At 72.3% G+C, this 56,145-nt stretch carries 50 protein-coding genes, 3 tRNA genes and 2 pseudogenes (1 of these 55 cut by a window edge); 29 read left to right on the top strand and 26 right to left on the bottom strand.

Annotation, left to right across the window (positions count from 1 at the left end; genetic code table 11):
- Both ACIBBD_RS16080 and ACIBBD_RS16075 read left to right on the top strand, forming a co-directional pair.
- On the top strand, positions 1-230 hold the final stretch of the coding sequence (locus ACIBBD_RS16080) for an ATP-binding cassette domain-containing protein (RefSeq protein WP_399420005.1). Its footprint begins 820 nt before the window's first position; only the last 230 of its 1,050 coding nucleotides appear in the window; the start codon falls outside the window, past its left edge; the stop codon is at positions 228-230.
- A 10-nt stretch (positions 231-240) separates the two neighbouring features.
- Positions 241-1,023, top strand: a complete 783-nt coding sequence (locus tag ACIBBD_RS16075; RefSeq protein WP_399420004.1) for a DUF1707 domain-containing protein — start codon at positions 241-243, stop codon at positions 1,021-1,023.
- Positions 1,024-1,082: 59 nt separating this feature from the next.
- Here ACIBBD_RS16075 and ACIBBD_RS16070 read toward each other — a convergent pair whose 3' ends face one another.
- Positions 1,083-2,441, bottom strand: a complete 1,359-nt coding sequence (locus ACIBBD_RS16070; RefSeq protein WP_399420003.1) for an SGNH/GDSL hydrolase family protein — start codon at positions 2,439-2,441, stop codon at positions 1,083-1,085.
- A gap of 178 nt (positions 2,442-2,619) precedes the next feature.
- Here ACIBBD_RS16070 and ACIBBD_RS16065 point away from each other — a divergent pair, with 178 nt between their 5' ends.
- Positions 2,620-3,930: a DUF445 domain-containing protein gene (locus ACIBBD_RS16065; protein ID WP_399420002.1), complete on the top strand. Its 1,311-nt coding sequence runs from the start codon at positions 2,620-2,622 to the stop codon at positions 3,928-3,930.
- A gap of 355 nt (positions 3,931-4,285) precedes the next feature.
- Positions 4,286-5,860, top strand: a complete 1,575-nt coding sequence (locus ACIBBD_RS16060; protein WP_399420001.1) for an MFS transporter — start codon at positions 4,286-4,288, stop codon at positions 5,858-5,860.
- 746 nt (positions 5,861-6,606) lie between these two features.
- Here the strand turns inward: ACIBBD_RS16060 and ACIBBD_RS16055 are convergent.
- A complete protein-coding gene (locus tag ACIBBD_RS16055) occupies positions 6,607-7,056 on the bottom strand; it encodes a hypothetical protein (protein WP_399420000.1) in 450 nt (149 codons plus the stop codon).
- Positions 7,057-7,207: 151 nt separating this feature from the next.
- On the opposite strand from ACIBBD_RS16055, the gene ACIBBD_RS16050 reads away from it, so the two are divergent.
- Positions 7,208-8,161: a GlxA family transcriptional regulator gene (locus ACIBBD_RS16050; protein ID WP_399419999.1), complete on the top strand. Its 954-nt coding sequence runs from the start codon at positions 7,208-7,210 to the stop codon at positions 8,159-8,161.
- A 248-nt stretch (positions 8,162-8,409) separates the two neighbouring features.
- The gene (locus ACIBBD_RS16045; protein WP_399419998.1) at positions 8,410-9,210 is read left to right on the top strand and encodes a hypothetical protein; all 801 of its coding nucleotides are present in this window, start codon (positions 8,410-8,412) and stop codon (positions 9,208-9,210) included.
- Positions 9,211-9,307: 97 nt separating this feature from the next.
- Here ACIBBD_RS16045 and ACIBBD_RS16040 read toward each other — a convergent pair whose 3' ends face one another.
- The gene (locus tag ACIBBD_RS16040) at positions 9,308-9,610 is read right to left on the bottom strand and encodes a hypothetical protein (protein ID WP_399419997.1); all 303 of its coding nucleotides are present in this window, start codon (positions 9,608-9,610) and stop codon (positions 9,308-9,310) included.
- A 213-nt stretch (positions 9,611-9,823) separates the two neighbouring features.
- Here ACIBBD_RS16040 and ACIBBD_RS16035 point away from each other — a divergent pair, with 213 nt between their 5' ends.
- The 3 genes from ACIBBD_RS16035 (at position 9,824) to ACIBBD_RS16025 (ending at position 12,533) form a co-directional block, all read left to right on the top strand.
- Positions 9,824-10,246, top strand: a complete 423-nt coding sequence (locus ACIBBD_RS16035; RefSeq protein ID WP_399419996.1) for an Hsp20/alpha crystallin family protein — start codon at positions 9,824-9,826, stop codon at positions 10,244-10,246.
- Between the two features lie 306 nt (positions 10,247-10,552).
- Positions 10,553-11,065 (top strand): DUF2267 domain-containing protein, encoded by a 513-nt coding sequence (locus ACIBBD_RS16030; RefSeq protein WP_399419995.1) that lies wholly within the window; start codon positions 10,553-10,555, stop codon positions 11,063-11,065.
- 118 nt (positions 11,066-11,183) lie between these two features.
- On the top strand, positions 11,184-12,533 hold the full coding sequence (locus tag ACIBBD_RS16025) for an alpha/beta fold hydrolase (protein ID WP_399419993.1): 1,350 nt from the start codon (positions 11,184-11,186) through the stop codon (positions 12,531-12,533).
- 350 nt (positions 12,534-12,883) lie between these two features.
- On the opposite strand, the gene ACIBBD_RS16020 is transcribed toward ACIBBD_RS16025, so the two are convergent.
- On the bottom strand, positions 12,884-13,180 hold the full coding sequence (locus ACIBBD_RS16020; RefSeq protein ID WP_399419992.1) for a DUF6247 family protein: 297 nt from the start codon (positions 13,178-13,180) through the stop codon (positions 12,884-12,886).
- Positions 13,181-13,465: 285 nt separating this feature from the next.
- A complete protein-coding gene (locus ACIBBD_RS16015; RefSeq protein WP_399420128.1) occupies positions 13,466-16,546 on the bottom strand; it encodes a DUF3427 domain-containing protein in 3,081 nt (1,026 codons plus the stop codon).
- Between the two features lie 211 nt (positions 16,547-16,757).
- Here ACIBBD_RS16015 and ACIBBD_RS16010 point away from each other — a divergent pair, with 211 nt between their 5' ends.
- Entirely contained in the window at positions 16,758-17,801 is a 1,044-nt protein-coding gene (locus ACIBBD_RS16010; protein ID WP_399419991.1) for a YDG/SRA domain-containing protein, read from the top strand.
- 305 nt (positions 17,802-18,106) lie between these two features.
- Here the strand turns inward: ACIBBD_RS16010 and ACIBBD_RS16005 are convergent, their stop codons facing one another.
- Entirely contained in the window at positions 18,107-19,129 is a 1,023-nt protein-coding gene (locus tag ACIBBD_RS16005) for a hypothetical protein (protein WP_399419990.1), read from the bottom strand.
- Between the two features lie 385 nt (positions 19,130-19,514).
- On the opposite strand from ACIBBD_RS16005, the gene ACIBBD_RS16000 reads away from it, so the two are divergent.
- The gene (locus ACIBBD_RS16000) at positions 19,515-20,129 is read left to right on the top strand and encodes a dihydrofolate reductase family protein (protein ID WP_399419989.1); all 615 of its coding nucleotides are present in this window, start codon (positions 19,515-19,517) and stop codon (positions 20,127-20,129) included.
- A gap of 176 nt (positions 20,130-20,305) precedes the next feature.
- On the opposite strand, the gene ACIBBD_RS15995 is transcribed toward ACIBBD_RS16000, so the two are convergent.
- Complete coding sequence (locus tag ACIBBD_RS15995) at positions 20,306-21,778, bottom strand: glycoside hydrolase (protein WP_399419988.1); 1,473 nt, start codon at positions 21,776-21,778, stop codon at positions 20,306-20,308.
- 508 nt (positions 21,779-22,286) lie between these two features.
- Here ACIBBD_RS15995 and ACIBBD_RS15990 point away from each other — a divergent pair.
- From ACIBBD_RS15990 to ACIBBD_RS15975, 4 genes are all read left to right on the top strand, one after another.
- Positions 22,287-23,090, top strand: coding sequence for a class E sortase (locus tag ACIBBD_RS15990; RefSeq protein ID WP_399419987.1), 804 nt, complete (start codon positions 22,287-22,289; stop codon positions 23,088-23,090).
- A 312-nt stretch (positions 23,091-23,402) separates the two neighbouring features.
- Positions 23,403-23,693: a DUF6412 domain-containing protein gene (locus ACIBBD_RS15985; RefSeq protein ID WP_399419986.1), complete on the top strand. Its 291-nt coding sequence runs from the start codon at positions 23,403-23,405 to the stop codon at positions 23,691-23,693.
- Positions 23,694-23,811: 118 nt separating this feature from the next.
- On the top strand, positions 23,812-24,540 hold the full coding sequence (locus tag ACIBBD_RS15980) for a YidC/Oxa1 family membrane protein insertase (protein WP_399420127.1): 729 nt from the start codon (positions 23,812-23,814) through the stop codon (positions 24,538-24,540).
- A 116-nt stretch (positions 24,541-24,656) separates the two neighbouring features.
- Positions 24,657-25,508: a fumarylacetoacetate hydrolase family protein gene (locus ACIBBD_RS15975; protein ID WP_399419985.1), complete on the top strand. Its 852-nt coding sequence runs from the start codon at positions 24,657-24,659 to the stop codon at positions 25,506-25,508.
- A 115-nt stretch (positions 25,509-25,623) separates the two neighbouring features.
- Here the strand turns inward: ACIBBD_RS15975 and ACIBBD_RS15970 are convergent, their stop codons facing one another.
- Complete coding sequence (locus ACIBBD_RS15970) at positions 25,624-26,124, bottom strand: heme-degrading domain-containing protein (protein ID WP_399419984.1); 501 nt, start codon at positions 26,122-26,124, stop codon at positions 25,624-25,626.
- Positions 26,121-27,188 (bottom strand): Gfo/Idh/MocA family oxidoreductase, encoded by a 1,068-nt coding sequence (locus ACIBBD_RS15965; RefSeq protein WP_399419983.1) that lies wholly within the window; start codon positions 27,186-27,188, stop codon positions 26,121-26,123. The genes ACIBBD_RS15970 and ACIBBD_RS15965 overlap by 4 nt, the downstream gene beginning before the upstream one ends.
- A gap of 56 nt (positions 27,189-27,244) precedes the next feature.
- Here ACIBBD_RS15965 and ACIBBD_RS15960 point away from each other — a divergent pair, with 56 nt between their 5' ends.
- The 5 genes from ACIBBD_RS15960 to ACIBBD_RS15940 all read left to right on the top strand — a co-directional run bounded on the left by ACIBBD_RS15960 (position 27,245) and on the right by ACIBBD_RS15940 (position 31,649).
- Positions 27,245-28,462, top strand: coding sequence for an ROK family protein (locus ACIBBD_RS15960; RefSeq protein ID WP_399419982.1), 1,218 nt, complete (start codon positions 27,245-27,247; stop codon positions 28,460-28,462).
- A 114-nt stretch (positions 28,463-28,576) separates the two neighbouring features.
- Positions 28,577-29,368, top strand: a complete 792-nt coding sequence (locus ACIBBD_RS15955; RefSeq protein WP_399419981.1) for a hypothetical protein — start codon at positions 28,577-28,579, stop codon at positions 29,366-29,368.
- 180 nt (positions 29,369-29,548) lie between these two features.
- Positions 29,549-30,328, top strand: coding sequence for an HAD-IIA family hydrolase (locus tag ACIBBD_RS15950; protein WP_399419980.1), 780 nt, complete (start codon positions 29,549-29,551; stop codon positions 30,326-30,328).
- A gap of 104 nt (positions 30,329-30,432) precedes the next feature.
- Complete coding sequence (locus ACIBBD_RS15945) at positions 30,433-30,978, top strand: hypothetical protein (protein ID WP_399419979.1); 546 nt, start codon at positions 30,433-30,435, stop codon at positions 30,976-30,978.
- Between the two features lie 2 nt (positions 30,979-30,980).
- Positions 30,981-31,649, top strand: a complete 669-nt coding sequence (locus ACIBBD_RS15940) for a class F sortase (RefSeq protein WP_399419978.1) — start codon at positions 30,981-30,983, stop codon at positions 31,647-31,649.
- Positions 31,650-31,727: 78 nt separating this feature from the next.
- On the opposite strand, the gene ACIBBD_RS15935 is transcribed toward ACIBBD_RS15940, so the two are convergent.
- Positions 31,728-31,801 (bottom strand) — tRNA-Lys (locus ACIBBD_RS15935).
- A gap of 200 nt (positions 31,802-32,001) precedes the next feature.
- On the opposite strand from ACIBBD_RS15935, the gene ACIBBD_RS15930 reads away from it, so the two are divergent.
- The 3 genes from ACIBBD_RS15930 to ACIBBD_RS15920 all read left to right on the top strand — a co-directional run bounded on the left by ACIBBD_RS15930 (position 32,002) and on the right by ACIBBD_RS15920 (position 35,017).
- The gene (locus tag ACIBBD_RS15930; RefSeq protein ID WP_399419977.1) at positions 32,002-32,970 is read left to right on the top strand and encodes a peptidoglycan-binding protein; all 969 of its coding nucleotides are present in this window, start codon (positions 32,002-32,004) and stop codon (positions 32,968-32,970) included.
- 90 nt (positions 32,971-33,060) lie between these two features.
- Complete coding sequence (locus tag ACIBBD_RS15925; protein ID WP_399419976.1) at positions 33,061-34,170, top strand: SPFH domain-containing protein; 1,110 nt, start codon at positions 33,061-33,063, stop codon at positions 34,168-34,170.
- Between the two features lie 241 nt (positions 34,171-34,411).
- On the top strand, positions 34,412-35,017 hold the full coding sequence (locus ACIBBD_RS15920; protein WP_399419975.1) for a lytic polysaccharide monooxygenase: 606 nt from the start codon (positions 34,412-34,414) through the stop codon (positions 35,015-35,017).
- Positions 35,018-35,181: 164 nt separating this feature from the next.
- Here ACIBBD_RS15920 and ACIBBD_RS15915 read toward each other — a convergent pair.
- From ACIBBD_RS15915 to ehuB, 6 genes are all read right to left on the bottom strand, one after another.
- Positions 35,182-35,255: transfer RNA gene (locus ACIBBD_RS15915), tRNA-Lys, on the bottom strand.
- Between the two features lie 101 nt (positions 35,256-35,356).
- A complete protein-coding gene (locus tag ACIBBD_RS15910) occupies positions 35,357-36,115 on the bottom strand; it encodes an IclR family transcriptional regulator (protein ID WP_399419974.1) in 759 nt (252 codons plus the stop codon).
- Between the two features lie 207 nt (positions 36,116-36,322).
- Positions 36,323-37,105 (bottom strand): ectoine/hydroxyectoine ABC transporter ATP-binding protein EhuA, encoded by a 783-nt coding sequence (ehuA, locus tag ACIBBD_RS15905; RefSeq protein WP_399419973.1) that lies wholly within the window; start codon positions 37,103-37,105, stop codon positions 36,323-36,325.
- The gene (gene ehuD / locus ACIBBD_RS15900) at positions 37,095-37,745 is read right to left on the bottom strand and encodes an ectoine/hydroxyectoine ABC transporter permease subunit EhuD (protein WP_399419972.1); all 651 of its coding nucleotides are present in this window, start codon (positions 37,743-37,745) and stop codon (positions 37,095-37,097) included. Before ehuD ends, ehuA begins: the two co-directional genes overlap by 11 nt.
- Positions 37,742-38,386, bottom strand: a complete 645-nt coding sequence (ehuC, locus tag ACIBBD_RS15895) for an ectoine/hydroxyectoine ABC transporter permease subunit EhuC (protein ID WP_399419971.1) — start codon at positions 38,384-38,386, stop codon at positions 37,742-37,744. Before ehuC ends, ehuD begins: the two co-directional genes overlap by 4 nt.
- The gene (gene ehuB, locus ACIBBD_RS15890; RefSeq protein WP_399419969.1) at positions 38,383-39,297 is read right to left on the bottom strand and encodes an ectoine/hydroxyectoine ABC transporter substrate-binding protein EhuB; all 915 of its coding nucleotides are present in this window, start codon (positions 39,295-39,297) and stop codon (positions 38,383-38,385) included. Before ehuB ends, ehuC begins: the two co-directional genes overlap by 4 nt.
- Before the next feature lie 47 nt (positions 39,298-39,344).
- Here ehuB and ACIBBD_RS15885 point away from each other — a divergent pair.
- Positions 39,345-39,839 (top strand): annotated as a pseudogene (locus tag ACIBBD_RS15885) (DUF3830 family protein).
- 7 nt (positions 39,840-39,846) lie between these two features.
- Here the strand turns inward: ACIBBD_RS15885 and ACIBBD_RS15880 are convergent.
- Both ACIBBD_RS15880 and ACIBBD_RS15875 read right to left on the bottom strand, forming a co-directional pair.
- A complete protein-coding gene (locus ACIBBD_RS15880; RefSeq protein ID WP_399419968.1) occupies positions 39,847-41,244 on the bottom strand; it encodes an amidase in 1,398 nt (465 codons plus the stop codon).
- Positions 41,245-41,260: 16 nt separating this feature from the next.
- Entirely contained in the window at positions 41,261-42,211 is a 951-nt protein-coding gene (locus ACIBBD_RS15875; RefSeq protein ID WP_399419967.1) for a D-2-hydroxyacid dehydrogenase, read from the bottom strand.
- A gap of 142 nt (positions 42,212-42,353) precedes the next feature.
- Between ACIBBD_RS15875 and ACIBBD_RS15870 the strand changes: the two are divergent.
- The 3 genes and pseudogenes from ACIBBD_RS15870 to ACIBBD_RS15860 all read left to right on the top strand — a co-directional run bounded on the left by ACIBBD_RS15870 (position 42,354) and on the right by ACIBBD_RS15860 (position 45,202).
- A pseudogene (locus ACIBBD_RS15870) lies at positions 42,354-43,135 on the top strand (decarboxylase).
- Positions 43,132-43,863, top strand: a complete 732-nt coding sequence (locus ACIBBD_RS15865) for an aspartate/glutamate racemase family protein (RefSeq protein WP_399419966.1) — start codon at positions 43,132-43,134, stop codon at positions 43,861-43,863. Before ACIBBD_RS15870 ends, ACIBBD_RS15865 begins: the two are co-directional and overlap by 4 nt.
- 265 nt (positions 43,864-44,128) lie before the next feature.
- Positions 44,129-45,202 (top strand): LLM class flavin-dependent oxidoreductase, encoded by a 1,074-nt coding sequence (locus ACIBBD_RS15860; RefSeq protein WP_399420126.1) that lies wholly within the window; start codon positions 44,129-44,131, stop codon positions 45,200-45,202.
- On the opposite strand, the gene ACIBBD_RS15855 is transcribed toward ACIBBD_RS15860, so the two are convergent.
- Positions 45,181-47,082: a putative bifunctional diguanylate cyclase/phosphodiesterase gene (locus ACIBBD_RS15855; RefSeq protein WP_399419964.1), complete on the bottom strand. Its 1,902-nt coding sequence runs from the start codon at positions 47,080-47,082 to the stop codon at positions 45,181-45,183. The genes ACIBBD_RS15860 and ACIBBD_RS15855 overlap by 22 nt on opposite strands.
- A gap of 315 nt (positions 47,083-47,397) precedes the next feature.
- Here ACIBBD_RS15855 and ACIBBD_RS15850 point away from each other — a divergent pair, with 315 nt between their 5' ends.
- Positions 47,398-48,660, top strand: a complete 1,263-nt coding sequence (locus ACIBBD_RS15850) for a M6 family metalloprotease domain-containing protein (protein WP_399419963.1) — start codon at positions 47,398-47,400, stop codon at positions 48,658-48,660.
- A 147-nt stretch (positions 48,661-48,807) separates the two neighbouring features.
- Here the strand turns inward: ACIBBD_RS15850 and ACIBBD_RS15845 are convergent.
- The 7 genes from ACIBBD_RS15845 to ACIBBD_RS15815 all read right to left on the bottom strand — a co-directional run bounded on the left by ACIBBD_RS15845 (position 48,808) and on the right by ACIBBD_RS15815 (position 55,332).
- A tRNA-Lys gene (locus ACIBBD_RS15845) sits at positions 48,808-48,881 on the bottom strand.
- The gene (locus tag ACIBBD_RS15840; protein ID WP_399419962.1) at positions 48,872-49,474 is read right to left on the bottom strand and encodes a bifunctional DNA primase/polymerase; all 603 of its coding nucleotides are present in this window, start codon (positions 49,472-49,474) and stop codon (positions 48,872-48,874) included. The genes ACIBBD_RS15845 and ACIBBD_RS15840 overlap by 10 nt, the downstream gene beginning before the upstream one ends.
- 189 nt (positions 49,475-49,663) lie before the next feature.
- Positions 49,664-50,032, bottom strand: coding sequence for a hypothetical protein (locus ACIBBD_RS15835; protein WP_399419961.1), 369 nt, complete (start codon positions 50,030-50,032; stop codon positions 49,664-49,666).
- 336 nt (positions 50,033-50,368) lie between these two features.
- Positions 50,369-51,709: an AAA domain-containing protein gene (locus ACIBBD_RS15830; RefSeq protein WP_399419960.1), complete on the bottom strand. Its 1,341-nt coding sequence runs from the start codon at positions 51,707-51,709 to the stop codon at positions 50,369-50,371.
- Positions 51,706-53,295 (bottom strand): hypothetical protein, encoded by a 1,590-nt coding sequence (locus ACIBBD_RS15825; protein ID WP_399419959.1) that lies wholly within the window; start codon positions 53,293-53,295, stop codon positions 51,706-51,708. The genes ACIBBD_RS15830 and ACIBBD_RS15825 overlap by 4 nt, the downstream gene beginning before the upstream one ends.
- On the bottom strand, positions 53,286-54,407 hold the full coding sequence (locus ACIBBD_RS15820) for a hypothetical protein (RefSeq protein ID WP_399420125.1): 1,122 nt from the start codon (positions 54,405-54,407) through the stop codon (positions 53,286-53,288). The genes ACIBBD_RS15825 and ACIBBD_RS15820 overlap by 10 nt, the downstream gene beginning before the upstream one ends.
- Positions 54,358-55,332 (bottom strand): phosphatase PAP2 family protein, encoded by a 975-nt coding sequence (locus tag ACIBBD_RS15815; RefSeq protein ID WP_399419957.1) that lies wholly within the window; start codon positions 55,330-55,332, stop codon positions 54,358-54,360. The genes ACIBBD_RS15820 and ACIBBD_RS15815 overlap by 50 nt, the downstream gene beginning before the upstream one ends.
- A gap of 192 nt (positions 55,333-55,524) precedes the next feature.
- Here ACIBBD_RS15815 and ACIBBD_RS15810 point away from each other — a divergent pair, with 192 nt between their 5' ends.
- Positions 55,525-56,118: a histidine phosphatase family protein gene (locus ACIBBD_RS15810; protein WP_399419956.1), complete on the top strand. Its 594-nt coding sequence runs from the start codon at positions 55,525-55,527 to the stop codon at positions 56,116-56,118.
- Positions 56,119-56,145: the final 27 nt, after the last annotated feature.

Genomic DNA, 56,145 nt, shown 5'->3' with positions numbered 1-56,145 from the left:
CCGCCCGGGTGGTACGGGTGGACGGGCCGCGCCAGTGGCTGGCCTTCCCGGCGTCGGAGTCGGCGGCTCCGCTGGTGGCGCGGATCGCGGCGGAGTATCCGCTGGTGGACCTGTCGGTGCGGGAGCCGGACATCGAGGCGGTGATCGCCAGGATGCTGTACCCGACGGGGGACACCTCCGAGCCCCCGGGCGAACGCGAGACCGTGGTCCCGGGCGCCGGGAACTCGTAGGCTGCTGGGTATGACGGACGACGCAGTCCCGGACCTCCGTGCCTCCGACGCCGATCGCGAGCGGGTCGCCGAGGTCCTGCGGGACGCCCTCGCCGAGGGCCGGCTCGACATGGCGGAGTTCGAGGAGCGGCTGGACGCGACGTACCGGGCGCGGACGTACGGCGAGCTGGCGCCGATCACGCGGGATCTCCCGGGCGCGGTCTCCCTGGAGAAGCAGGCGGGGCCGGGCGGGGACTGGGCCGGGCGGATCGTCGGCGGTGAGGGGTCGTCGCGGTGGGCCGCGGCCGTGATGGCCGGCTTCCGGCGCGCCGGGCGCTGGACGGTGCCCCGGCGTTTCACCTGCTTCACCTTCTGGGGTGGCGGGGAGCTCGACCTGCGCGAGGCGGACTTCGCCGCCAGGGAGGTCGAGATCAACTGCGTCGCGATCATGGGCGGGGTGAACATCGTCGTGCCGCCGGGCGTCGAGGTCGTCGTCCGGGGTGTCGGCGTCATGGGCGGCTTCGACGACGCGCAGACGGGTGTCCCCGGTGACCCGGGGGCGCCGCGCGTGGTGGTGACCGGGTTCGCCTTCTGGGGCGGGGTCGGTGTCGAGCGCAAGGTGACGTGGGCCGCGCGGCGGCAGGAGAAGCTGGACCGCAAGGCCGCGCGGAAGGAACTGAACAGCTCCTTCCGCGACGACGTCCAGCGGTCCCACCAGCGGATGCTGGAGGGCCACGAGGATCTGATGCGGGAGCATCGGGAGGAGCGCCGGCGGCAGCGCCGCGAGCGCCGCGACCGCCGTTACGAGGACTGACCGCCGGACGGGCCCGGCCCGGCCCTCCGGACCGGCCGGCTTCCGGCCCCGGACGGGCTTCAGAGCCGGGCCGGCGCCGACCCCTTCAGCTGACCGAGCGCGACGACCTCCGCCATCCGCCGGTAGCCCTTGTCGCTGGGGTGCAGATGGTCGCCCGAGTCGTAGTCCGACCGCAGGCGGCGCGGGTCGTACGGGTCGCGCAGGGCCTTGTCGACGTCGGCGAGTTCGTCGAAGACGCTGCCGGAACGGATCAGGGCGTTGATCCGGCGTCGTACGTCCTCACGGGCGTCGGTGTAGCCGCGGTGGCCGCGGAACGGCATGAGGGTGGTGCCGACGACCTTGATGCCGCGGGCGTGGGCGCGGTGGACGAGGGTGCGCAGGCCGTCGACGACGGCGTCGGGGTCGGCGAGGGCGCGGTTGCGCAGGATGTCGTTGACGCCGAGGTCGATGATGACGACCTTGACGTTCGGGCGGCCGAGGACGTCCCGTTCGAAGCGGTTGAGGCCGCTGGGGTTGTCCGCGGGGCGGCCCCGCCCGTCGGCCAGGACCTGGTTGCCGCTGATGCCCTCGTTGACGACGCCGTAGCGCGGCGCGTCCGCGCCGGAGGCGACGGCGGCGCGCAGCCGGTCGGAGAGCACGTCGGGCCAGCGCCGGTTGGCGCCCGCGGTGGAGGTGACGCCGTCGGTGAGGGAGTCGCCGAAGGCGACGACGGTGCCGTCGGCCTCGTCGCTGAGGACGTCCAGCGCGGTGAGGTAGCGCCAGTACGTGCTCTCCCCGGTGTACGAGGTCCCCGTCACGTCCTCGGTGTGCTCGCCGTCGGCGACGTAGCCGGTCTGGCGGGCGTGCTTGTGGTACGTCACCGGGCCGGAGGAGGCGGGGGTGTAGGTGCTGACCAGGATGTCGGAGTCGGCCGGGACGGCGAGGGCGACGGCGTCGCTGACGGCCTGCTCGCCGGGCCGGACGACCAGCGTGGGCAGGCCGTCGAAGGTGAGCCGGCGCAGGGTGCCGGCGTCGGCGGCCGGCCCGTCGCCGGCCGCGACGGCGATCGTGGCGGCGGTGACGGTCAGCGGCCGGGTGCCGTAGAGGTTGGACAGGGTGATGCGGGCGGTGGTCCCGCCGACGCTGGTGTGGACGACGTTGCGCACCGTGCGCCCCGCCATGCCGGTGGTCTCGGTGCCGGGCTCGCTGCCGACGGGGGCGGCCGCCCAGGTGCCGACCCAGACGCCCGTCGAGACGGGGGCGGCTCGGTTGTGGGCCGGGCGGGGTGCGGCGAGGGTGTCGTCGGTGCGGCCGTGTCCGGCGTCGACCCCGAGGTAGATGGCTGCCGACAGGCCCACGATCACGGCGACGATCGCGGACAGCAGGGCGCGGTGCCGGGTGGGGGAGACTCCCACACCCCCGTCGTGCTGGGTGGTCATGCGGGTGTGGTTCTCCTCGGGCGAGGGAGCGGCGAGGCTCCGACAGTCGTGCTCAGGAGGTCACCGTTGAACTCCCCCACGTGACAGACGCCGGGAACTCCTGTTCCGTTCCAGGAGTCGGTCAAGTAGGGACAATGTTTGCGTGGGTGACGTGGGGGATCCGGAACGGGTGGAGTGGATGGATCATACGGAAACGGAAAAGAAGGCCGCGCCCGCGGCGCGCGCGATGACCGTCTTCAGCGCGGCCGACGAGGAGCGCCGGCGCGGGGTGCAGCGCATGAAGCTCACCGCGACCGGACTGCTGCTGTTCGTGGCCGTGGTGTACGTCCTCGCCGAGTGGGCCTCCCACCAGGGCGCCGGCGCCTGGGCGGGGTATGTGGCGGCGGCCGCGGAGGCCGGCATGGTCGGCGCCCTCGCCGACTGGTTCGCCGTCACCGCCCTCTTCCGCCACCCGCTGGGCCTGCCCATCCCGCACACCGCGATCATCCCCACCAAGAAGGACCAGCTGGGCGTCTCCCTGGGTGAATTCGTCGGGGAGAACTTCCTCTCCAAGGACGTCGTACGGCAGCGGTTGCGCGCGGTCGGCATCGGCAGCCGGCTGGGCGCCTGGCTGGCGGAGCCGGCCCACGCCGACCGGGTGACGGCGGAGCTGGCGACGGCCCTGCGGGGCGCGCTGACGGTGCTGCGCGACTCGGACGTCCAGGCGGTGGTCGGCGAGGCGATCACCCGTCGGGCCGACGCCCAGGAGATCGCTCCCGGCATGGGCAAGATGCTGGAGAAGATCGTCGCGGACGGCGGTCACCGGCGCGCCGTCGACCTGGTGGTCTCCCGGGCGCACGACTGGCTGGTGCTGCACGCCGACTCCGTGATGGACGCGGTCCAGGGCGGCGCGCCCGGCTGGACGCCGAAGTTCGTCGACCGGAAGGTCGGCGAGCGTGTCTACAAGGAGCTGCTGCGCTTCTGCGCGGAGATGCGGGACATGCCGACCCACCCCGCGCGGGGCGCCCTCGACCGGTTCCTCACCGACTTCGCCTCCGACCTCCAGTCCGACACCGACACCCGCGCGCGGGTCGAGCGGCTCAAGGGCGAGGTGCTGGGCCGGGGCGAGGTCCAGGACCTCATCGCCTCCGCCTGGTCCGCCGTACGCGCCATGATCGTCACCGCGGCGGAGGACGAGCGCAGCGAGCTGCGGCTGCGGGTGCGGGCCGCCCTGCTCTCCCTGGGCTCCCGCATGGCCACCGAACCCAAGGTCCAGGAGAAGGTCGACAGCTGGGTCGAGGGCGCGGCGGTCCACGTCGTGACGACGTACCGCAAGGAGATCACCTCCCTCATCACCGACACCGTGGCCGGCTGGGACGCCGAACACACCACCCGCAAGATCGAGGCCAACATCGGCCGCGACCTGCAGTTCATCCGGATCAACGGCACGGTGGTGGGGTCGTTGGCGGGGTTGCTGATCTACACGGTGGCCCGGGGGCTGGGGGCGTAGGGGCGGGTCCCCGGCGGGGCGGGCCGGTGTGTTCGTCGGTCCGGCGCCTTTCGGCTGCGGTCGGGGTGGGCCGGGCAGTCCGGGCAGTCCGGGCGGTCTGCCCGTCCCGGCGGTCAGGCCCGTCCGGCGATCGAGGACGAGGGCCGCTCCGGGGCCGAAGCGGGAGCCGGGGCGGGTCTGGGGGGTGTCTCGGGCGGGCGTCCGGGCGTGGCGGCCCCCGGCGAGGCCGGACCCCCCGGGGCGTGGCGGCCCCCGGCGAGGCCGGTGCCGACGCGGGGTGCGTGATCAGTGCCGGGGCGTAATCGCACCGGCGCCGGGCACCCGCAGAGCGTTCCGCGCACAGAGGAGGGAGCCCATGACCACCGCCCAGGCCAGCGGCAGCGACCCCGCCGAGACCGGCCGAACCCTCACGACCGACATCCCCGCCCGCCTCGACCGTCTCCCCTGGTCACGCTGGCACTGGACGATCGTGATCGGTCTCGGCACCGTGTGGATCCTCGACGGCCTCGAAGTCACGGTCGTCGGCAACATCGCGAGCCGTCTGTCGGAACCCGGCAGCGGCCTGCCGATCTCCTCCGGGGAGGTCACCGGTATCGCGGCCGCGCTGTACGTGGCGGGCGCCTGCCTCGGCGCCCTCTTCTGGGGCCGGCTCACCGACCGCTGGGGCCGTAAAAAACTCTTCATGATCACGCTGGCGGTGTATCTCGCGGCCACCGCCCTCACCGCGTTCTCCTTCGACACCTGGTGGTTCCTGCTCTTCCGCTTCCTCACCGGATTCGGCATCGGCGGCGAGTACGCGGCGATCAACTCCGCGATCGACGAGCTGATCCCGGCGGAGTACCGGGGCCGCGTCGACCTGATGATCAACGGCAGCTTCTGGCTGGGCGCGGTCGGCGGTTCGCTGCTGTCGATCGTCGCGCTGGACACGGACGTCTTCCCGAAGGACATGGGCTGGCGGCTGACGTTCGCGCTCGGCGCCGTACTCGCCCTGGTCATCCTCCTCGTACGACGCCACGTCCCGGAGAGCCCGCGCTGGCTGCTGATCCACGGCCGCGACGACGAGGCGGAACGCATCGTCTCCTCCATCGAACGGCGGATCGAGGACGAGCGGGGCGAGCCGCTCCCGCCGGCCCAGGGCGAGCTGACCATCCACCAGCGCCCCAGCGTGTCCTTCGTCGAGATCGGCCGCACCGTCTTCTCCGACTACCGCCGGCGGGCGATCCTCGGCTTCTCCCTCTTCATCGGCCAGGCCTTCCTCTACAACGCCATCACGTTCGGCTTCGGCGCGATCCTGACGACCTTCTTCGACGTGCCGACCGGCGACACCGGCTACTACTTCGCGGTGATCGCCCTCGGTAACTTCTTCGGCCCGCTGCTGCTGGGCAAGCTCTTCGACACGGTCGGCCGCCGGGTGATGATCTCCTCGACGTACCTGCTCTCCGGCCTGCTGCTGTTCGGCACGGCCTGGCTGTTCGACCGCGGCTCGCTGAGCGCGGGCACCCTCACCGCCTGCTGGTGCGTGGTGCTGTTCTTCGCCTCGGCGGGTGCCTCCAGCGCGTACCTCACCGTCTCCGAGATCTTCCCGATGGAGACCCGGGCGATGTCCATCGCCTTCTTCTACGCCCTCGGCACCGCGGCCGGCGGCATCAGCGGCCCCCTGCTGTTCGCCGACCTCACCGGCACCGGCAAGGTCGGCGACACGGTCCTCGCGTTCCAGATCGGCGCCGCGCTGATGTGCGCGGCCGGCCTGGTCGCCGCGCTGCTCGCGGTACGGGCGGAGCGGCGCTCCCTGGAGGACATCGCCCAGCCGCTGACGGCGGCGGCGACGAAGGCACGCACGAAGGTCACGGCCGGGGGGACCGGGGGACAGGGACACCAGGGGGCGAGTGGACCTGAGGGACCCCAGGGACCGAAGACGGCCACGGCGTAACGCCCCGGCCCGGCCCGGTCCACAGCCCCCAGCGGCCTCCGCCTACCTGCTGGGGGCGCCGCCCGCCCGTCCCCTCCGCCGCAGCAACAGCAGTCCGCCCGCGAGGGCGGTGACACCGGTGGCGGCCGTCCAGGCGACGACGTCGGCGGAACCGGTGGAGGCGAGGTCGTCGCTCCCGCCGCCGGCCGGCCGGGCGCCGCCCCGGCCCGGCCGGCGGACCCGGACCCCGAGGCCGACGGGCTCACCGACGGACCCCGTGCGCCGGAGGCGGCCGCAGGCGTCGACGTGCTCGCCGACGGCCGTCCGCCCGCGCCGGCCGGGGGACGCGCCGCCTTGTCCCGCGTGAACGCCAGCGTGCCGAAGCCGAGCTGGTCGTAACCGCCGCTGTTGGGGCCGTAGTCCCCGCCGCCGCCCTCCGGGGCGGCCTTGGCGGCGACGCGCGTGAGGCAGGGCGCGGACAGGCCCCGGCGCCCGGTGTAGTGGGCGATCATCGCCCAGATCGGGCGGGTCATGGTCGGGTCGACGGCGGCCGCGTCGGACGCGGTCTCCGTGCCCGACCAGCCGCCTGTCGCGCCCTTCCCGCGGGTGTTCGCGGTGTGGGGGGACGTCCCCTGCGAGGGTCCACGGTCGAGTCACGTGCACGCGGGGGAGACGCGGGAGAGGCCGCGACGATAACGAAAACCGGGCGCCGGGCACGGCGGGAGGGCGGCCGGCGCCCGGGAGCCGGTTGCCGGCCACCCCGCCCGTCACGCTCCGGTCGTCGATCCCGGCCGTACGATCATCAGGACCGTCACCACCGCCCACAACAGGTTGAACACGCCGGTGAACATGGCGAGTCGGACCGTCGCCCCGGCCGTGCCGGTGCCCTCGACGAAGGTCTCCTGGCGGGGCAGGACGAGGACCACCAGCACGATCGCCGCCAGGACGGTCAGCACCGTCGACGCGATCAGCCAGGCGTCGCCCATCACGCCCATCGCGCTCGCCGTGAAGAACCCGAAGACGGGGACGGCGATGCCGACGGCCGCGTACACCCGGCAGATGCGGTGCAGCAGTCGTACGGTCTCGGTCGCGCGGGTGTCGTCGGGCGCGGCCAGCGCGCGGCGGGCGGCGGGCGGGAACATGCTGGCCGCGACGGTGACGGGACCGATGGCGACGATCGCGGCCAGGACGTGGACGGCGAGGAGGAACTTGGTCACGGGGCGACGGTAGGCGGGCGGCGGATCACGCAGAAGTGGCGGGAGTGCCACAGGTCGACGGATTCTCGCCAGGGCCCGTAGCCGCGGCCGACGGCGTCCAAAACCGGTGGGCGGGGTTGGCCACAACTCGTCGTGTGCCTACGCTCTCGCCATGCACACCGTTGCCGTACTGGCCCTCGACCGGGTCGTGCCCTTCGACCTGTCCGCGCCGATCGACGCCTTCGGCTGGGCACGGCTGCCGGACGGCCGGAAGGCGTACCGGGTACGGGTCTGCTCCGCGTCGCCGTCGGGCGAGGTGAGCGCGGGGGCGTTCACGGTGCGGGCGCCGTACGGGCTGGAGGCCCTCGCGGAGGCCGACACGATCATCCTGCCCGGTGTCGAGGACCCGCCCGACCCGCTGCCGGCCGGCGTCGCGCAGGCCCTGTGCGAGGCGGCGGCGAACGGCACGCGCATCGCCTCGATCTGCGTCGGCGCCTTCTTGTTCGCCGCGACGGGCCTGCTGGACGGGCTGCGCGCGACCACCCACTGGATCGCGGCGCGCGACCTGGCCGAGCGGTACCCCAAGGTGACGGTCGACCCGAACGTGCTGTACGTCGACAACGGCCAGTTCCTCACCTCGGCCGGTGCCGCCGCGGCCATGGACATGTGCCTGCACATGATCCGCCGGGACCACGGCTCGGCCGTCGCCGCGCAGGCCGCCCGGATGTCCGTCATGCCGCTGGAACGGGAGGGCGGCCAGGCCCAGTTCATCGTCCACGACCTGCCGCCGGCCCCCTCCGGGGCCACCCTCGAACCGGTGCTGCGCTGGCTGGAGGAGCACTGCCACCGCGACCTCACCCTGGACGAGATCGCCGCCCACGCCGGCATGAGCACCCGCACCCTCAACCGCCGCTTCCGCGAACAGGCGGGCACGACCCCCCTGCAGTGGCTGCACCGGGCGCGGGTGCGGCGGGCGCAGTACCTGCTGGAGACGACGGCGTACCCGGTCGAACGCATCGCCGCCCAGACGGGGTTCGGCTCGCCGACGGCCTTCCGGGAGCGGTTCCGCCGGGTGGTGGGGACCAGCCCGCAGGGGTATCGGCGGGCGTTCCGGGCGGGAGGGTGAGGGTTGCGGAGGCCTGTGCTTGAGCGCGGCGGAGGTCTGCGCTTGAGCGCGACGGAGGTCGCGGGCTCCGTGTGCTGCGGAGGTGCGGGCTCGTGCGCTGCGTGTGTCTCCGTGCGTTACGGAGGTGCGTGTTGGGGTGTCACGGAGGCCCGAGCATGATCACTGCGAGGTAAAGATCGTATAAGGTGTCGCGCCGTGGCGCGTGCGAACGCGCGCACCGCGAACACGTACTCGGGGGAGACGCACGCGTGAACACCACCGGCCGGACCACGTCCGCGCCCTTCCGCTCCATGCCCAACCCGCACGCCCTGGCCACGCGCCTCGCCGTGCCGTCCCGGCCCGACCGCATCGACGACCCGGTCGTCCGCGGGCTGCAGTGGGCCCGCACGGCCGTCGGCCTGGTCGCGACGGTGTGGCTGGTGATGGCCTACCCGATCACCGAGGGCCGCGAGCAGTTCGTCCTGGGCAAGCTGGAGGACCTGTTCTTCGCCGGTGTGATCATGTTCACGACCGCGTTCCTCGCCGTGACGGCCTTCGTCTGCGCGGCCCGCTCACCGCTCACCGGCGTGTACGCGCGACGCCTGGGCGGCCCGCTGCTCACCGTCGGCGCGATCACGCTGAGCCTCGGCGCGTGCTGGTTCATGGTGGCGTGCCTGAAGGGGGACGTCATCTCCACGGCCGACATCGGCTACCACGGCATCCTCGTGGGCCTGCTGGTGATGGTGTTGTTCCTCATCGGCGGCCTGGCCTGCTTCGTCGGGCTCCTCCTCGGAGTGCCCCTCACGCTGCTGCTCGTCGTGTACGGGGTCAACTCGAGCTTCCGCGTGGGAGACGTGCACGAGCTGCTGCCGCCGCTGCTCTCCCCGCTCCTGGTCTGGTCCCTCTTCGGTCTCGGCCTGCTCGACGACCCGGAGGTCGCCGCCCCGCCGGTCGTCCTCTACACCTTCCTGCTGGGCGGCCCGCTGTCGGTGACGGCCCTGTCGGTGTGGGAGATACGACGGCTGAGGCAGCGGTACGGGGTGACGCTGCGGGCTGCGCTGGGGAGGTGACCGGTCGGCGGGCGGTGCTGGGAGGTGACCCCTGAAGCGCCCTCCGGCGGGCGGTGCTGGGAGGTGCCGCCTGAAGTGCCCTCCCGCGGGCGGTGCGTCAGGCCCGACGGTCGGCCACCGCCCACGAGGCCAGCGCGACGGCGCCCGCGACCGCGCACACCGACGGCCAGGCGCCCACCTTCTTGGCCAGCGGATGCGACCCGGCGAACGCGGCGACGTACGCGGCGGTCAGCGCCGCCGCGGCCTTCCCGCCGGCCGCCTGCCGCCACTGCTGCGCGGCCGAGGCCCCCGCGGCGGCCAGAACGACCCCGCCAAGCTGCCGCTTCTCCGTCCACCGCGCCACGCCGTACCCGCCGACGAGCCCGCCCGCGGCGATCACCGAACCGGGAACCTTCGCCATCCCTGCCTCCTCGTCCTCGTCGCCGTCCTCGTCCTGGTCCTCGTCGTCGTCCCGAGGTCCTCAAAACGGCATGTGAACCTGCCGGGAGGCTAGTCCCCGGACCAGGTGTGACACCCAACCTGAGTCGAGGGTTGTCAAGTTTCCTCCCCGGAGTTATATAAGTACCCGTAGGGCATCGCACACGACAGCGCCTGATGAGAGGAGTGGACCGTGATGCTCATGCGAACCGACCCGTTCCGCGAATTCGACCGACTCGCGCAGCAGGTCCTCGGTGCCACCAACCGCCCCGCCGCGATGGCGATGGACGCCTACCGGTCCGGGGACGACTTCCTCGTCCACTTCGACCTCCCCGGCATCGACCCCGAGACGATCGAGCTGGACGTGGAACGCAACGTCCTCAGCGTCCGCGCCGAGCGCCGTTCCCCCGCCCCCGAGGGCGCGGAACTGCTGGTCGCCGAGCGCCCGACGGGCACCTTCACCCGCCAGCTCTTCCTCGGCGACACCCTCGACACGGACCGCATCGACGCCTCGTACGAGGCCGGCGTCCTGACCCTGCGCATCCCCGTGGCCGAACAGGCCAAGCCACGCCGCATCCAGATCTCGGGCGGCGAAGGGCGCAGGCAACTGAGCGGCTGAGCGCCCGCGCCGGACGACCGGTCGAGCGAGTGAACGTCTCCCCCGCGCGTCCCGCGCCCGGTGTCTCCCCCGGGGCACGGGACGCGCCGCCCCCTGCCCGCCCACCGCTGCCCTCACCCCTGGGCGTACTGCTTCCGGACACTGCCTGCGGACGCACTGCGTCGCGACGTACCGCCCCCGGACGCACCGCACTGATTCAGACGCGCCTGATCCAGGCGCCCCGGACCCCGGCGTACCGGCCGCAGGCGCACCGGACCCGGATGTACCGGCCCCAGACGTACCGGCCCCATAGGAGGAGCCCGAAGGATGACCGTGACCACGACCAGGACGACCGCGACGACGACCACCCCGGACCCGGCGAGGACCGTGATCCCCGGCCCGCAGCGCAGGCGGGTGCCCGAGGACGAGGGATGGGCCGAACTGGTCGCGGAGGTGCGGGAGACGGGCCAGTACCCGACCACCGCGGAGGCGGAACGCGTCACCCGTATCGTCCTGTCCGCCCTCGGCGGCCACGTCACCGGCGACGAGCGCGTGGCGCTGGCCCGCGCGCTCCCGAGGGAGGCGGCCGCGGTGATCGCGTCCCAGATCCCGGTGACCCGCCCGCAGTCGGCACCAGGGTTCGTCGACGCGATCGCCGCCCGTATCGAGGGCGCCACCCCGGCCACGGCCCGCTGGGACGTCAGCTCGGTCCTGAGCGTCCTGCCGAAGCTCGTCGGCGACGACCTGATCGACCGCGTCCTCGCGCAACTGCCGTCCGGTTACGCCCTGTTGTTCGGCAAGGCGGACCTGACCCCCGCGCTCCCGCTCCAGCGCGCCTGACCGCATCGAGGCCACCACCCCTCCCGGCCGCCGTACGGCAATTCGCTGGCGGCGGCGGTGGGGGAGGGGGCAGGCTGTCGTGGTTCACGGCCCCCGAACGACCAGGCAGGCAGCCGAGTTGACCGAGCCGACCGAGTTCCTCACCACGCCCGACGGCATCCGCCTCGCCTGCCGGGACGACACCCCGGCGCACGCCACGGCACCCCCCGTCCTCCTCCTCCACGGACTGGCGGGCCACCTGGGCGAATGGAACGACCTGACCGCCCGCCTCCGGTCCGACGGCCACCGCGTGGTGCGCTACGACGCCCGCGGCCACGGCGCGAGCACCCGCGCCCCCGCCGACATGACCCGAGCGGCGGCCGTACGGGACGCCGTGACCGTCATGGAGGAGCTGTCCCTGTCCCCGGCGATCCTGCTGGGCCAGTCCCTGGGCGGCCTGACGGCCCTGCTGACGGCGGCGGCCCACCCGTCCCTGGTCACGTCCCTGATCCTGGTGGAGGCCGGCCCGGCGGGCGGCGACCCGGAACTCCCCGTCAGGATCGCCGCCTGGCTGGACAGCTGGCCGGCCCCCTTCCCCTCCCACCGTGAGGCGACGGCCTTCCTCGGTCACGAGGCCTGGGCCGACGGCCTGGACTGGCGCGAGGACGGCGGCCACGCGCGCGTGGACCGGGACACGATGCTCGCGGCGGTGACCGAGCCGGCCACGAACGACTACTGGGCGCAGTGGGCGAGGGTGAGCTGCCCGACGCTCGTCGTGCGCGGCGGGAAGGGGACGATGCCGGCGCCGGAGATGACGGAGATGCACGCCCGCCGCCCGGCCGGCACACGGCTGGTGGTCGTACCCGACGCGGGCCACGACGTACACCTGGACCAGCCGCGGGCCCTCCACGAGTCGGTCGCGTCCTTCCTCGCGACGACGAGTGGCGCCCACACCGACACCCAGGGGCACCCCATGACCTCCGCCCCCCAGGACGAGCCACCCGAGCACACGCGGTACGCCGAGTACCTCCAGGCCCTGAGCCAGGTGGCCCCCGCCGACGAAGTACGCCTGGTCCGCGCCGTCCTCACCGACCCGGACCGCACGATGGCCCGCTCGGCGGTCCTGCGCCACCTGGACCACCGGGCGGCAGACCTCCACCGGACCCCCGCCTACGAGCCCTGGTCCGCATTTATGATCCAGGCCACCGCCGACCACCCCTTCCTCACCACCCGCCTCCACGAATGGACCCTCCTCCGCGCCATCACCCTCTCCCACCCCTGGTCCCCCGAGGCCCTGACCGAAGCCTCGAACTGGCTCCAACGCACGCTGACCGAGACCCCGGACGTCCCCACTCCGGCCTTGGCGTTTCTGGCGGAGCACGGCCGTACGAAGGGCGTCCGGAATGAAGCAGCTAGGCGTGTTCAGCGGACTCCGGACGAGGCCCCTGCCCCAACGGACCCATCACGGACGGGCCATGTCCCCCGGTGATAGTCAGGCGTGACGTCGCAATCGAGCAGCAGCCGGACGTCGCAACCTGCCGCTCGGGAGGACGGGCTACTCGGCGGGGGCGCCATCGTCCGGAGTCACTGCGACGATCGCGACTGTCGGAGGAGGGGGCGATGGGGTGTACACGTACGCCACCGCCAGCCCGGGCAGATTGTCCCGCGGCTCGATCCGCGTCTTGCGGACCTCCGTGCCGTCTGCCCGGGGCGGACCGAGTAGTACCCCGAGCCGCGGTGCCTGTTCCAGTTCCTGCCGCAGTACCTCGAGGGCGTCCTCTACACCGAGGGCCTTCGCCCGATCTGCTGCCCTGACTGTTACGGCCGCGATAACGCCAGTCACCGGTCCTTGTTCTCCTGCTTGAGCCGGGCCGTAAGGTCGATACCGTCCTGGACTGCGATGTCGAATTCAGGATCCTGGTAGAGGCGGATTCTGCCCCGGTAATCGACGATCACCGCAGCCACCGCGTTCAAGTCCGTCTCCGTCGACGTTTCCAGCGCATGCTGAAGATCTGCTTCGAATGACTCGCGGTCGCCGGGGAAGCCGTGCCCGGACCGCAGAGCCGCTCGAATATCGCCGATGGTCCTCAACGGCAGCGGCGCAGGAACGGGCGTCTCCTCGTGCTGTGCGCTCACGATCTGCTCCTTGGTCCTTGTCCTACGGGCAGTGTCCTACAGATTCTGCAGCTAGGAGGCATCTTCCCGCAGTGCGCGGCTGTACCACTGTCAAGGCCGCCATGAAGGAACGCCGAGCCGTGTCCCCGCAGCGATTGCTGGCACACCTGGTGTGAGCAGCCGACAGAGCCAACGCCACTCACCTTGGTGCAAGAGAGCCCGCACATGGCCCAAGCGGAGCTCGACATCAATCGTGACTTCCTCGTGAGAAGGAAGCCAACACTGGCCTAGCCAGCTTCGGGGCTCTCAGCCGCTCGTGATCGAGGCGTACGAGCTGACATCGGCAGGCAGCTCGTGGTGCAGCTCCCAGGTGATCGCCATGGGCTTGCTGCCGGTGTGCCCCGCGTATGTGGCCGGTCCCAACAGCATCCACGGCTCGGCCTTGCCAATGCTGCTGCGCTTGTAGCGACGTAGGAACAGGAGAACATGGCTCCCCTGCTGGGCGTGCTGCTGATAGCGCAAGCCGGTCAGCGAGTTCGCCGAAGTGGTGCTCTGGGACTCCCAGTGGAATCGGTTCGAGCTGATCGCGTAGTCCTTGTAACGGACGGTAGGAGAGAAGTCCCGCTCGCTCTTCTCCAGGGTGATGAGAAGAGCGTCGGTCTTGAGCTCCTCCACCCAGCACACTCCCTGCCCAAAGTTTCTGGGCATCTGACCGCCCAGCCGTGCCACCCCCAGGGCGGAGAGGATCTCGGAGCGGTTGTAGGAGCTGTGGATTTTGAGGGGGATGTGGGCGAGCGGGCCTTCCAGAGGGAGTGGGAAGTGATCAGCCTCTTCGAGGGCGTACGACAGGACCTGCTGAAGCTCGTCACGGAATGCCGGATGGGTGCGCAACGACTCAAGGCCCTGTTGGTAGCTGGAGAAACCGCCGGCGTGGTCCCACAGATTGAAGAAGAGCATGCGGGCGTACGCTTGCTCCCCCGAGTTCAGAGATTCGTAACCAAGGGCGTCATCCGCGAGCAGACGGAGATACGCCTGGGCCCGTTCCAGGTCGTTGACGTGGAGGAACGCATGAACGCGTTTGAGGAGCTCTGCTTCGCCTGACGGAGCCGCCTCCCGGAGGAACCCCGCCTTACGGAGCACCTTGGTCCACGAGTTATCACTCTTGTAGAGCTCCTGGATGTCGCGTCGGCTCTCACGCAGGTAGTCGGCCAGCTGCGGAGTGCTGTAGTCCCGTGCTTCCTTGGCCAGCGTCATGATGTTGGCCCTGAGGTGGGTGCGGATGTTGTCCAGGACAAGATTCTTGGACTTGCCTTCCAAGATGATCTGGCAGCCGGAAGGCAGCTGTGGGAAGCCGCGCTCGATGCTGTGGACCAGGCGGTTGCGCGAGAGGTTGGTCAGCGCCCGGAACTGCTCCTCGAAGCGGAACTCGGCCCGATGCTGCCCGATGAAGTCGAGCACGGTCAGGACAGGCTTGTTCGGCGTACGACGCAGCCCGCGCCCGAGCTGCTGCAGGAAGATGGTCGCGCTGTTCGTGGGACGCAGGAGCAGCAGTGTGTCGACGTCCGGGATATCCAGTCCCTCGTTGAACAGATCGACAGAGAAGATCACCTGGATGCGTCCCCCCTTAAAGTCTTCAAGCGTGCGCGCGCGCACCTCGGGACGCGAGTCACTGTCGAGAGCCGCTGCCTGAAACCCTGCCCGGCTGAAGCACTCAGCCATGAAGTGTGCATGGGCCTTGGACACGCAGAATCCGAGCGCCCGCATCGACGCAGGGTCGGAGATCTTGTCGCGGATCTGGTTGATGACGATGCGAGCCCGAGCTTCGTCGCCCGTGAAGAGACGGCCCAGTTGATCACGGTCGTACGTGCCCGATCGCCAGTTGAGACGAGTCAGATCCGTGCCGTCCGGAACCCCGAAGTAGTGGAAGGGACACAGCAAATCGTGCTCTAGCGCCTCCCAGAGCCGCAGCTCGGCGGCGATGCGGCCGTCGAAGAACTCATCCTGCACATTGAGCCCGTCCATCCGCTCAGGAGTGGCGGTCAAACCGAGCAACTCGGCCGGCTTGAAGTGGTCGATGACCCGCCTGTACGTCTCCGCTGTCGCATGGTGGAACTCATCGATGACGATGACATCGAAGTGCTCGGGAGCGAGCTGCTCCAGCCTCTGAAGGTTGAGTGACTGAACGCTGGCGAAGACGTGTGTCCAGTTGCGAGGCTCTTTGCCGCTATGGAGGAGCTCCCCGAAGGAGGCGTTGTCGAGCACCTCCTGATACGTCCGCAGGGACTGGTGGAGGATTTCCTTACGGTGAGCGACGAAGAGCAAGCGGGGGAGTTGCCCGCCACGCCTATCACGCATGCTGCGATAGTCCAGGGCAGCCATGACCGTCTTTCCCGTCCCGGTTGCCGCAACGAGGAGATTCCGGTTGCGGCCGCGCACGTCCCGCTCGACGCGGAGACGCTCCAACATGTCCCTCTGGTGCGGGAGAGGATGCACCTCAAGACCAGAGAGACTGATCTTGAGTTCTGCTGTTCTACCCGTGCCGCCTGCCTGAGCGAGCGCCTCAGCGAGCCGCTCGCCGTCACCGTCCGGGTCGTATGCCTCGAACGCCCTGTCGGCCCAGTAGGCGTCAAAGGTCGCCTCGAACTTATCGAGCACCCTGGGCGTGGCCACCGAGGACAACCGTACGTTCCACTCCAAGCCATCGAGCAGCGCGGCCTTCGACAGATTGGAGCTGCCCACGTATGCCGTGTCGAAGCCGGTACGACGCCGGAAGAGCCAAGCTTTGGCATGCAAGCGCGTCGACCGGATTTCGTAGTTGACCTTCACCTCAGCGTCGAACTCGCGCACCAACCGGTCCAAGGCGTGGCGATCGGTGGCGCCGATATAGGTGGTTGTGATGACGCGAATCGGAACGCCCCGCTCTTTGGCCGCGCGCAGTGAGTCCTCAAGGACCCGTATGCCGTACCACTTCACGAAGGCACACAACAGATCGATGCGGTCAGCTGTGGCGAGCTCAGCCCGAAGCTCTGCACCCAAGCTCGGGTCGTCCGGGGCGTTGGTGATCAGAGCGGTCTCGGAGAGAGGAGTGAGGGGTCTGATGGCGTAGACACCAGGGGCTTCTTGCTCGGCCAGAGCCAGGAGTTGGCGAGGGCCGTCGACGAAGGCGGACACCGCGTCGTGCACGTCGGGATCTGGCACGTTGGTGATGAGGGATCGCATGATCTGGTTGGCTGCGGCGACCTGCTTGTCATGGGGCAGCTGACTCAACCGTCGCTGCACCGCCTCGCCAATGAAGCGGGCCAGGACATGCGGCGAAGACTCCGCACTGACTGGCGCATGGATGGGCTTCCAACCAGCCGCGTTCAGCTGATCGATCTGTGTCTGCATGGCTTCAGTGATGAGCTCTTCGTACACGCCCGCTACCGGTTGGGACAGATCTCCTGGCCGTGCCACCCGCGCCCCCTGGATCAACGTTGAGCTAGGGACAGTTCTAACAGGACCCACTGACAGAGCAGGGAGAGTGCTCGGTGTGAGTGCCACTCGGTCAGTGCGCGAATCTGACGTGACATAAGCGATCATCTTCGATCAGTATGGTGCGATGGGCGAGCGAGTGATCGGTCACATAGACGGCGTCGTACCTGGTGAGGTCTTCCCTGGGCGAGCTGAAGTCAGGGCAGCCAATCTCCACAGTGCGAACATGCGGGGGATCTCGCGTCTAAAGGACAAAGACGGCACGTACGTTGCCGACGCCATCGTGCTCAATGGTGGGTACGTGGACGACGAGGACGGCTGGACCTGGGTGCAGTACACGGGTGCATCACCGGACAAGGACAAAGCCAAGGACGGTAAGTCACTTCTGCGGAGTCAATCCTGGGAATACCCGGATAACGCGGCGCTCAAGGTCAGCTTTGAGCGTGGCTACCATGTTCGGATCATCCGAGGTTATAAGGGTGATGAGCGGTACTCCCCGGGCCAGGGCTACCGATATGACGGCCTGTATGAGATCACGGCGATGCGCACCGCTATATCCAAGGTGCCAGCCCCCGACGGCTCACCCATTGAGATCTGCCAGTTTGACTTGGAGCGTCTCTCTGCCCCGGAGCAGGAACTTACTCCCGCTGAGCGTAGCGTTGCTGAGATGTTGGGGCGGCAGGAAGTGCTGCTGGACACCGAGGCGGAACCTGCGGACGGCGACCATGACAATGCCGGCCAGTCAGGGGAACCTGCCGACTGGGAGAAATTCCCCACCACGCGTGCCACCCGCGTCCAGCGCATCGTGCGGGACGCTGCCACGGTACGGCGTATCAAGGCGCTCTATGATCATGAGTGTCAGATGTGCGGTTTGCGATTGGTCGGTCCAGACGACAAGCCGTATAGCGAAGGCGCCCACATCAAGCCGCTGGGTGCTCCGCACAAGGGCCCTGACGTTGAGCGCAACATCCTCTGCCTGTGCCCCAACTGCCACGTGCGATTGGACATCGGGGCCGTCGTTATTGATGAGGATTGGTCCATCATCGTGCGTACGGGAATGTTCGGTGATGGGCTGCGGGCGAAGCTCAAGATGCACCAGAAGCACAAGGTGCACGAGGAGTACGTCCGTTATCACAGGGAGTTGTGGAAGAAGGCCCGCGGCCTCGGCTAGGCCTGCGGTGCCGAGCCCTGCCGGCGTGCTGGAGAAGGGCTGACCGCGCCGGCAGAGGTCGGCTCCTGGCACGCCCGGTAGCGGACCTGGGCGGGGCGCAGCACCGTCCCCTCCCGGCGTGGGCCACGGACCACCTCGCCCTTCGTGCGTGTTCCCCGCACGCCCAGCCGCCGCAGGCCCTCGCGTCCTCGGAGGGCGCCCCAGGTGACGCGGAGGCCCTAGGCCGGCCATCCGACGGCGAAGATCAGGGCGAACGTGAGCCATGGTTGGGTCATCGTGGCTCGCCCGAGGCGGTGCGGTGTGTCCTAGCCCGCCGTACTGCCGTGGCACCCCTCATACGCCCCGCCCGCTCCACACCAGCACCCCGCCCCCCTCTGCGGCGGCCAGGCCACTGCCCGGCCCCGCGCTGCCAAGGTCGTCGCGTACTGCGGCAGCAGGTCCGCGTCCGCCGGGGACGACCCCTCTGAGGCCGCGAAGGCCTCGTACGACGGGACGGTGCCCGTGACGATCCCGAGGTTCGCCGTGCCCGACGCCGCCAGTTCCCGCAGGGCGCCCTCTATCGTCGCGAGGTGCTCGTCGTAGGACGGGTACTCCTGCGCCAGGGGCGGGTACGCGGCCAGCAGCTCCGCCAGTTCTCCCGCCGGCCAGTGCAGGACGGCCACGGGGAAGGGGCGGGACAGCGCCTCCCGGTACGTCCCCAGCTCGGCCCGCAGGCGGGAGATCTCCGCCTCCAGCTCCAGCGGGTTGTCCGAGCCCAGGGACCACACCCGCTTCGGGTCGTGCAGCTCGTCCAGGGAGACCGGTGAGGAATGCAGCGCGTCCGCCAGGGCGTCCCACTCGTCGTGCCCCGCGCCCAGCATCCTGCGCACCCGGTGGCGGCCGAACAGCAGGGGGTGGGCGGAGTACGGGGGTTCCGGTACGTCCGTCAGCAGCAGGCGCACCCCCTCCGTGAACGTCTCGTGCGCCGCTTCCAGCTCGTCGTGGGACTCCAGGGACTCCGCGACGATCACCCAGGGGGCCGGGTCGCGCGGGGCGGCCGTGCGGATGCCCGTGATGATCGCGCGGGCCTCGGCCTCGTGGCCGTACTCCCAGAGGTTGGAGGCCTTCAGGGCCCGTACCAGGTGCGGGTTCTCCAGACCGGCCGGGGAGGAGGAGAGAAGGCGGTCGTAGAGCGCGGTCGCGGCGGGGCGGTCGCCGGACAGTTCCAGGTGGGCCGCGGCCTGCAGCAGCAGGGCCTCCGCGTCCTCGGGATACAGGCCGGCGGTCCGCTCCAGGCGTGCCGCTTCGGCGGTGTGGTCGACGTTCTCGGCAGGCGTGTCGGGGCGCATGGGGGACACCGTACTGCCGCCCGCTGACAAAGGAGAGGTATCTGCTGGCCAGGAGGCTCGACGCCGCGCGTACCCGTTCCGGCACCCGCCCCTGCACCCGCCCCCGCCCCGGCCCCCGTCAGGCACCCGCCCCCGCACCCGCCCCCGCCGCGGCCTCCGCCCCCGCCCCCGCCCCCGCACTCATCCCCGCCGCGGCCTCCGCACTCGACCTACGCACCCGCCCCCGCCCCCGCCGCGGCCTCCGCACCCATCGGGCACCCGCCCTCGCACCCACCCCCGTAGGCCCCATCCCCGCCCCAACCCCGCCCGGCATGTCGAATGCGCTCCTTCCCGATCGACGTGAGAGTGAAAGCAACCCGGCCCAGCACCACAGGAGCACCCCACCATGATCGTGACCGCGGACCTGGCCATCTCCCTCGACGGCTGCATCGCCGGCACCGACGTCTCCGTCGGCAACCCGGGAGGCGACGGCGCCGAGCCGCTCTTCGAGTGGATCCACGACCTGGCGAGCTGGCGGGAGCGCCAGGGCATGACCGGCGGGGAGGACAACCGTGACTCCGAGCTGATGCGCGAGTGGTTCGACGCCACCGGAGCGGTGGTCATGGGCCGGATGATGTACGACACGGGGGAGGAGTTCTGGGGCGACAACCCGCCCTTCCGGGCCCCGGTCTTCGTGCTCACCCACCGTCCCCGGCCGACGCTGGTCAAGGAGGGCGGCACCACCTTCACCTTCGTCACCGACGGCATCCACAGTGCCCTCGACCAGGCGCGGGCCGCGGCCGGGGGCAGGAACGTCGACATCGCGGGCGGGGCGAGCACGGTGCGGCAGTACCTGGCGGAGGGGCTCATCGACGAGCTGCAACTGCACGTGGTGCCCGTGCTGCTCGGAGCGGGGCTGCGGCTCTTCGAGGGGCTGGGCGCCGGGCGGCGGGACCTGGAGCCGGTCAGGGTGGTCGACACGCCCCTCGCCACCCACCTGAAGTACCGCTTCGTGAAGTGACCCGGCGCGGATGAGGGACGGAGGAGGCACGGACGAGGCACGGATGAGGCACGGATGAGGCTGGGCCCCGGCAGGCCGCTGCTCCCGCCGGGGCCGAGTGCCTCCCCCCAGGGCGCTCGCCCCGGCCGAGAGGCGCCCTCACTCGAGGGCGACCTGACCCGCAAGACGCTCCCTGGCTAGATCGTCACCCCGTCGATCTGCAAGGTCTGCACCGACTTCGCCGCGAACGGCACCGCCACCGACTTCCCGCCGAGGTAGGTGTTCGCGTACGCCCGGTACTGGTCCCCGCCCGTCGTGACCGTGTTCCAGCGGGGGACCAGGCCGCCCGAGCCGCCGGTGACGGTGGAGAAGCGGGACAGGTCGAAGGTCAGCGTCTGGGCCGAGGCGGAGGTGTTCACCGCGACGATCACCAGGCGGCGGGCCGCCGCGTCGTACGCGGCCGCCGCGTAGCTCACGCCGGTGTCGAGGATCCGCATGCCGGGGCGGATGTGGCGGCTGAACTGGGCCATCACGTAGTACTTGGTCTGGACGGTCGTCGGCTGGAGCGTGTTCGCGTCGTACGCGATCATCGCCCAGCCCGTCGACGGGTCCATGACCTGCCAGTAGCACCAGGCCGTGGGGTGCAGCCAGCGGAAGTCGTAACAGAGGTTGGACGCCATGGTCAGGCCGGTGCCGTCGCTGTCGCCCGTCTCCGAGTTCCACAGCTTCTTGCCGGACGTGGTCACCACGTCGGTGTACAGCAGGTCCCTGCGGCCGCCCGAGCCCTGGTAGCCGTGCACGTTCACCTGGTTCACGAGGGCCTTCGTCGAGGAGCCGAACGACGCCCACGTCGAGCGGGCCGTGTCGTAGTTCGTCTCGTCGGAGGCCGCGATACGGATGCCGGTCAGGCCGCGCTTGTCCAGCTCGCTGCGCATGTACGGGAGTACGGCCGCCTGGACCGCCGGGTCCATGTGGCAGCCCTCCTGCGTCCCGGTGGCGGTCCACCAGGACGACGCCGGCTCGTTGAAGGGGTCGACCGTCGCGAAGTTCACGCCCCAGTTGTTCCGGGCGTACAGGGCCGTCGCCGCCAGGTGGGAGGCGTGCTGGCGGTAGTTCCACGACTGGAGGTTGTTGCCGCCGTCCGCGGCGCCGGAGGGGTTGTGGTTGAGGCACATCCACCACATGGGGGAGTTGGCGAACAGCTCCGTCGTCGCGCCGCGTCGGGTCGCCTTCTGCAGCATCGCGCGCTGGTTGGCGTCCGCCGTCCAGTCCCAGGCCGAGGAGGTGGGGTCCTCGTTGTTCCAGTCCTGCCAGAAGCCCTCGATCTGCTTGAAGCCGGGGATGTTGGGCGACTCGACCATCGCCTGGCCGTTGACGGTGTTCCAGCTGCACGCGCCGAGGTTGTAGCGGGCGATCGTGAGGCCGAGGCCGGGGAGCGTGGTGCCGTTGTACGTCACCGAGTTGGTGGTGAAGAAGAGGTCGGCGAAGTCGTCGCGCGCGCCGAAGACGTTGGCCCACCAGGCGAGGGAGGTGCCCCAGCCCTCCCAGGTGCCGTACGACGTGCCCGGGTTGACGGCGATCGTCGCGTCGGCGTGGGCCGTACCCGCCGCCATGGCGCTCCCGAGGAGCGCGCCGCCCGTGGCCGCCAGCAGGGTTCTGCGTCGGATCATGACTTCTCCGCTTCACTCGACTGAGAACAGGGCCGGTCGTCCCCACCGGGCCGTGACTCATGCGGGTACGTGAGTGCTCGAGCCGCGTGGCGCGGCCGAGCGCTTGAGCGCGTCACGAAGCATCGGGCCCCGCGCGTGGTGTTGTCGAGGGTTCCGACAGCCCTTTCTCAAACCTGTGGAGGAAGGTTCGAGGAGGCGAACGGCCGCCCCCCCCCCCCCCCCCCCCCCCCGCCGCCCCCCCCCCCCCCCCCCCCCCCCGCCGCCGCGCCCCCCCCCGCCCCCCCCGTCGTNNNNCGCGCGTCCCGCACCATCGGCCCCCGGGGGGGGTTTTTTGGGGGGTTCCCAAAGCCCTTTCTCAACCCGTTGGTGTACGTTTCGAGGTGGCCAACGGCCGCCCCCCCCCCCCCCCCCGCGCCGCGCCTCGCCCCCACTCGTCGGCGTACGGCTCTGGAGACCTCGCCCTCCGGCCCTTATCGTGCGGGCGGCCCACCAGCGAGGAGGCGTCGGCGTGCGGATACCCGTCGTACACCACCGCGTCCGGCGGCGGCGCGCCCGGCGTCGGCGGGTGCTGTGGTGCGGTGCCGAACTGCTGGTCACGGCGGGCGTGTTGGGGCTTCTTCTCGTCGTCCACCAGATGTGGTGGACCAATCGGGAGGCGCGGAAGGGTGCCGACCGGAAGGTGGCGGCGCTGGAGCGTGAGTGGGCGAACGGGGGCGACGCCAACCCCGGCACGGGAACGGGTCCCGGCTCCGGGCATGCCGACGGGCCCGGGCACGCCGACGGGCCCGGGCGGGACAACGGCCCCGCCCGCGGGCCCGGCAGCACCGTGGACGGCCCGCCCCCGCCCCGGCCCGCCCCCTCCCAGGCCTACGCCGTCCTCACCATCCCCCGCCTCGACCTCCGCGCCCCCGTCGCCGAGGGCACCGGCAAGCGCGACGTCCTGGACAAGGGGTACGCCGGCCACTACACCGGCACCCAACAGCCCGGCCAGACCGGCAACTTCGCCCTCGCCGGGCACCGCAACACACACGGCGAGCCCTTCCGGCACCTCGACCGGCTCCGGCCGAAGGACAGGATCGAGGTCGAGACGGCCGGGGCGATCCACACGTACGTCGTCGACGAGGTCCTGCCGCGGACCTCACCCCGCGACACGGGCGTCATCCGGCCCGTACCGCGCTCCACCGCCGGGCCCGCCCACGGCTACGACGTCCCCGGCCGCTACCTCACCCTCACCACCTGCACGCCCGAGTTCAGCTCCCGGTACCGTCTGGTGGTGTGGGCGGAACTGATCTCCACACGAGTGCGGTCGTAACCGCGCCGCGCGCCGTGGAACCGTCGTCCCGGGTTCGGCGTTCTCAGGTATGACGGCGACAGCCGGTTCGGTGTCGTCAGGTACGGGGGCGACAGCGGCTTCGGTGTCGTCAGGTGTGCCGACGGCAGCGGGTTCGGTGTCGTCAGGTACGACGACAACCGGTTCGGTGTTGTCAGGTACGAGGGCGACAACCGGTTCGGTGTCGTCAGGTACGACGGCGACAGGCCGGCCGGACGGTCGCGGCAGTGGCTCCGGAACGGGACGGCGGACAGCGGGAAGGGGGCGCGGGTGATCCGCGAGTGGTGTACCGCCGTGCGTCCCGCCGCCGTTCTGCTCTTCTTCCTCCTCGACTTCGCCCTCTTCGACGCCGGTGGTCTCTCCGCGACCGTCGCGCTCGCCGCGACCGCCGCCACCGGTGCCGCGTTCGCCGTCTGCCGTCTCGTCGCCGCCCGCTGCGCGCCTGTCGTGCCGCCCACCCGGGTGCGGACGGCCATCCGTGACCGGGACCGGCGTACGGCCTTCCTGCCCCAACGGGACCCCGACGCGTCCGGCCGGCCGCGGCCCAGGGCGCCCGGGCACGCCCTCGCGACGGCCGTCGCGTAGGGCACACCTGTCGAACACCCACCCTGTGTGACCCCGCGCGGGTCGTCATGCCGCCAGTTGGTTCTCCATCCCCGGCACGACGAGACCCCCGGAGGGCTCCTCACCCATGTCCGTCCTCATGTCCGCCTTCGTCCAGCTCGTCGAGCGGTTCGCCGAGCTGCTCGAACCGCTCTTCCAGGCCTCCGCGGCCGCCGCCGCGATCGTCCTGTTCACCGCGCTCGTGCGGCTGCTCGTCCACCCCCTGTCCCGGGCCGCCGCGCGCGGCCAGCGGGCCCGCGCCGCGCTCCAGCCGCGCATCGCGGAACTGCGCAGGAAGCACGCGCGCGACCCGGAACGGCTCCAGCGGGCGGTGCTGGAACTGCACGCGCGGGAGAAGGTGTCGCCGCTGTCGGGCTGCCTGCCGAGCCTGCTCCAGATGCCCGCGTTCTTCCTCCTCTACTACGTCTTCTCGCACACGTCGGTCGGCGGCCGGACCAACGACCTGCTCGGCCACCGGCTCCTCGACGCGCCCCTCGGCGACCGCTGGACGGACGCCCTCGCCGCCGGCGGGGTGTTCGGCGGGGCGGGGCTGGTCTACCTCGGACTGTTCGCCGTCGTCACGGCGGTCGCCACCTTCAGCTACCGCCTCTCCCGGCGGATGATGGCGACGAACCCGGCGCTCGCCGCCGCGGCGGGCGGCGAGGAGGTGCCGGGGATGGGGGCCGTCACCAGGGTCATGCCGTTCCTGTCGTTCTTCACCCTCGTCACGGTCGCGGTCGTCCCGCTCGCCGCCGCGCTGTACGTCGTCACCAGCACCGCGTGGAGCGCCGTCGAGCGGGCCGTCCTGTACCGGCCGCGGAACGGGTGACGGGTCCAGTACGTGAACCGGGTATTGCGGAGTGGACGCGCAGCTTGGACGATCGACCAGTCCTCCGATGGCTGCACCCGTCGGCGGGCGCCCCGCGATCGAGGGAGATTGTGCTCATGAAGCTGCTGCGAGTCGGTACGGCGGGCGCCGAGCGCCCCGCGCTGCTCGACCCCGAGGGAACCCTGAGGGACCTGTCGGGTGTCGTGGACGACATCGACGGCGCGCTGCTCGCCGATGACGCGGCGCTCGGCCGGATCCGGGCCGCCGCGGGGTCGCTGCCCGCCCTGGACTCCGCGGGGCTGCGGATCGGGCCCCCCGTGGCGCGGATCGGCAAGATCGTGTGCATCGGGCTGAACTACCACGACCACGCGCGGGAGACGGGCTCCGAGCCGCCCGCCGAGCCGGTGATCTTCTTCAAGGCCGCCGACACGGTGGTCGGGCCGGACGACACGGTGCTGGTTCCGCGCGGGTCCACGAAGACCGACTGGGAGGTGGAACTGGCGGTCGTCGTCGGCCGTACGGCCCGCTATCTGGGGTCGGCCGAGGAAGGCCTCGCGCACGTCGGCGGGTACGCGGTCGCCCACGACGTCTCCGAGCGGGAGTTCCAGATGGACCGCGGCGGGACCTGGGACAAGGGCAAGAACTGCGAGACCTTCAACCCGCTGGGTCCGTGGCTGGTCACGGCGGACGAGGTACCGGATCCGCAGGCGCTGTCCCTGCGGCTGTGGGTCAACGGGGAGCTCAAGCAGGACGGTACGACCGCCGAGCAGATCTTCCCCGTGGGGGAGGTCGTGCGGTACGTCAGCCAGTTCATGACCCTGTACCCCGGCGACGTCATCAACACGGGGACCCCGGCGGGGGTGGCCTTCGGGCAGCCCGAGCCCAAGCCGTACCTGCGGGCCGGGGACGTCGTGGAGCTGGAGATCGAGGGGCTGGGGCGGCAGCGGCAGGAGCTGAAGGACGCGTAGGGGCTCCCCCGGGAGGGACGGGGACCGCGCGCGGTGGGCCGGTGGCCCGGCGGCCCGGTGGCCGCGGGCCGTCCGTGGCCACCGGGCAGTTCCCCGCGCCTCCGAGGGGCGCCGCTCAGCCCTTGCTCAGGAACTCCTCCAGCGCCTCCACCACGAACCGGTGGTCCTCCAGTTGCGGCAGGCCCGACACCGTCACCGCGCCGATGACGCCGACTCCCTCGACGTTGATCGGGAAGGAGCCGCCGTGGGCCGCGTACGTGTCCGGGTCGAGGCGGGAGGACTCCTCGAAGGTCGTGCCCTTGGCGCGGAAACGGGAGCCGACCAGGTAGGAGGAGGCGCCGTAGCGCTCCACGACACGGCGCTTGCGGTCGATCCAGGCGTCGTTGTCGGGGGTGGAGCCGGGCAGGGCGGCGTGGAAGAGCTGCTGGCCGGCACGGTGGATGTCCACCGCGACCGGGGCCTGGCGCTCCCGGGCCAGCTCCACCAGGAGGGAGCCGAGCGCCCAGGCGTCCTCATGGGTGAACTGGCGGAAGACCAGCCGCCTCTCCTGGGCTTGGAGCTCCTCCAGGGTCGGGGTGATCTCCGGGGTGAACTTCGGGGTGATCTCGTGGGTCACAGCGTCACCGCCACTCCGTCTCGTGCCGAACGGCGGGCCGCCTCCAGGACGTCGAGGGCGGCGGCCGCCTCCACGGCGGTCACCGGGTTGGGACCGCCGTCGGTCAGTGCCTTGGCCACCGCAGCGTAGTAGGCCGGGTAGTCGCCGGGGAGGGTCCGTGCGGGCCGGCCACCGCCGGTCACGGGGGACTCCCCGGCTCCCACGCGGCCCCAGTGCTCCTCCGGTTCGGTGCCCCAGCCCGGGCCCGGGCGCAGACCCTCCCGGAGCGCGGCCTCCTGCGGGTCCAGGCCGTACTTCACGTATCCGGCCCGCGAGCCCAGCACCCGGAAGCGCGGGCCGAGCTGGGCGGTCGTGGCGGAGACGTAGAGGTGGGAGCGGACGCCGTTCGCGTGCGTGAGCCCGATGAACGTGTCGTCGTCGGTCTCCGCGCCGGGACGGCGTACGTCCGCCTCGGCGTACACCCGCGTGACGGGACCGAACAGGACCAGCGCCTGGTCGACGACGTGGCTGCCGAGGTCGTACAGCAGACCTCCGATCTCTGCGGGGTCGCCGGACTCCCGCCAGCCGCCCTTCAGCTGCGGCCGCCAGCGCTCGAAGCGGGACTCGAAGCGGTACACGTCGCCCAGCGCGCCCTCGTCGAGCAGCCGGCGCAGCGTCAGGAAGTCGTTGTCCCAGCGGCGGTTCTGGAAGACGGAGAGGAGCAGGCCGCGCTTGTCGGCGAGCTCCGCCAGCCCGCGCGCCTCGGCCGCCGTGCCGGCGATCGGCTTGTCGACGACGACCGGCAGACCGGCCTCGAGGGCGGCCGTGGCCAGCGGGACGTGCGTCCGGTTCGGGGACGCGATGACGATCAGGTCCAGGTCGCCGGCCCGGGCGAGGAGCTCGTCGGGGGTGGCGCTGACGCGTACGTCCGGGAACTCGGCGCGGGCCTGCTCCTGCCGCTCGGGGTTCGAGGTGACCACGGTGTCCAGGGCGAGGCCCTCGGTGGCGGCGATCAGCGGCGCGTGGAAGACGGAGCCCGCGAGGCCGTAGCCGATCAGGCCGACGCGGAGGGGGGTACCAGTCATGCCACCCACTTTCGCAACGCTGTTGCCAAAGTGCAAGCGCGGGGGACAATGGGCGCGTGAACAGGACGAGCGGCGGCACGGTGGGCGGCGCGACGAGCGGCCGGGCGCGCGGTACGGCAGGCGGCCGGGCGCGTGCGACGGGCAGCCGCGTGGGCGGTACGGCAGGCGGCCCCGTCGGCGGCATGGCGGGCGCGAACCTCCTCGCCGTGCGCAGTCACAACGCCGCGCTCGTGCTCGACCTGCTGCGCACGGCCGGCCCGGACGGCATCAGCCGGCTCGAGCTCGCCGAACGCACCGGGCTCACCCCGCAGGCGGTCAGCAAGATCACCGGGCGGCTGCGGGAGGAGGGCTTCGCGGCGGAGGCGGGTCGCCGTGCCTCCACGGGCGGCAAGCCGCGCACGGTCCTGCGGCTGGTCCCCGGGGCCGGGCACGCGGTCGGCGTCCACCTCGACCGCGACGAACTGCGGGTGGTCCTCACCGAGCTCGACGGACGCGTGGTGGGGGAGCGGCGTGTGCCGCTGGACCTGGGGGCGGGGGCGGAGGCCGTCGTGGGGGCGGTGGCACGGGAGGCGGAGGGCGTCGTCAGGGAGGTCCTCGGGGCGGACTGCCCCACCCTCCTCGGCGTCGGGGTCGCCCTCCCCGGTCCGCTCGACCACACCCACGGCGTCCTGCAGCGCGTCACCGGCTTCCCCGAGTGGGACGGCTTCCCGCTGCGGGACACGCTCGCGCGGCGGCTCGGCGTTCCGGTGGTCGTCGACAAGGACACCAACGCCGCCGCCCTCCGTCTCGCCGTCGGCGGCGAGCACGGCTCCTTCGCCTACCTCCACCTGGGGACGGGGCTCGGCGCCGGCCTGGTGATCGGCGGGAGCGTGCACCGGGGGACCCGTACCGGCGCGGGCGAGTTCGGCCACCAGGTCCTCCAGCTCGACGGGCCGCCCTGTCCCTGCGGCAACCGCGGCTGCGTCGAGGCGCTGTGCCTCGCCGCCATCGCCCGCGGCGACGCGGCCGAGGCGGCTCGCGTCCTCGGCACGGCCGCCGCCAACCTGGCCGGCCTCCTGGACATCGACCTGCTCCTGCTGGGCGGCCGGACGATCACGGCCGCCCCGGACCCCTTCGTCGACGGAGTCACCACCGTCCTCGCCGCCCGCGCCCACCGCGAGGGCGCCCCGGAGGGCCCGGTCCCGGTCCGGCTCGCCCCGGGCGGCGCCCGTGCCGTCGCGGAGGGCGCGGCCCAGCTGCTCCTGGGACCGGTCTTCGGCCGGGGGACCGGCTGAACCACCCCGCCACCCGGACCCGCCCACCCCTTCCCGCCCTCCGCCGAACGAATGGACTCGCACGACCGTACGGAGCGCCGCCGCCGCGGGCCCCCTCCGGTACGACAAGCTCACGTGTTCATGCGACTGTGCACGCCTGTCTCCCTCTGCCTCGCCGCAGCCGCCGTCTTCCTGCCCGCGCCCGCGTACGCGGAGGCCGGCCCGAGTTGCGCCGGCCCGGACGCCGGCGACTTCCCGCTGACCACGCGCCTCCACGGCGGTCCCGGCTCCTACCGGGCGGGCGGCGGATACGGCACCTGGTACCTCGACCTCACCAACACCACCGGCAGCACCTGTGCCGGCGTCCACCCGGTCGTCGTCCTCGTCGACGCCGAGCGCTCCCTGAAGCCGGCCCAGCCCCGCCTGGAGTTCTACGCGGACGGCCGGCCCCACCCCGTCCACTTCGAGACGACCGACGAGGACGAACTGGTCGGCGTGCTCACCGGCGGGGTCATCGAGGAAGCCGAGGGCACCCCGCCCGCTCCCTTCCCCGGTTTCACCGTCCCCCCGGGCCGGACCCTCACCGTCAAGCTGCGCCTCGCCCTCACCTCGGACGCCGCGCCCAACGAGGTCACCGCCAACGCGGCGGTCGTCCAGCGGCACGGCGACGACGGCGAGTGGGTCGGGCAGTCCAACGACTACCGCTTCACCGTCGAGGCGCCCGCCCGCCCCGCCACCCCCGCTCCCGATCCCGAAGCCGACCCCGAGCCCTCGGCCTCCGCCCCGGCCACCGGTCTGCCGTACCTCGCCGAGGAGGCCAGGGAGCTCGCCACCACCGGTCTGACCTCCCCGGCCGGCGTCCTCACCGCCGCCGCCTGCCTCCTGACCGCGGGCGCCGTACTGCTCCTGGCCCGCCGACGCCGCTGACCGCCGAGCGACGGGGCGTCCGCACCAGACCTCCTGGCCGGGCCCCCGAGCCGGGCCGTGCGCCGGACTCCCGGACCACGTCCCCGGTCCGGCGGAAACCGGCCATTCCCTCATGATCGGGCCTGTGACTACTCTGGGGCGCACGCAGCACCGCCTCGCGTACGGCAGGAGACCCCGCACATGGCAGACCGCAAGCCCATCGAGTCGTGGCTCACCGACATGGACGGTGTGCTCATCCACGAGGGCGTTCCGATCCCCGGCGCCGACTCCTTCCTGAAGAAGCTGCGCGAGTCCGGCAAGCCGTTCCTCGTGCTCACCAACAACTCGATGTACACCCCGCGCGACCTGCACGCCCGGCTGCGCCGCATGGGGCTGGACGTGCCGATCGAGAACATCTGGACCTCGGCGCTGGCCACCGCCAAGTTCCTCGACGACCAGCGGCCGAGCGGCTCGGCGTACGTCATCGGCGAGGCCGGCCTGACCACCGCGCTGCACGACATCGGCTACATCCTCACCGACCACGAGCCGGACTACGTCGTCCTGGGCGAGACCCGCACGTACTCCTTCGAGGCCATGACCAAGGCGGTCCGGCTGATCAACGGCGGCGCCCGTTTCATCTGCACCAACCCGGACGAGACCGGCCCCTCCACGGAGGGCCCGCTGCCCGCGACCGGCGCCGTGGCCGCGCTGATCACCAAGGCGACCGGCAAGAACCCGTACTTCGCGGGCAAGCCGAACCCCCTGATGATGCGGACCGGCCTGAACGCGATCGGCGCCCACTCCGAGACCAGCGCGATGATCGGCGACCGGATGGACACCGACGTGCTGGCCGGCATCGAGGCCGGGATGCAGACGTTCCTGGTGCTCACCGGTCTGACCCGGCCCGAGCAGGTGGAGAACTTCCCGTACCGCCCGTCGAAGGTCGTCGACTCGATCGCGGACCTCGTCGACCGCGTCTGAAACCCGCCCCGGCGGGAAACGAACCCGTTCGGAGCAGCGGGACCCGCCCTGGAGATGCGGGCCGCCGCCTCCGGGAGGAGCCTCCGAAGAGCTGGAGGTTCACAATGGGTTCACTGAAAGCACCACTCTGTGCCGGTGTCGCGGTCGTCGCGACGGCGCTCATCCCGACGGCGTACGCGGCGGACGGCGCGAGCGGGGGAGGCGAGGTCTCACTGACCCCGTCGACCCCGTCCCCGGGCGCCGAGGTCTCGCTGAGGGTCACGGGCTGTGCCGGGAAGACCGCCACCGCCGCGTCGGTGGCGTTCGTCTCGGAGGCCCGGCTCGTCGGCACGGGCGGCACCCTGGTCGGCGAGACCCGGGTCCGCTCCTCGCTCAGCCTCGGGTCCTACGGCGTGACGGTCACCTGTGCCGACCTCAGGACCACCCACACGCTCAGGGTCGGGCCGGCGCCGACGAGCCCGGCCACGCACGCCTCCCCGGTCGCCCCGGTCCGCGCGGGCGGCGGTGGCGCGGCCCCGCTCGCCTCCGCCGACGAGGCCCGGGCGGACAGCCCCGGCACCGCCCAGACGGTCACCGGTCTGGTGCTGGCGGGCGTCGCCGCCGTCGTCGTGGCGCTCCGGACAGTGCGCCGGAGCCGCGGAGCGGACTGACCATGTCCGATTCCGAGCGCTCCTCCGGGCGCCTCCTGACCGGCGTGGCCTGGGCGCTGCTCCTGCTCGGGCTGTGGCTGTGGGGGCGCGAGGTGACCGACGTACGCCCCGGGATGTCCGCGCCGACCACCGGTGACGTGGCCGCCGTCGGCAGGCCCGGAGGCGTCGAGCTGCCGCCCGCCGCCCAGCCACTCGGGTCCGCCCTGCCGCAGCGGATCGACATCCCCGAGCTGGGTGTGCAGGCGCCGGTGGTGGCCCGCGGGCTGGACGCGCAGGGCGCGATCGACCCGCCGCCCTACGAGCAGGCCGGCGTCGTCGGCTGGTACGCGGCCGGCGCGAAGCCCGGCGCGGCCGGCACCGCGCTGATGGTCGGCCACGTCGACACCGAGACCCGGCCCGCCGTCTTCTACGAACTCAGCACGCTCGAGGCGGGCGGGACGATCCGGGTCGTCCGCAGCGACGGCAAGGTCGCCGAGTTCACCGTGGACGAGGTCGAGGTGGTCCGGCGTGACCGCTTCGACGCCCGCCAGGCCTACGGGCCCCGCGCGTCGGGCCGCGCCGAGCTGCGGCTGATCACCTGCGGCGGCACCTTCGACCGGGCGACCAACAGCTATACGGCGAACGTGATCGTCTCGGCGTACCTGACCGGGACGACCACGACCAGGGTGTGACCGGCGCGGCCGGTGTGGGCCGAGACGTCGCCGGGACAGCAGAAAGCCCCTCGCTCACGCGAGGGGCTTTCTCGTCGGTGCGCCGCCAGGGACTCGAACCCCGGACCCGCTGATTAAGAGTCAGCTGCTCTAACCAACTGAGCTAGCGGCGCCTGCTGACGTCGCTAACTCTACAGGACGTCCAGGGGTGCTCCCGACCACCACCCGGCGGGGCGGCCGGCCCTCCGACCTCCCGAAAGGGGGCCGCGTCCATCGTTCGGACCGTCAGCATGGGCGGCCGCACCACCGGTGGGAAAGACTGGCGATTGTGCACAGTCGCGGACATTTCCATCTGGAGCGTGAGGGGAATCGCATGGAGACTCCGGTGTTCGAGGAATTCGATCCCGCGAGCGACTGCGACTGTCCTGGATGCGTCCACTGGCGGCGGGTGAGTCCGCGTTCCCTGCCCGCCGGACTGGGCGGTCACCCCGCCGCCCACCGCACGGCCGTCGTCGCGGCCACGGCCGCAGCGACGCCCGGCGCCGGGCACGCCGTCCCCGCCCCGCACGCCCCGGACCGGCCCGGTGTCCCCGGGGGCGACGAGCCCGACACCCCCCAGGGCGGCAAGGCGCCGCGGCACGGTCCGGGTGGCCGGCCGGCGCAGCCGGCGGGACCGGTCACGACACCCGAGACGACCCGGGCGGACATCGTCAGGCGGACGGACATCGTCAGGCGGGCCAGGGACTGGGTCTCGGCGAAGGTGCCGCACCCCGGGCGGGGGGACTTCGGGCCGGGCGCCGACATCCCGTACGTCACCCGGATCGGCCGGCTCCTCGTCGAGCGCGGCGGCGCGCGCTTCTCCACCTCGGGGCCCGGTCCGCGCTGGTCGGACGCCGACCGGCGGGCCACCCGGGCGTTCCAACTGGCCCAGGGCTCGCGTGGCGCGGACGCCGACGGGCCGCCCGGTCGGGGGACCTGGGCGCTGCTGACCGCCGGCGCGGGCAGGGACATCGCGGCCGCGGGCCAGGGCACCGCGGCCACGTCGGCCGGCACGGCGGGGCCGTCCGCGCCCTCCCCGGGCGCCGCCGCTGCGGCCGCGCGCGTCCCCGTCTACCCCGGCCGGGCCGTGTTCCGGCCCGGCGCCGACAACGCGTACGTCACCCAGTTGGGGAGGCAGCTGGTGAAAAAGGGGTTCGGCACGTACTACACGACGGGACCGGGGCCGCGCTGGGGCGAGGCGGACCGGCGGGGCGTCGAGGCCTTCCAGCGCGCCCAGGGCTGGCGCGGCGGCGCGGCCGACGGCTGCCCGGGGCCGGAGACCTGGCGGCGGCTGTTCTCCTAGGCCGTCTCCCCGTCCGGCCCACGGGCCCTCCCGCGGTTCCCGTCCTTTTCCCCGTCATGGCGTATCCGGCGGGGAGGCTGGAGGCACGCAATGCACACGACCACTTCTCAGACGCCCGGTTCCGAGGGGCCGTCCCGGCCCGTCCGGCTGATCCGGAACGAGGCGACCACCGAAATCCCCCTCCACCTGCTCTTCCGCGACGAGCCCGAGCCACGGCCGGTACCGGTCGGGGCCGCTGTGGTGGCGAGCCGGGCGGGTACGGGGGAGCAGCCGCGTATCCGGCGGCCCGCGCCGGCGAAGCCCCGGCCGGTCGCGGAGGTCGATCCCGCGCTCGTGGAGCGGCCCGCCCGGGTGCTGCCCGGCGTGGCGGGCGTGGCTGCCGGTGCCTGTGGTGCGGCCGGCTGCGTGGCGGCCTCGTGGTGGGCCGGCGTCCTGCCGCCGCTCGTGGGGGAGTCGCTGGGGCTGTCCGCGTACGCCGGTACCGGACTCGGCCCGGCGCAGTGGGCGGCGCACGCGGCGGCGGCCGCCCTGGGGCTGTTCGGCTTCGGCGGGCTGGCGCGGGGCGAGACCGGGCGGGCCTGGGTGCTCGGCCTGTTCGGCCGCTACCGGGGGACGGTCCGGCGCACCGGCCTGCTGTGGGTCAACCCGTTGCTGCTGCGCCGCCGGGTCGACGTCCGGCTGCGGCACTGGCGCAGTGGGCCGGTGCCCGCGGCCGACGGCGACGGGGTCGCGCTGCGGGTGGTGGCGCTGGTGGTGTGGCGGGTGCGGGACACCGCGCGGGCCACGCTCGGCGTGGAGGACCACGAGACGTACCTGCGCGAGTGCGTGGAGGCGGCCCTGGCGCGGATCCCGGTGGAGACGCCCGGCTCGGGTCGGGGCTCGGTCGAGGCGTCCGGGGAGGCGCTGACCCGGCGGGTCGCGCGGGACGCGGGCGCGATCGGCCTGGAGGTGTTCTCGGTGCAGCCGGTGTGCGTCGAGTACGCGCCCGAGGTCGCCGCCGCGATGCACCGCCGGCGGATCGCCGCGCTCGACGCCCAGCACCGGGCGTCGGTGCTGACCTCGGTGGTGGACTCGGTGGAGGACACGGTGACCAGGTTGACCACGCGGGGGCTCGTGGAGCTGGACGACTACGAGCGCAAGGCGCTGGTGAAGGACCTCACGGTGGCGTTCTGCGCGGGGCGCGGCGAGCAGTCGCCCTGACGGTCCCCCCGAACACGTCCCACGACGGTTCCACGAACACGTCCCCCGACGGTTCCCGAACACATCCCACGACGGTTCCACGAACACGTCCAAAGACGGTTTCCCGAACGCGTCCCGCGATTGGTATGGACATGTTCAAGTAGCCGCCATAACCTCAGACTTGGTCTAGACCTACCGTGCAGGCGTGCACGCCCAGCTCGCACAGCTCACTGAACTCCCCACGTTCTCCAGGAGCGGCAGCATGCGCAAAAAGACCAAGTGGTACGCCGCCGCGCTCGGGCTCACCACGGCGGGAGCCTTCGTGCTCACCGCCGGGGGCGCGAGCGGCCACGGCTACACCGACCTCCCCGTCAGCCGGCAGAAGCTCTGCCAGAACGGCACCGTCACCGGCTGCGGCGACATCCAGTGGGAGCCGCAGAGCGCCGAGGGTCCCAAGGGCTTCCCGGCGGCCGGCCCCGCCGACGGGCGGATCTGTTCCGCCGGGAACAGCCGCTTCGGCCAGCTCGACTCGCCCACGAAACCGGGCGGCGGCGCCTGGCCGACGACCCGGGTGACGGGTGGCCAGAACTACACGTTCCGATGGCAGTTCACGGCCATGCACGCCACCACCGACTTCCGGTACTACGTCACCAAGCAGGGCTGGAACCAGAACCACGCCCTCGCCCGCTCGGACCTCAACCTCACGCCGTTCTTCACGGTCCCCTACAACGGCCAGCGCCCGCCGTCCACGCTCTCCCACACCGGACGCCTGCCGTCCGGCCTGAGCGGTCACCATGTGATCCTCGCGGTGTGGACGGTCGCGGACACCGGCAACGCGTTCTACGCCTGCTCGGACGTCACGTTCTGAGTTCCCCGGGACGCCGGGAAGCTCGGCACTCCCCTTGAGGCGGAACACCGGTCGGCCGGGTAGGTGCCCTCGCCGCGGCCGGCCGGCCCTGTCCCATGCCGCCCGGACACGACGATGGCGGCTTGCGTTCGCGTTTCCGCGAGCACAAGCCGCCATCGTCATCGTGCGCCGCCAGGGACTCGAACCCCGGACCCGCTGATTAAGAGTCAGCTGCTCTAACCAACTGAGCTAGCGGCGCATGACTCCCGCCCTCCGCCTTCGGCGGCCGGCGACGGAGAAAATACTACCTGGTCCTCGGGGGTGGTTCCGACCGCCCGCGGGGGCGGGTCCGGCCGGGTCCTAGATCGCCAGTGACAGCAGGACCGGCGCCGCGTTCCGGTTCAGGGTGTCGGCGGCCTGGCGCAGCCGGTGGGCGTGTTCGACGGGCAGGGAGAGCGCCAGGCAGCCCGCGGTGGAGCCGGCGGTGATCGGGACGGCCGCGCAGACCGTGCCGACGGCGTACTCCTGGAGGTCGAGGTGGGGCACGGTGGGTGGCTGGGACTCCAGGCGGGAGAGCAGCAGCTTGTCGCTGGTGATGGTGCGCGAGGTGAGGCGGGCCATCTTGTGCCGGGAGAGGTGGTCGCGCCGGCCGTTGTGGTCGAGTTGGCCGAGGAGGCTCTTGCCGAGCGCGGTGGCGTGTGCGGAGGAGCGGAAGTCCACCCACTCGTTGACCGCGGGCGTGGCCGGGCTGTCGGCGTACTGGGTGATGGTGACCTCGCCGTCGACGTACCTGCTGATGTAGACGGCGGCGCCGACGGAGTCGCGCAGCCGGTCCAGGGTGTGCTGGAGCTTCTCGCGCAGGGCCTCCTCGCGGTGGTGCGCGGAGCCCAGGCGGGTCAGGGCGTCCCCCGTGACGTACGCCCCGTCGGTGATCTGCTCGACGTATCCCTCGCGGCGCAGCATCCGCAGGAGCGGGGTCAGTCGCTCCGTGCCGAGGCCGGTCCGGCGGGTGAGTTCGGCGTCGGTGACGCCGGTGGTGTGCCCGGCCACCGTCTCCAGGACGCGCAGGGCGTCCTGGGCCGAGTGGTTGGGCGTGGTCGGCTCGTGCTTCAGCGCCACGGTCTTCCCCCTGCGGTCGCTTTCTGGCCGTAGATCCGGACAGCGAATCACGTCCACGATAACGGCGAAGAAGGCGGGAGGGAGGGGTTGTCGGCGAGATTGTGGCGCCGCTCCGGCGCTCTCAGCAGCGCCTCTGACCCTATGGCATATGCCGCAAGCGTGAACCGACGCCGAGACCTGGGGTAATCGAGTGATCACGTGCCGTAGTCACAACACGGCGCTGAGAAATTCCCGGGTCCGTTCCTGCTCCGGCGAGCTGAAGATCTTCTCCGGCGGACCGGACTCGATCACCCGGCCGGAATCGAACATCAGGACCTGGTCCGAGATGTCCCGGGCGAAGTTCATCTCATGGGTCACACAGAGCATCGTGATGTCGGTGGAGCGGGCGATGTCCCTGAGGACGTCGAGGACGCCCGCGACCAGCTCGGGGTCGAGCGCCGAGGTCACCTCGTCGAGCAGCAGCACCTGCGGCCGCATCGCCAGGGCCCGCGCGATCGCCACCCGCTGCTGCTGGCCGCCGGAGAGCCGGGACGGCCTGGCGTCGCACTTGTCGGCGAGACCCACCAGGTCCAGCAGCTCGCGCGCCCGCTCCTCGGCCTCGTCCCTCGACAGGCCGAGCACGCTCACCGGCGCCTCGGTCACGTTTCTCAGGACGCTCATGTTCGGGAACAGGTTGAACTGCTGGAACACCATCCCGATCTTCTTGCGGACCTCGCGGACCTGCTTCTCCGGCGCCGGGAACAACTGCTGCCCGTCGACGGTGATCGTGCCCTCGTCGGGCTTGGTCAGGGTCATCAGCAGCCGCAGGATCGTGGTCTTGCCGGAGCCCGAGGGGCCGATGAGGGTGACGTGCCGGCCCGGCTCCACGCGGAAGTCCAGGTGGTCGAGGACGGTGTTGTCCCCGAACCGCTTGGTGACCTGCTCCAGGCGTATCAGCTCGGTGCTCTCGGAGCGGCGGTCGACGGGGTTCTTGCTGGTCTCAACGGACAAGGCGTCGCTCCAGGGTGCGCAGGAGGAGGGAGGCGAGGTAGGAGATGGCGATGAAGGCCACGCCGATGACGGTGACGGGCTCGGTGAACTGGAAGTGCTCCTGGGAGAAGAGCCGCGCCCGGCCCAGCAGCTCCAGGACGGTGATCGTCATCAGCATCGGCGTGTCCTTCAGCATCGCGATGACGTAGTTGCCGAGCGCCGGCACGACCCGGCGGACCGCCTGCGGCAGGATCACCGCACGCCAGGTCCGGGTCCTCGACAGGTTCAGCGCCGTCGCCGCCTCCCACTGGCCGGCGGGCACCGCCTCGATGCCGGCCCGGTAGACCTGCATCGTGTACGTCGAGTAGTGCAGGCCGATCGCGAGGACGCCGGTGGCCGTCGCGGACAGGGTCAGGCCCCACTCGGGCAGCACGTAGAAGAGGAAGAACAGCTGGACCAGCAGCGGGGTGTTCCGGACGAACTCGGTGACGGCCCCGACCGGCCACTGCACCCACCGGGTCGGCGTCCGCATCAGCAGCGCCCACACCAGCCCCAGCGTGAACGAGATCAGCGAGCCGAGGACCAACGCCTGCAGGGTGACCCCGAGCCCCTCCCGGAAGAGCGGCATGAAGTCGCCGACGGCACTCCAGTCCCAGTTCATCGGACACCTGCCTTCAGGTGGCGCTCGAGCCCTCGCATCACCCGCGTGAGCAGGAAGGCGATGACGAAGTAGATGAGCAGCACGTACGTGTAGATCTCGGCGCTCTCCTGGAGCGCCAGGCGCACCAGGTTGCCGCTGAAGGCGAGGTCGCCCATGCCCATGACCGACACCAGCGCCGTGCCCTTCAGCAGCTCGATGAGCAGGTTGGAGAAGGGCGGGATCATCTCCGGCACCGCCTGCGGCAGCAGGATCTTGCGCATCCGCTGGGCGGGGGTGAAGCCGAGCGCGATGCCGCCCTCCTTCTGCGCGGGGTCGACGGAGCCGAGCGCGCCGCGCACGATCTCCGACCCGTACGCGCCGTAGGTCAGGCCGAGGGCGAGCGTGCCCGCCCACATCGGCACCAGCTGCCAGCCGAAGGCGAGCGGCAGCACGAAGAAGACCCAGAAGATCATGACGAGGGCCGAGGTGCCGCGGAACACCTCGGTGTAGAAGCCCGCGAGGAAGCGGACGATCCACAGCCGGTGGGTGCGCGCGATCCCGACGGTGAAGGAGACGGCCGCCCCCAGCAGGGCGCTGAACACCAGCAGTTGGAGGGTCGTCCAGACCCCCTTGAGGACCAGGTCCCAGAGTCCCGAGGTCATCCGCCGCAGAGCTCCTTCGCCGTCAGGTCGGTCATCTCGGCCTCGGTGAACCCGAAGGGCTTCAGGATCCGGAAGAGCTCGCCGCTCTTCTTCAGCTTGTGCAGTTCGACGTTGAAGGCGTCCCGCAACGCGGTCTCCGTCGGCCGGAACGCGAACGCGCCCCCGTCCACGTGCGGTGTGCCGTCGACGAGCGGGGCGAACGGCTTGGTCGCCTCCGCCTTGGCCGACTTCTTCACCACCTCGCGGGCGGTGAGCGCCGTCCCCGCGAACACGTCGACCCGGCCCGCCTCGACGGCGTTCAGGCCGGCGACCTGGTCCGGCACGATCAGGATGTCGCTCTCCTCGTAGCCCGCCTCGACGGCGTACTGGATCTCGGCGTACCCGGTGCCGGTCGCGAAACGCGCCTTCTTCTTCACGGCGTCCTGGTAATTGTGAAGATCCTTGGGATTTCCCTTCCGGACGATGAAGGAATCCAGCATCTGGTAGTCGGGGTCGGCGAATATCACCTGCGCGCAGCGCTCGGGATTGACGTACATCCCGGCCGCCACGACGTCGAACTGCTGGGAATTCAGCCCCGGAATGAGCGACCCGAACTCGGTGGGCACCGGCTGCACCTCGTCGACTCCGAGCCGCTTGAATATGACTCTCGCCAACTCGGGTGCCTCACCGGTGAGCCGGCCGTCCTTGTCGATGTATCCGAACGGAATCTCACCGGCGATTCCGAGACGTACGACACCCTGCGCGCGGAGCCGGTCGAGCAGGTCGCCGCCGGGTGCGGAGGACGCCGTGGCCACGCGTGCGCAGCCGGTCGCGCCCAGTGCGCCGAGCGCCGCCACCCCCGCGAGCAGCGACCGGCGTGTGGGTTTCGCGATGCGTGCGTTCTGTCTGACGTGCCTGTTCGGTGGAGCCATGGCGGCGCAGCTACCCGGCACCATCCGGGTTATGCACCATGGAGGGCATGGCTGACCGCTACATCGACGTATCGCTGGTCACAGGGGGAATCAACTGCACGGCAAAACTGCTGGAAGACCGGGCTCCGGTCACCTGCGCCGCCGTCTGGAACTCCCTTCCGCTCACCGGTGACGTCTATCACGCGAAGTACGCCCGCAACGAGATCTACGCCCTTTTCCCGCCGTTCGCGGAATCGTAACCACCCCTGGAAAACCCGACAGTTACACCGATCCCCGGAGATCTCTGCTATTTCTCCTTCTTTGGAGCCGAGTTGGGCACCCGCGCCCACGGCTACGACCGCGAGGTCCGCGCCGGCACCACGGTCGTGGACCTGGCCCTGTTCTACGAGCGCAGCAACCTGCTCCTCGACGGGGACGTCGGCTGGGTCCCCGGCATCGTCTGGGGACAGGTCGTCGAGGGCCTGGAGGCGATGGCCGAGGCCTGCAACGACCTGTGGCGGACGGGAGCGGCGGGGGAGACGCTCAGCTTCCGGAGGAGGTGAGCCGGGGTCACCGGCCCCGGGCCTGCGGCGCGGAGGCGATCCCGGACGCGTACAGCGCGTGCGCCGCCCGCAGCACGAGGTCGTCACGGTGCCGGGCGGCCACGATCTGCAGTCCCACCGGCAGTCCGTCGCCGTCCGTCCCCACCGGGACGGTGGCCGCGGGCTGCTGGGTGAGGTTGAAGGGGTAGGTGAACGGCGTCCAGCCCGTCCACCGCCGGTGTCCCGAGCCCCTCGGCACCTCCGCCCCCGTCTCGAACGCCGTGATCGGCAGGGTCGGGGTGAGCAGCAGGTCGTGGGTGTCGTGGAAGCGGCCCATACGGCGGCCGAGTTCCATGCGGACGTCCACCGCGGCCAGGTAGTCGAGCGCGCTGAAGCGGGCGCCCTCGGCGCTGATCTCCCGCAGCCCGGGGTCGAGCGACTCCTTCGGCAGCCGCCGGGTCACCTGGGCCGCCCCGGCGAACCACAGGGTGTGGAAGGCGTCCACCGGGTCGGTGATGTCGGGGTCGGCCTCCTCGACGTACGCGCCGAGACCGGCCAGCCGCTCCACGGCCCGCCGTACCGCCGCCGCGACCGCCGGGCGCACCGCGACCTGGCCGCCAAGGGACGGCGAGTACGCCACCCGCAGCCCCCGCACGCCCCCGCCCAGCGCCGCCGTGAAGGACCCGCCGACCGGTCCCAGCGCCGACCAGTCGCGCGAGTCGGGCACGCCGATCACGTCGAGGAGCAGGGCCGCGTCCGCCGCGTCCCGGGTCATCGGGCCGACGTGCGCGAGCGTCCCGAAGGCGCTGGCCGGGTAGAGCGGGACACGGCCGTAGGTGGGTTTCAGGCCGAAGACGCCGCAGAACGCGGCCGGGATGCGGACGCTGCCCCCGCCGTCCGTGCCCAGCGACAGCGGGCCCGCTCCGAGGGCCACGGCCGCCGCGCTGCCGCCGCTGGAGCCGCCCGCGGTGCGGGACGGGTCGTGCGGGTTGCGGGTGACGCCGGTGAGAGGGGAGTCGGTGACGGCCTTCCAGCCGTACTCGGGCGTCGTCGTCTTGCCGAGGAAGACCGCGCCCGCCTCCCGCAGCCGGGCCACGGACGGGGCGTCCTCGTCCCAACGCCCCGCGGGGTCCACCGTCTTCGAGCCGCGCAGGGTCGGGTGCCCCCGCAGGAGCAGGATGTCCTTGACCGTCACGGGCACCCCGTCCAGCGGTCCGGACGGTTCCCCGCGCCGCCACCGTTCCTGCGCGGCGCGCGCCTGCGCGAGGGCCTCGTCCGGGAAGAGCCGGACGAACGCGTTCACCTCCGGCCGGCTGCTCCGCTCGGCCCGCTCCAGGGCGGCCCGGGCCACCTCCACCGGGCCGAACTCGCCCGTGCGGTAGCCGTCGAGGAGCCGGCCCGCGGTCATGGTGGTGAGGTCCGTCATGCACCCTCCAGGGAGGTCAGTGGCCGGGCACGTACCCGCGCTGTTTGTCGACCACGTTCCGCAGCGGCCGGCCCGCCGCCCACCGCTCGAACAGCTCCACGAACTGCGTGCCGAGTTCGTCCCGCCAGCCGACCGTGTCGCCGCTCATGTGCGGGGACACGAGCAGCCCCGGCACCCGCCACAGCGGGCTGTCCGAGGGGAGGGGCTCGGTCGCGAGGACGTCCAGCGCGGCACCGCCGATCCACCGTCGCTCCAGTGCCTGGACGAGCGCGTCCTCGACGACGAGCCCGCCCCGGCCGACGTTCACGAACCGGGCGGAGGGCTGCATCACGCCGAAGCGGCGCAGGTCGAACATGCCGTGCGTCTGCTCGGTGAGCGGGGCCGCCGCGATCACCCAGTCGGCGCGGGCGAGGAGACGGTCCAGGTCCTGCGGTCCGTGGATGCCGGTGCGCGGGACGCGGCCGACGACCGCCGTGGTCACGCCCAGCGCCTTCAGGGTGCGGGCGATCGCCCGGCCGATCGGCCCCGAGCCGACGACCACGGCGTGCGTGCCCGCGACCCGCAGGCTCTCCCGGTGCCGCCACTCGCGCCGTTGCTGGAGCTCCCAGGTCTGCGGCAGGTCCTTCGCCATCGCCAGCACCAGCGCGGCCACGTACTCGGCGATCGGCTCGTCGAAGACACCGCGCGCGTTCGTCACCACCGTGTCCGACGCGACCAGCTCCGGACACATCAGATGGTCCACGCCGGCGCTCGCCGTGTGCACCCAGCGCGGCCTCGGCCCCTCGCCCGGCCAGGCGGCCCGTACCGCGCACGAGGTGAAGTCCCACACCAGCAGCACGTCCGCCTCCGGCAGCCGCGCCGCGAGGCCGTCCTCGCCGGTGTGCACCACCCGGGCCCGCCCGGTGAGCCGGCCCAGCCGGGGCGGCGGGTCGGCGTCGAGAACGAGGAGCGTGGGGACGGCGGACATCCGAATGCCCCTTCCTCGGGCGGTGACCAAGGGCCTGACGTGCACGGATTGACCACGTTCGCACCCGAACCCACCGTCGTCAACACGGCCGTCGACACGGTCCGTTGCCGCATCCTGTCTCACGGTGAGGGCGGTGCCCGCCATGGACGTCACCCTTCTCGGCGGCCCCGCGCCCAGCGCGGTCTCGGCGTCGTCGCCCCCTTCGGCTTCGCGCTCGACCGCGAGCTGTGGCGCTGGACGCCCGACGACGTCTCCCTCCACCTCACGCGCACCCCGTATGCACCCGTCGAGGTCGGTCTGGACCTCGCCCGCCGGTTCAGCGAGCACAAGACGCTCGGCGACGCCGTCCGCACCCTGATCGCCGTCGCCCCCGAGGCCGTCGCCTACGCCTGCGCCTCCGGCAGCTTCGTCGGCGGGCCCGCCGGGGAGCGCGCGATGGGCGAGGCGATGACCCGGGCCGGCGCGATGCCGTCCGTGACCACGTCCGGCGCCCTCCTGGAGGCGCTGGCGGAGCTCGGCGTCCAGCGGGTGGCTCTGGTGACCCCGTACACCGAGTCGGTGACCCGGGCCCTCGAGGAGTACGTCGGGCAGGCGGGCGTCACGGTGACCGGGTGCGCGTTCATGGGCCGGCACATCTGGAAGGTGACGTACCGGGACGTGGCCGTGATGACCCGGCGGGCGGCGCGCCCCGAGGCCGCCGACGCGCTGTTCATCTCCTGCACCAACCTCCCGACGTACGACGTCATCCCCCAACTGGAGGCGGAATTACGCATACCGGTGATCTCGGCCAACCAGGTGACGATGTGGGCGGCGCTGCGCCGAATGGGTACCCGAGCCGTGGGGCCGTACCGGGCTCCGCTGGACGAGGGGGCGCGGCAGCGGCCTCCCGTACTGCCCGAAGAACAGCAGGAAGGCTGGACATGACCGCACTCGGATTCCTCTACCCGGGCCACTCGGCCGAGGACGACTACCCGCGCATCGAGCAGCTCCTGGGCAGTGACATCCGGGTGGACCTGGTCCACACGGACATCGGCGAGGACGCGCACCACGTGGACGCGCTGCGGCAGATCGGCGCGCCCGAGCGGCTCACGGCGGGCGTCGAGCAACTGCGGCTGTCCGGCGCGGAGGCGATCGTGTGGGCCTGCACCAGCGGCGGCTTCGTGCACGGCTGGGAGGGCGCCCAGGAACAGGTGCGCACCCTGGCCCGGGCCGCCGGGATGCCGGCCTCCTCGACCTCCTTCGCCTTCGTGCACGCGGCCCAGGAGATCGGCGCGCGCCGGGTCGCCGTCGGCGCCACCTACCCCGACGACGTGGCGGAGCTCTTCGCGCGATTCCTGCGGGCCGGCGGCCTGGAGGTGACCGGCGTGCACAGCTCCGGGATCGTCACGGCCGCCGAGGTCGGCACCTGGGGCGAGGCCGAGGTCTTCGCACTGGCCCGCGCGGCCGACGAGCCCGGCGCGCAGGCGGTCCTGCTGCCCGACACCGCCCTGCACACGGCCGCCCACCTGGCAGACCTGGAGAAGGAGCTGGGCAAGCCGGTCCTCACCGCCAACCAGGTCACGGTCTGGGAGGCCCTGCGCCTGACGGACAGGCGGGTGAACGCCCCCGGACTCGGATCACTGTTCACGCGGGAGCCGCTCGTGCAGGTGTGACCCGGCGCCTGCGCGGCCCGGCACCTGCCCAACCCGTTTCCCGCGTGGCCGGTTCCTGCGCGGCCCGGCCCGGGGGTGCCTCCGCCCGCCCGTGCCGCGGCCCCGACGCAGGCCGCGCCGGCGGGAATAAACGGGGACTGCCTCCTGTTAGCGGCTGGAGGACACCGCACGCCGAGACCAGGAGGAACCCGTGGCGGCAGACGAGACGGCGGCAGGCGAGCAGACGGCGGGTGAGAAGCCGTCGGCCGGGACGGCGGCCGACGAGATCCGGGGTGTGGTGCGCGGCACCGCCCCCGTCCCCCTCTCCGTACTGGACCTGGTCACCGTCGGGTCCGGCCGCACCGCCACCGACGCCCTGCGCACCAGCGTCGACCTCGCCCGGCTCACCGAGGCGCGCGGCTTCCACCGGTACTGGGTCGCCGAGCACCACTCCATGCCGGGCGTCGCCTCCTCCTCGCCCGCGGTGATCCTGGCCCACCTCGCGGCCCACACCGACCGCATCCGGCTCGGCTCGGGCGGCGTCATGCTGCCCAACCACGCACCGCTGGTGATCGCCGAGCAGTTCGGCACCCTGGAGGCCCTCGCCCCGGGCCGCGTCGACCTCGGCCTCGGCCGCGCCCCCGGCACCGACGGCGCCACCGCCGCCGCCCTGCGCCGCACCGACCGGCTGAACGAGGGCGCCGACGACTTCCCCGAGCAGCTCGCCGAGCTGACCCGCTTCCTCGACGACGACTTCCCCGACGGCCACCCCTACCGCCGTATCCACGCCGTGCCCGGCCCCGTCCAGGCCACCTCCCCCGGAGGGGTCCAGTCCCGGCACCGCCCGCCGGTCTGGCTGCTGGGCTCCTCCGGGTTCAGCGCCCGCCTGGCGGCCGTGCTCGGCCTGCCGTTCGCCTTCGCGCACCACTTCTCCGCGCAGAACACGATCCCCGCGCTCGACCTGTACCGCGAGCACTTCCGGCCGTCCGAGGTCCTCGACGAGCCGTACGCCCTCATCGGCGTCTCCGTGCTCGCCGCCGACGACGAGCGCGAGGCCCGCCGCCAGGTCCTGGCCACTGGTCTGAACATGGTCCGCCTGCGTACCGGCCGGCCCGGCCTGTTCCCCTCCCCCGAGGAGGCCGAGGCGCACGCGTCCAGCTCGCTGGAGAAGGAGTTCGTCGAGTCCTGGACCGCGAACATCATCCACGGCACGGCCGACGAGGTCCGCTCCGGGCTCGACGACCTCCACAAGCGCACCGGTGCCGACGAGTTGATGCTCACCAGCCACGCCCACCGCGGCGAGCTGCGCCTGCGCTCCTACGAACTCGTCGCGGACGCCTACGGGTTGCCGACCGCGTAGGACGCGGTTTCCAGCAGCTCGGAGATACGATCCGGCGTCACCGGGCGGGAGTACAGCCAGCCCTGCCCGGTGTCGCAGCCGATGCTTCTCAGCCGGGTGGCCTGCGCGGCGGTCTCCACGCACTCGGCGGTGACGGTCAGCCCGAGCCGGTGCGCGAGGTCGATCATCGCCTCGACGACGACCTGGTCGGCCGGGTTCGGCGGCGCCCCCGCTCCCTCGTACTGGAAGCCGCGCACGAACGAACCGTCCAGTTTCAGCACCGACACCGGCAGCCGGCTCAGGTACGCGAGGTTGGAGTAGCCGGTGCCGAAGTCGTCGATGGCGATGTTCACGCCCATGTCGCTGAGCGCCTGCAGGGCCTGCAGCGGCCGTCCGGCCGAGCCCATCACCGCGGACTCCGTCAGCTCCAGCTGGAGCAGATGCGGGTCCAGCCCGGTCTCGGTGAGGATCTCCGCCACGTCCGACACCAGGTCGGAGTCCCACACCTGACGGACCGCCACGTTGACGCTGACGAACAGCGGCGGCTCGTCGGGCCGTTCCAGCTGCCAGCGGCGGGCCTGCCGGCAGGCGGTGGCCAGCACCCAGCGGCCGAGCGGCACGATCGAGCCGTCCTCCTCGGCCAGGGCGACGAACCGATTCGGCGGCAACAGCCCGAACCGCGGGTGGTCCCAGCGCACCAGCGCCTCCACCCCGCGCAGCCGCCCGTCCGCCATGCCGACCAGCGGCTGGTACTCCAGACGGAACTCGCCCCGCTCGATGGCGGGGCGCAGCGTGGAGGCCAGGGCCTGGCGGGTCATCAGATGGGCGTTGCGCTCCGGGTCGAACAGTGTCCAGCGGTCCTTGCCGTCCACCTTCGCCCAGTACAGCGTGGTGTCGGCGGCCTGCATGAGACCGGTGGCGGTGGTGCCCGCCGCGAGCCGTTCGACGACCCCGATCGACGCGGAGACGTTCAGCCGCTGCCCGGACAGGTCGAACGGCGCCTGGAGCGCCTTGAGCACGGACTCGGCGAGGTCCGCGAGCTGCTCGGTGCCGGTGGAGTCCTCCACCAGCAGCGCGAACTCGTCTCCGCCGAGCCGCGCGACGAGCGGCACGCTCGGCCGGGTCCGTCCGGCCTCCTGCGCGCACTCCGTCAGCCGCTCGGCCACGGCGGCCAGCAACCGGTCGCCGACCCGGTGGCCGAGGGTGTCGTTGACCGCCTTGAACCCGTCGATGTCCAGGTAGCACAGCCCGATCCGGCCGGTCCCGCTCTCCTCGTACGACTCCGCCTCCAGGGCGGCCGACACCCGTTCGAAGAACAGCGTGCGGTTGGGCAGCCGGGTCACCGGGTCGTGCATCTGGAGGTGGCGCAGCCGCGCCTGGAGGTCGCGGTGGGCGCTGATGTCGGCGACGGACAGCAGGACGCCGGACGCCTCGCCGTCCAGGGGCGCCACGGTGACCTGCGCCCACAGTGAGCGGCCGTCGGGCTGCTTCAGCCGCCGGGTGCAGCGCAGTCTGGCCTGACGACCGCGGAGCACCTCGCGGTAGGCGTGCCAGGTGCGGGCGTCGGAGGCCAGGTCCAGCAGGTCGGCGGCCACCCGCCCGACGAGGGCCCCGGGTCCGCCGCCGAGCAGCGAGCCGAGCGCCGCGTTGGCGTCGGTGACCTGGCCCTCGCGGTCGACGACCGCCATGGCGAGGGGCGCGGACGTGAAGACGGAACGGTAGGCGGGCGCACCGCCGTCGAGGTCTTCCCAGCCTTTCGTGCCGTCCCCGCCTTCCGTGCCCGCCGAGACTTCCGTGCCTGCCGTGGCCTCCCCACGAGGAGATGCCTCGATGTCACTGTCTGTGACGGCCGACCGGTCGAGGTCTGCCGCGGGCGTCGGCCCTTCGGACGTTCCGCTCACCGCTCGCTCCCGCAGTGCACTCGATCTCTGTCCGCGCAGGAAAGTGTGCCGATCATAGATGCTGGCCCCGGACTTGCGCAGCCACTGCCCAGTGTCCCGGAACACCCCCCGCTTCTGACAGATCGTTTCTGCCCCCAGGTGGGCCGGTTCCGCGACCGGGCGACCACGTGTGACGTTCCGTGAGGATTCCGGGGGTGTCGGCGCTGATGCCCACTTTTCTCCCTTCACTCATCTGGTGCATATAAACAGGGCGTACTACAACAAATCACCACAGGCTGGGTGCGGTGTCCCGTTGAACCGTTCCCGGAGGTCCCTGTGCCGCGACAGCTCTCGCGCCCCCGACTGCGCAGCACCGCGGCCGTGTTCACCACCCTCTCGGCGCTCGCCGCGACCTCTCTCATCACCGGTCCCTCGGTCGCCGAGCCCCTCGCGGTGCTCCCCTGCGCCCTCAAGCGCACCGAGGCCCACCACTCGGAAGGCCTGGACACCTGGAACGCCGCCTATCCGCAGCCCCACCGGAACCTCGACGCGGTGATGGTCTTCCTGTCCTTCCCGGACTGGGCCCCGATGAGCTCGCCGGCCGAACTGGCCGCCGACCACTTCCCGGCCACCAGTGACTACTTCCACCAGGCCTCCTACGGCAGGTTCACCCTGACCGCGCACCCGCTGCCGCGGTGGATCCGCATGCCGAAGCCGTCCACCGCGTACGCCATACGGCGTGACTGGAATAGCGAGCGCCGCGCCGCCTACCTGCGCGACGCGCTCGCCGCCGCCGACGGCCAGGTCGACTTCTCCCGCTACGACGTCGTCTACTTCGTCGCCGACCCGGACGCCCCGGGCGTGGACTCCGACGCCACCAAGGTCGTCAACATGGACCACCCGCTGCGGGCCGACGGCACCGAGATCCGCCGGATCGTCACGGTCTTCGAACAGCACCCGCCGGACCGGCTGGTTCTCGCCCACGAGACGGGCCATGTCTTCGACCTGCCCGACCTCTACCGCCGCCCGGTGGACGGCAAGGGCGACTGGGACACGCACGTCGGCGACTGGGACCTGATGGGCAGCCAGTTCGGACTGGCGCCCGACCTCTTCGGCTGGCACAAGTGGAAACTCGGCTGGCTGAAGCCGCACCAGGTGGCGTGCGTACCCACCGGTGCGGCGACCCGGATCACGCTGGAGCCCCTGAGCGCCGGACCGGGCGTCGCGGTCACGGGAGCCTTCGGCGCGCCGGCCTTCGGACTCGGCAACGGCACCAAACTCGCGGTCGTCCGCACCGGCACCGGCAGCGCCCTCGCCTTCGAGGCGCGCGGCCCGATCGGCAACGATCACTCCGCCTGCCGCTCCGGGATCCTCGTCTACCGCGTCCAGAGCGGTGCGGAGTCCGGCCGGGGTCCGGTCGAGGTGATCGACGCCCATCCCCGCACCGAGGCCTGCTGGCAGGACTCCGTCTACCCGCCCCTCGCGGACGCCCCGGTCGCCCTCGGCGAAAGCTTCACGGTGCCGGGGGAGGACGTGCGGGTGGACGTGGAGGGGCGGACGGTGGCGGGGTCGTGGGTCGTGAGGATCACCGCCGCTTAGTCCTCGCGGGGGTGAGGCGCGCGCCCCCGCGGCCGCGCGTCGGCGCACGCGGGTCGGCGTGCGCGTGTCGGGTCGCAGGCGTGTCGGCGTACGCGTCGCGGCGTACGCGAAAGGCCCCCCGCTCGCGCGAGGGGCCTTTTCGTGTCGTGCGCCGCCAGGGACTCGAACCCCGGACCCGCTGATTAAGAGTCAGCTGCTCTAACCAACTGAGCTAGCGGCGCCTGCTGACGTCGTAGACCTTAGCACCCTGGTCGGCGGGGTGAGAAATCGATATCCGCACGGCCACCCGGGCGGCCCGGACGGCTGCCCAGAGCAGGATCTCGGGGCCCGGCAGCCATGGGTGGCGGGTGTCGGGGGCGACCATCCACCGGGTGGCGGCGTCCTGCGGGGAGGTGAGCGGGGGCGGCACGGTCACCGCGTCGCCGGTGCCGTGGCACAGCAGCGGCGGGACGGTGCCGGTACGGCCGTCCGGGCGGCCGTCGGCGCTCCACTCCTCCCACTCCAGCAGCGAGGGAAGCCGCTGCGCCGTCCCCGGCGCGGCGAACAGCAGCGTCCGCCCGCGGAACGCGGCCACCGGCCCGGAACCCGGCCCCTCGCCCCACAGCCGGTCCAGCATCAGCCGCCCGAACATCGCGGGCGCGCTCACCACGTCGAAGACGGAACCGCAGGACAGGACGACCGGGGCGTGCGGCCGCTCCTCCCAGAGGGCGAGCGTGCTGCGGGGGTACGTGCCGGCGGAGGCCAGCCAGGCGGCGCCGTCCGGGGTGACTCCGGCGGCGTGATCGGTGAGGTGGGCGTCCCATGCGCGGCTCATGACATCCATGTCTACCGCGCGTGAGCGGGTGATTCCCCTGTGTTGCGGGAAACGGGGACAGGAGGGGGCCGGAGGGAGTATCTTGCCCGCCTGGCATATGCCGGAACGTTACGGAGAGTGGGCACCGCGGGATGTCACGGGGCTCGGTGGGGTGTCACGGGCGGGGTCGGTGTCTGTGGGCGCCGTGGGTTACACGGGGTCGACGTGCCCGCGCCCGTCGATGTCACCGCGCAGCAGGTCCTGCCCGAACTCGACCATCTTCTTCGCGTAGTCCTCGGTCCACTCGGCCTGCTCGGCGATGGCGGCGGGCGTCAGCCGGTCGAACCGGCGCGGGTCGGCGAGCTGGGCCGCCGCCATCGCCTGGAACTCCACCGCCCGGTCGGCCGCCGCGCGAAACGCCTGCGTCAGCTCCGTGGCGCGCGCCAGCAGCGCCTGCGGGTCGTCGATCGACTCCAGATCGAAGAAGTGCTCCGGATCGCCGGCGGCCTCCGCGGGCTCGAAGAGCAGGGGCGCGGGGCGTAGCCGCGGTTCGTTCCGACGCGGCGTGGGCTCCGCCATGTCTTCTCCTCCTCGTACGGTCGTGATGGCACCACTGGTGAGCGGACCACCCTCCATTGTCCTCCGACGACGCAAGGGGCGGGGAGCCCGTGCACAAGCTCCGGCCCCCCTCCTCAAGGCTTCCGCCCCTCGTGATGTTCCCCGAGCCGCGCCGGCACCGAACAGGGCACGGTCACGGCCGCCGGCTCATCCGGTGTTCCGCCAGGTGGGCGAGGACCGCGTGGTGCGCCTCCGCAGTCCGGGCTGCGCTGGTCGGCCGCCTCCGGCGGCGTGGCCGGACTCCGTCCGGCGGGGGCGGAGTGCCGCCTGCCGGCGTGGCGTGGGTACCGGGTTCGGTCACGGCCGCCAGCTCACCCGGTGTTCCGCCAGGTGGGCGAGGACGGCGTGGTTCGCCTCCCAGCCGTCCGGGAACTTCACGAGTGTCCCCAGCTGCACCGGCTCGGTCGACGGATAGTCGTCCAGCAGGTCGCCCACTCCCGCGCGGCACACGACGACGCAGGCGTGCCGGTGGCGGGAGGCGAGGACGCAGAGGCGGCCCGTCTCCAGGTGGAAGGCGGTGGCGTCGGGACGGCCGGAGAGGGGGTGGAGGATGACGGTGACGTCGTACTCCCGGCCCTGGAGCCGGTTCGCCGTGTCCACGGTGACGTCCGCGACGCCCAGGCCGGCGAGGGCCGCGCGGATCGCCGCCGCCTGGTCGCGGTGGGCCGTGCCGACGGCGATCCGATCGGCGGTCAGGGGGGCGGGGGCGGAGGAGCGTTCCGAAGTGGCCGCTCCGCCTCGGTCCAGCATGCGGCGGACGACCGTCGCGACCGCCCGTACCGCCTCCGGGTCGGTGCGGGGCGTGTGCCGGGCGGGCAGCTCCAGCAGGCCCCAGCCCGACTCCGCCGCCTCGTCGATCACCCGGTCGGGACCGGAGCCGTCCGACGGCACGGCGAAGGCCAGCCGGCGGTCGCCGTGGTCCGTGCCGCTGCGGAACGGGGTGTACGGGTAGAAGGCGTCCGAGACCAGGGGCGCCGCCGACGCCGGCAGCCGCCACGACACCGGCAGCCGGTGCTGCGGCAGGCCCGGGTTGTGCGCCAGCAGCGTGGACACCGCCGAGACCGACGGGTCGTACGACAGGCCCGCCCACTGCTCGCTGCCCACGATCGCGAAGGGGTCCAGCTGCCCCGGGTCGCCCACGAACAGCGCCCGCTCGAACAGCCCGGCCACGGCCAGCAGACCGTCCGAGCGCATCTGGTACGCCTCGTCCACGATCGCGTGCCGCCACGGCTCGTCGACCTTCACATGCGCCCACTTCGCCGCCGTGGAGATGACGACGGGCAGCCCGGTCAGGTCGCCCGCCTTCGCCGACTTCCGTACGTTCGGCAGGTCGTCCAGCGCCTTGTCGTACGCGTCGGTGTCGCTGCTGTGCAGGCGGCCCACCGGCAGCTCGGGGCTCTTCTCGGCGAGCCGCAGGACCAGGTCGTCGACCTGGGCGTTGGTCTGCGCGACCACCATCAGCGGGCGCCCCGCGTCGGCCAGTTCCAGCGCCGCGCGGACGACCAGCGTGGACTTGCCGGCGCCGGGCGGGGAGTCGACGACCACACCGCGCGCGGCACCGTGCAGCGTGTCGTGGAGGATCGCGTCGGTGGCGCGGGTGGCGGCCGTACCGGGGTCGAAGGCGGCCTCGGTGGTCACAGGGTGTCCTCCTCGGTGAGGGGGTCGGCGGCTTCCAGGACCGGCTCCCCGGGCGGCCCGCCGTGCGTCCACGGCGTCTCCTCCGGGTCGGGCAGCTTCGCGCCGCCGCGCTGCTCGTGTTCGAAGAGGGTGAAGCACAGCCGGTCGCCCTTCTCCGGCACCGACCCCTCCTCGGGCTCCTTGCCGCGGCCCATCCTGTCGACGATCCGCAGCACCAGCAGGCCCTCGTCCTCCTGGCCGACGTACTCCGCCGCCTGCGGCCTGCCGCCCAGCGACCGGAACACCTTCGCCCGCTCCCCGAGGTGCGGCCGGTCCTCCGTACGCACCGTGACCAGCGGGCGCGGACTCGGCCGCCTGCCCTCGCTGTACGCCATGACGACGTCCACGACCTCGCCCGCGAACGCCTCCCCGGCCAGCCGCCGCCCCGCCATCACCAGCGGGTCGTCGAGGGCCTCCTGCGCCTCCAGGCGGGCCTGCTCGCGCTCGCGCGTGGCGAGCTTGTTGGCCGCGGTGACCGCGTCGTCGCGGCGCGGCTGCGGGGGCTCGCCCGCCACGACACGGTCGCGGTGGCCGGTGAACGACCAGCGGTCGCGCGTCCACCGCTCCTCGACATGCGCCCCCTCCGGCAGCGTCCGCAGCAGGTCCAGCCCGCGCCACACCGCCTCCCAGGTGGGCAGCGTCCGACTCCGCACCAGCTCGCGGATCCGCTGCTCGGCGGCGGTCAGCTCCCCCAGCCGGTCGTCGGCCTGCAGCCCGTCCTCGGCGGCGGCCAGGGCGGTACGCGCGCGGTCGTAGCGCTCGATGGCGGGGGCGAGCAGCTTGTTGTCGAACGCCGGGTCGGTCGCCGGACCGGCCGGCGGGCACAGCAGCTGTCCCTCCGCGTCGCGCGCCAGCTCGGCCTGAAGGGCGGCATCGGCGCCCGTCCGCCCCTCGGGCGGGTCGATCCAGGCGAGCAGCGCCCCCAGATGCTGGTCCTCCAGGCTGGACTGCCCGGTCGCCCAGTGCCGGCCCAGCACCTCCGTCAGCGCCAGCAGCAGCGACGAGCCGGGCACCCGGGCCCGCTCCCCGAAGTGCGTCAGCCACCGCCCGAGCAGCGGCACGCGCGGCGGCGCCGGATACGGCGTCTCCGGGTCCTGCTCCGCCGTACGCCGAAAGCGCATGGAGCGGCCCAGCAGGCGGACGAAGTCGACGCCCGCGCGGCTGGGTACGACCAGCTGGGGCGCGTCGGCGCACAGCTCGACCTCGACCTTGACGCGCTTGCCGGTCCCCGGGTCGGTCTCACTGCGCTCGGCGGCCTCGACGACGCCGGCATAGGAGTCGATGTACGGCAGGACGACGTCGGCCAGTTCCGCCAGGAACGCGAACCTCAGGTCGCGGTCGCGCGGCTGCGGGACGACCAGCAGACGGGGCGCGTCCCGGTCGGTGCCGACCAGCGCGCCCAGCGGGGCGCCGGCCTCACCGGCGGTGGTCAGCGGCACGAACACCAGGGGCCGCTCGGCCAGGTGCCGGTGCCGGACGGTGGCAGCGGGCTGGGCCCGGCCGGTGGTGACGGCCTCGAGGCGGGCGAGGGTGGCGATCAGCGACACATCGCCCCCAGCGCCTCGCTCCGCAGCTGTGCCGCCCGGCGCAGGGCCGCCACCGCCGGGTCGTCGGGATCTCCGGCCTCCCCGCGCGCGGCCGCCAGCACGTCCTCGACGGTCGTCAGCCCGCCCAGCTCGGCGCGGACCGGGCGGCCCAGCGTGGTCACCGCGCCGGCCGCGCGGGAACGGTCCCGGCAGTGGAACGCCAGCTCGCACGCGGCCAGGCACTCCGGCGCGTACGTCGCCGGGACCGACTCGACGGCCGCGGTGAGCTGCTCGGGGGGCAGCTCGGGGGAGAAGCACGTGCCGTCCGGGAGGGCGTCGGCGATGTCCTGGATGCGGGTGAGCCGGGCGAGCTGGCGGCTGGTGACCGCGCGCTGCTTGCGGACGTCCACGGCGGACGCGGTGGGCAGGTTGGAGAAGTCCTTGGGGCAGACCAGCAGGACGCGGTGGCGCACCTCCGGGGCGGGGTCGAGGCGGGCGGCGATCTCCTCGAGCGCCAGCACGTACACCGCGGCCTGGCGGGCGGCCGCGCCGACCTTCGCCGGATCCGCCGCGCCGTCCAGCATGGGGAACGACTTGATCTCCACCACCGTCCAGCTGCCGTCCGGATGGACCACGACCGCGTCCGGCTCCAGGAACGCGGCGGAGCCGGCGACGTCGAGCGCGAGCATCGGATGGTCGAGCAGCGTCCAGGCGCCGGACGCCTCGGTGGCCTCGCGCAGCGTCAGCGCCGTCCGCGCGGTGCGGCCCTCGGGGCCGATCGCCGACAGGTCGGGGACGCTCGCCCCGGCGGGCGGTACGGCGCGCGGGTCCAGCTTCTCGTGCACGAGACGCAGCAGCTCCGCGCCGCCGTCCGCCTTCACCTTGGCCTCGAACGCGTTCCCGCGTGTGAGGGCGAACTGCGACTGCCCGAAGGCCGACGGCGAGCCGAGCGCGCCCGCCAGCGCCGCCTTGTCCACCCCGGCGCCGTCGAGGATCGCGCGCCGTCTGCAGCCCGGGTTCGCGGCGAGCGCCGCGAGGGCCCGGGCGTCCAGCGCCTTGGCGGGTACGTCCGGACCGCGCAGGTCAGCGAGCCGCTGCCGGAGTGCCGTCCCCCGCGTCCGAGGGGGAGGGATCCGGCTCGGCTCCGGGCCCGAACCGTGACTCGCGCTGCCGTGGAATTCGCTCACCCGTGGAAGTCTGGCATCCGCCACTGACAATCGAGGTCTCCGCGCCCACGGAGGCCGTCGGGACGGACGGGACAGGCGCCGCGAAGAGTGGGGCGCGGGACGCGATTCGGACCCTGATCCGGTCCGCCCGGCGCATCACCGCCGGCGCCAGCAGCAGGCCCGCCCCCATCACGGCCGCGCCGGCGACCGCGTCGAGGAAGTAGTGGTTCGCGGTGCCCATCACCACGATCGTCGTCACCAGCGGGTAGACCACGCCGGCCACCTTCGCGAGGCGCGTGCCGCCGTGGCGCCACAGGATCACCCCGCACCACAGCGCCCAGCCCACGTGCAGACTCGGCATCGCCGCGTACTGGTTGGTCATGCCGCCCAGCCCGCGCGGCGCGCTCGCCTCGCCGCCCCACCAGCCGTAGGCGCTGTACTGGGCCATCGTGTCCACGAAGCCGTGTTCCGCCGACAACAGCCGGGGCGGGCAGGTGGGCAGCAGGGTGAAGCCGATCAGACCGATGAAGGTCGACGTCATCAGCCAGGTGCGGGCCGCCCGGTAGTGCACGGCGCGCGAGCGGAACAGCCAGACCAGGAGCACCGGTGTCAGCAGGTAGTGCAGCGACGCGTACCAGAAGTCCGCCGGTATCCCGATCCACGCCTCGTCGCGGAAGAGGCGGTTCAGCGGGTGCTCGGCGTTGATGTGCAGGAACTTCTCGATCCGCAGGATCGCCAGGCCGTGGTCGACGGCGGTGGAGACGTCCCCCCGCGCGAGCAGCCGGCCCGCCGAGTAGCAGGCGTACACCAGCAGGATCAGCGGCAGCTCGGTCCACCAGCGCAGTCGGCCCCGCGGGGCCGCCTCGGTGCCCGGTGTCTCGGTCTGCGGCATCCGATCGCCTCCCCCTTCTTGTCGCTGCGTCGCCGGTGGCACGGGAGGTGCCACTTTACGGCGTGCGAACGCCCCCGTTCCGGACGCCCCCCGGCCCTCAAAGACGCTGAGATCGCCCCCCGGGTTGCCCCTGTTCAGGGTGAGCGATGATGGAGTCGTCCCGCCTTCGATTTCCCCCCGGAAGGGTTCCTCATGGCACCGCGCATCCTGCTGGCCCGGCACGGACAGACGGAGTGGTCGCTGTCCGGCAAGCACACCGGCAGGACCGACGTGCCCCTCCTGGAAGAGGGCCGCCGCGGCGCCAAGCTGCTCGGCGAGCGGCTGCACCGGACGCCGTTCGACGGCCTGCCCGACGTCGAGGTCCGCACCAGCCCGCTGGCCCGCGCGCGTGAGACGTGCGAACTCGCCGGCTTCGGCGAGCGGGCCACCGCGTGGGACACGCTGATGGAGTGGGACTACGGCGCCTACGAGGGCATGACCCCCGCCGACATCCAGGCCGTCCGGCCCGGCTGGCTCATCTGGCGCGACGGCGTGCCCGAGGGCGAGAGCCTGGCCGAGGTCACCGCGCGCGCGGACGAGGTCGTCGCCTGGGCGCGGGCCGAGGACCGGGACGTCCTGGTGTTCGCGCACGGGCACATCCTCCGGTCCATCGGGGCGCGATGGCTGGGACTGCCGCTGGACTTCGCGGCGCGGATACGACTGAATCCGACGTCGTTGTCGGTGCTGGGCTGGGCCTACGGGGAACCGGCGATCGAGAGCTGGAACGACGTGGGGCACCTGGGTTAGCCCGCCGGGGGCGTTCGTCCCCCCGTC

This window comes from Streptomyces sp. NPDC051315 (assembly GCF_044455165.1).
Lineage (GTDB): Bacteria > Actinomycetota > Actinomycetes > Streptomycetales > Streptomycetaceae > Streptomyces.
Note: the sequence above shows the minus strand (reverse complement) of the source record. Positions and strands in the feature narration are given on the sequence as shown.

Coding starts and splice junctions, on each gene's coding strand:
- ACIBBD_RS15810 (WP_399419956.1), top strand. CDS start 55,525: ATGGCACCGCGCATCCTGCTGGCCCGGCACGGACAGACGGAGTGGTCG.
- ACIBBD_RS16015 (WP_399420128.1), bottom strand. CDS start 16,546: ATGCAGACACAGATCGATCAGCTGAACGCGGCTGGTTGGAAGCCCATC.
- ACIBBD_RS16050 (WP_399419999.1), top strand. CDS start 7,208: ATGCACACCGTTGCCGTACTGGCCCTCGACCGGGTCGTGCCCTTCGAC.
- ACIBBD_RS16030 (WP_399419995.1), top strand. CDS start 10,553: ATGACCGTGACCACGACCAGGACGACCGCGACGACGACCACCCCGGAC.
- ACIBBD_RS15925 (WP_399419976.1), top strand. CDS start 33,061: ATGCACACGACCACTTCTCAGACGCCCGGTTCCGAGGGGCCGTCCCGG.
- ehuC (WP_399419971.1), bottom strand. CDS start 38,386: ATGACCTCGGGACTCTGGGACCTGGTCCTCAAGGGGGTCTGGACGACC.
- ACIBBD_RS15920 (WP_399419975.1), top strand. CDS start 34,412: ATGCGCAAAAAGACCAAGTGGTACGCCGCCGCGCTCGGGCTCACCACG.
- ACIBBD_RS16075 (WP_399420004.1), top strand. CDS start 241: ATGACGGACGACGCAGTCCCGGACCTCCGTGCCTCCGACGCCGATCGC.
- ACIBBD_RS15980 (WP_399420127.1), top strand. CDS start 23,812: ATGTCCGCCTTCGTCCAGCTCGTCGAGCGGTTCGCCGAGCTGCTCGAA.
- ACIBBD_RS15995 (WP_399419988.1), bottom strand. CDS start 21,778: ATGATCCGACGCAGAACCCTGCTGGCGGCCACGGGCGGCGCGCTCCTC.
- ACIBBD_RS15880 (WP_399419968.1), bottom strand. CDS start 41,244: ATGACGGACCTCACCACCATGACCGCGGGCCGGCTCCTCGACGGCTAC.
- ACIBBD_RS16010 (WP_399419991.1), top strand. CDS start 16,758: ATGGGCGAGCGAGTGATCGGTCACATAGACGGCGTCGTACCTGGTGAG.
- ACIBBD_RS16005 (WP_399419990.1), bottom strand. CDS start 19,129: ATGCGCCCCGACACGCCTGCCGAGAACGTCGACCACACCGCCGAAGCG.
- ACIBBD_RS15840 (WP_399419962.1), bottom strand. CDS start 49,474: ATGAGCCGCGCATGGGACGCCCACCTCACCGATCACGCCGCCGGAGTC.
- ACIBBD_RS16035 (WP_399419996.1), top strand. CDS start 9,824: ATGCTCATGCGAACCGACCCGTTCCGCGAATTCGACCGACTCGCGCAG.
- ACIBBD_RS15865 (WP_399419966.1), top strand. CDS start 43,132: ATGACCGCACTCGGATTCCTCTACCCGGGCCACTCGGCCGAGGACGAC.
- ACIBBD_RS16040 (WP_399419997.1), bottom strand. CDS start 9,610: ATGGCGAAGGTTCCCGGTTCGGTGATCGCCGCGGGCGGGCTCGTCGGC.
- ACIBBD_RS16060 (WP_399420001.1), top strand. CDS start 4,286: ATGACCACCGCCCAGGCCAGCGGCAGCGACCCCGCCGAGACCGGCCGA.
- ACIBBD_RS15835 (WP_399419961.1), bottom strand. CDS start 50,032: ATGGCGGAGCCCACGCCGCGTCGGAACGAACCGCGGCTACGCCCCGCG.
- ACIBBD_RS15930 (WP_399419977.1), top strand. CDS start 32,002: ATGGAGACTCCGGTGTTCGAGGAATTCGATCCCGCGAGCGACTGCGAC.
- ACIBBD_RS15945 (WP_399419979.1), top strand. CDS start 30,433: ATGGGTTCACTGAAAGCACCACTCTGTGCCGGTGTCGCGGTCGTCGCG.
- ACIBBD_RS16070 (WP_399420003.1), bottom strand. CDS start 2,441: ATGACCACCCAGCACGACGGGGGTGTGGGAGTCTCCCCCACCCGGCAC.
- ehuD (WP_399419972.1), bottom strand. CDS start 37,745: ATGAACTGGGACTGGAGTGCCGTCGGCGACTTCATGCCGCTCTTCCGG.
- ACIBBD_RS15875 (WP_399419967.1), bottom strand. CDS start 42,211: ATGTCCGCCGTCCCCACGCTCCTCGTTCTCGACGCCGACCCGCCGCCC.
- ACIBBD_RS16065 (WP_399420002.1), top strand. CDS start 2,620: ATGGATCATACGGAAACGGAAAAGAAGGCCGCGCCCGCGGCGCGCGCG.
- ACIBBD_RS15940 (WP_399419978.1), top strand. CDS start 30,981: ATGTCCGATTCCGAGCGCTCCTCCGGGCGCCTCCTGACCGGCGTGGCC.
- ACIBBD_RS15965 (WP_399419983.1), bottom strand. CDS start 27,188: ATGACTGGTACCCCCCTCCGCGTCGGCCTGATCGGCTACGGCCTCGCG.
- ehuB (WP_399419969.1), bottom strand. CDS start 39,297: ATGGCTCCACCGAACAGGCACGTCAGACAGAACGCACGCATCGCGAAA.
- ACIBBD_RS15950 (WP_399419980.1), top strand. CDS start 29,549: ATGGCAGACCGCAAGCCCATCGAGTCGTGGCTCACCGACATGGACGGT.
- ACIBBD_RS15815 (WP_399419957.1), bottom strand. CDS start 55,332: ATGCCGCAGACCGAGACACCGGGCACCGAGGCGGCCCCGCGGGGCCGA.
- ACIBBD_RS15975 (WP_399419985.1), top strand. CDS start 24,657: ATGAAGCTGCTGCGAGTCGGTACGGCGGGCGCCGAGCGCCCCGCGCTG.
- ACIBBD_RS16000 (WP_399419989.1), top strand. CDS start 19,515: ATGATCGTGACCGCGGACCTGGCCATCTCCCTCGACGGCTGCATCGCC.